This is a genomic window from Mycobacterium sp. NPDC050041 (genome assembly GCF_049541695.1).
Classification (GTDB): Bacteria; Actinomycetota; Actinomycetes; order Mycobacteriales; family Mycobacteriaceae; genus Mycobacterium.
This window is the reverse complement of the sequence record NZ_JBMVDG010000004.1, coordinates 285465-342232: the sequence shown is the minus strand read 5'-3', so window position 1 is coordinate 342232 and position 56768 is coordinate 285465. Positions and strand designations below refer to the sequence as shown.

The 56768-nt window shown below is 70.1% G+C and carries 52 protein-coding genes and 3 pseudogenes (2 of these 55 cut by a window edge); 40 read left to right on the top strand and 15 right to left on the bottom strand.

All coding sequences use genetic code 11. From position 1 onward, the window contains the following. Nucleotides 1–813, bottom strand: partial view of a phytanoyl-CoA dioxygenase family protein gene (locus ACPCHZ_RS15915; protein WP_423485609.1) — the 5' portion only. 351 nt of this gene lie to the left of the window's left edge; only the first 813 of its 1164 coding nucleotides appear in the window; it begins with the start codon at nt 811–813; its stop codon lies off the left edge, out of view. A gap of 153 nt (nt 814–966) precedes the next feature. On the opposite strand from ACPCHZ_RS15915, the gene ACPCHZ_RS15910 reads away from it, so the two are divergent. The 7 genes and pseudogenes from ACPCHZ_RS15910 (at nt 967) to ACPCHZ_RS15880 (ending at nt 8990) form a co-directional block, all read left to right on the top strand. Next, nucleotides 967–1971, top strand: coding sequence for a LacI family DNA-binding transcriptional regulator (locus tag ACPCHZ_RS15910; protein ID WP_423485608.1), 1005 nt, complete (start codon nt 967–969; stop codon nt 1969–1971). A 108-nt stretch (nt 1972–2079) separates the two neighbouring features. After that, nucleotides 2080–2904 carry a PfkB family carbohydrate kinase gene (locus tag ACPCHZ_RS15905; protein ID WP_423485733.1) on the top strand — a complete coding sequence of 275 codons (825 nt, stop codon included), beginning with the start codon at nt 2080–2082 and terminating at the stop codon, nt 2902–2904. 343 nt (nt 2905–3247) lie between these two features. Next, complete coding sequence (locus ACPCHZ_RS15900; protein WP_423485607.1) at nt 3248–5233, top strand: 2-oxoacid:acceptor oxidoreductase subunit alpha; 1986 nt, start codon at nt 3248–3250, stop codon at nt 5231–5233. Next, nucleotides 5230–6306 (top strand): 2-oxoacid:ferredoxin oxidoreductase subunit beta, encoded by a 1077-nt coding sequence (locus ACPCHZ_RS15895; RefSeq protein ID WP_423485606.1) that lies wholly within the window; start codon nt 5230–5232, stop codon nt 6304–6306. Before ACPCHZ_RS15900 ends, ACPCHZ_RS15895 begins: the two co-directional genes overlap by 4 nt. 10 nt (nt 6307–6316) lie before the next feature. Next, on the top strand, nt 6317–6922 hold the full coding sequence (gene mobA / locus ACPCHZ_RS15890; protein ID WP_423485605.1) for a molybdenum cofactor guanylyltransferase: 606 nt from the start codon (nt 6317–6319) through the stop codon (nt 6920–6922). Between the two features lie 1155 nt (nt 6923–8077). Beyond that, nucleotides 8078–8302 (top strand): annotated as a pseudogene (locus tag ACPCHZ_RS15885) (transglycosylase family protein); the annotation flags it as partial. Between the two features lie 169 nt (nt 8303–8471). Continuing rightward, nucleotides 8472–8990, top strand: a complete 519-nt coding sequence (locus tag ACPCHZ_RS15880; RefSeq protein ID WP_423485604.1) for a transglycosylase family protein — start codon at nt 8472–8474, stop codon at nt 8988–8990. Here the strand turns inward: ACPCHZ_RS15880 and ACPCHZ_RS15875 are convergent. Both ACPCHZ_RS15875 and ACPCHZ_RS15870 read right to left on the bottom strand, forming a co-directional pair. Continuing rightward, a complete protein-coding gene (locus ACPCHZ_RS15875) occupies nt 8956–9579 on the bottom strand; it encodes a VOC family protein (protein WP_423485603.1) in 624 nt (207 codons plus the stop codon). The genes ACPCHZ_RS15880 and ACPCHZ_RS15875 overlap by 35 nt on opposite strands. Then, nucleotides 9576–10736: an FAD-dependent oxidoreductase gene (locus ACPCHZ_RS15870; RefSeq protein ID WP_423485602.1), complete on the bottom strand. Its 1161-nt coding sequence runs from the start codon at nt 10734–10736 to the stop codon at nt 9576–9578. Before ACPCHZ_RS15870 ends, ACPCHZ_RS15875 begins: the two co-directional genes overlap by 4 nt. A gap of 32 nt (nt 10737–10768) precedes the next feature. On the opposite strand from ACPCHZ_RS15870, the gene ACPCHZ_RS15865 reads away from it, so the two are divergent. The 13 genes from ACPCHZ_RS15865 (at nt 10769) to proB (ending at nt 27017) form a co-directional block, all read left to right on the top strand. Continuing rightward, complete coding sequence (locus tag ACPCHZ_RS15865; protein WP_423485601.1) at nt 10769–12766, top strand: S9 family peptidase; 1998 nt, start codon at nt 10769–10771, stop codon at nt 12764–12766. A gap of 10 nt (nt 12767–12776) precedes the next feature. Continuing rightward, nucleotides 12777–14033 (top strand): saccharopine dehydrogenase family protein, encoded by a 1257-nt coding sequence (locus ACPCHZ_RS15860; RefSeq protein WP_423485600.1) that lies wholly within the window; start codon nt 12777–12779, stop codon nt 14031–14033. Between the two features lie 84 nt (nt 14034–14117). Continuing rightward, nucleotides 14118–14735 (top strand): DUF937 domain-containing protein, encoded by a 618-nt coding sequence (locus ACPCHZ_RS15855; RefSeq protein WP_423485599.1) that lies wholly within the window; start codon nt 14118–14120, stop codon nt 14733–14735. Between the two features lie 101 nt (nt 14736–14836). Continuing rightward, nucleotides 14837–15397: a hypothetical protein gene (locus ACPCHZ_RS15850; RefSeq protein ID WP_423485598.1), complete on the top strand. Its 561-nt coding sequence runs from the start codon at nt 14837–14839 to the stop codon at nt 15395–15397. A gap of 47 nt (nt 15398–15444) precedes the next feature. Beyond that, nucleotides 15445–18096, top strand: coding sequence for a valine--tRNA ligase (locus tag ACPCHZ_RS15845; protein ID WP_423485597.1), 2652 nt, complete (start codon nt 15445–15447; stop codon nt 18094–18096). Next, a complete protein-coding gene (gene folC / locus ACPCHZ_RS15840; protein WP_423485596.1) occupies nt 18093–19502 on the top strand; it encodes a bifunctional tetrahydrofolate synthase/dihydrofolate synthase in 1410 nt (469 codons plus the stop codon). Before ACPCHZ_RS15845 ends, folC begins: the two co-directional genes overlap by 4 nt. A 53-nt stretch (nt 19503–19555) precedes the next feature. Beyond that, nucleotides 19556–19933, top strand: a complete 378-nt coding sequence (locus ACPCHZ_RS15835; RefSeq protein WP_423485732.1) for a DUF4233 domain-containing protein — start codon at nt 19556–19558, stop codon at nt 19931–19933. An 18-nt stretch (nt 19934–19951) separates the two neighbouring features. Then, nucleotides 19952–20362 carry a nucleoside-diphosphate kinase gene (ndk, locus tag ACPCHZ_RS15830; RefSeq protein WP_364981747.1) on the top strand — a complete coding sequence of 137 codons (411 nt, stop codon included), beginning with the start codon at nt 19952–19954 and terminating at the stop codon, nt 20360–20362. Nucleotides 20363–20672: 310 nt separating this feature from the next. Further along, nucleotides 20673–23591 carry an Rne/Rng family ribonuclease gene (locus tag ACPCHZ_RS15825; RefSeq protein ID WP_423485595.1) on the top strand — a complete coding sequence of 973 codons (2919 nt, stop codon included), beginning with the start codon at nt 20673–20675 and terminating at the stop codon, nt 23589–23591. 188 nt (nt 23592–23779) lie between these two features. Then, a complete protein-coding gene (rplU, locus tag ACPCHZ_RS15820) occupies nt 23780–24091 on the top strand; it encodes a 50S ribosomal protein L21 (RefSeq protein ID WP_364981741.1) in 312 nt (103 codons plus the stop codon). A 14-nt stretch (nt 24092–24105) separates the two neighbouring features. Then, entirely contained in the window at nt 24106–24372 is a 267-nt protein-coding gene (rpmA, locus tag ACPCHZ_RS15815; protein ID WP_423485594.1) for a 50S ribosomal protein L27, read from the top strand. Nucleotides 24373–24447: 75 nt separating this feature from the next. Beyond that, the gene (obgE, locus tag ACPCHZ_RS15810; protein WP_423485593.1) at nt 24448–25893 is read left to right on the top strand and encodes a GTPase ObgE; all 1446 of its coding nucleotides are present in this window, start codon (nt 24448–24450) and stop codon (nt 25891–25893) included. Continuing rightward, entirely contained in the window at nt 25890–27017 is a 1128-nt protein-coding gene (proB, locus tag ACPCHZ_RS15805; protein WP_423485592.1) for a glutamate 5-kinase, read from the top strand. Before obgE ends, proB begins: the two co-directional genes overlap by 4 nt. On the opposite strand, the gene ACPCHZ_RS15800 is transcribed toward proB, so the two are convergent. The 3 genes from ACPCHZ_RS15800 to ACPCHZ_RS15790 all read right to left on the bottom strand — a co-directional run bounded on the left by ACPCHZ_RS15800 (nt 27014) and on the right by ACPCHZ_RS15790 (nt 29080). Beyond that, the gene (locus ACPCHZ_RS15800; protein ID WP_423485591.1) at nt 27014–27628 is read right to left on the bottom strand and encodes a hypothetical protein; all 615 of its coding nucleotides are present in this window, start codon (nt 27626–27628) and stop codon (nt 27014–27016) included. The genes proB and ACPCHZ_RS15800 overlap by 4 nt on opposite strands. A gap of 8 nt (nt 27629–27636) precedes the next feature. After that, nucleotides 27637–28473: an NAD-dependent protein deacetylase gene (locus ACPCHZ_RS15795; RefSeq protein WP_423485590.1), complete on the bottom strand. Its 837-nt coding sequence runs from the start codon at nt 28471–28473 to the stop codon at nt 27637–27639. A gap of 67 nt (nt 28474–28540) precedes the next feature. Beyond that, on the bottom strand, nt 28541–29080 hold the full coding sequence (locus tag ACPCHZ_RS15790) for a cysteine hydrolase family protein (RefSeq protein WP_423485589.1): 540 nt from the start codon (nt 29078–29080) through the stop codon (nt 28541–28543). A 43-nt stretch (nt 29081–29123) separates the two neighbouring features. Between ACPCHZ_RS15790 and ACPCHZ_RS15785 the strand changes: the two genes are divergently transcribed. After that, complete coding sequence (locus ACPCHZ_RS15785) at nt 29124–31166, top strand: NAD(+) synthase (RefSeq protein WP_423485588.1); 2043 nt, start codon at nt 29124–29126, stop codon at nt 31164–31166. 6 nt (nt 31167–31172) lie between these two features. Here ACPCHZ_RS15785 and ACPCHZ_RS15780 read toward each other — a convergent pair whose 3' ends face one another. Both ACPCHZ_RS15780 and ACPCHZ_RS15775 read right to left on the bottom strand, forming a co-directional pair. Further along, nucleotides 31173–32021, bottom strand: a complete 849-nt coding sequence (locus ACPCHZ_RS15780) for an enoyl-CoA hydratase/isomerase family protein (RefSeq protein WP_364981718.1) — start codon at nt 32019–32021, stop codon at nt 31173–31175. Then, on the bottom strand, nt 31957–32850 hold the full coding sequence (locus tag ACPCHZ_RS15775; protein WP_423485587.1) for a ribokinase: 894 nt from the start codon (nt 32848–32850) through the stop codon (nt 31957–31959). The genes ACPCHZ_RS15780 and ACPCHZ_RS15775 overlap by 65 nt, the downstream gene beginning before the upstream one ends. Before the next feature lie 84 nt (nt 32851–32934). Here ACPCHZ_RS15775 and ACPCHZ_RS15770 point away from each other — a divergent pair, with 84 nt between their 5' ends. From ACPCHZ_RS15770 to ACPCHZ_RS15735, 8 genes are read left to right on the top strand one after another with little or no spacing between them, the layout of a single operon-like run. After that, nucleotides 32935–34182, top strand: a complete 1248-nt coding sequence (locus ACPCHZ_RS15770) for a glutamate-5-semialdehyde dehydrogenase (RefSeq protein WP_423485586.1) — start codon at nt 32935–32937, stop codon at nt 34180–34182. Nucleotides 34183–34208: 26 nt separating this feature from the next. Then, a complete protein-coding gene (locus ACPCHZ_RS15765) occupies nt 34209–35096 on the top strand; it encodes an AAA family ATPase (RefSeq protein WP_264015382.1) in 888 nt (295 codons plus the stop codon). Further along, entirely contained in the window at nt 35096–36541 is a 1446-nt protein-coding gene (locus ACPCHZ_RS15760) for a vWA domain-containing protein (protein WP_423485585.1), read from the top strand. The genes ACPCHZ_RS15765 and ACPCHZ_RS15760 overlap by 1 nt, the downstream gene beginning before the upstream one ends. Nucleotides 36542–36589: 48 nt before the next feature. Then, a complete protein-coding gene (gene nadD / locus ACPCHZ_RS15755; RefSeq protein WP_423485584.1) occupies nt 36590–37228 on the top strand; it encodes a nicotinate-nucleotide adenylyltransferase in 639 nt (212 codons plus the stop codon). Beyond that, complete coding sequence (gene rsfS / locus ACPCHZ_RS15750) at nt 37225–37593, top strand: ribosome silencing factor (protein WP_423485583.1); 369 nt, start codon at nt 37225–37227, stop codon at nt 37591–37593. Before nadD ends, rsfS begins: the two co-directional genes overlap by 4 nt. Then, nucleotides 37590–38264 carry a glucosyl-3-phosphoglycerate phosphatase gene (gene gpgP, locus ACPCHZ_RS15745; RefSeq protein ID WP_364981700.1) on the top strand — a complete coding sequence of 225 codons (675 nt, stop codon included), beginning with the start codon at nt 37590–37592 and terminating at the stop codon, nt 38262–38264. Before rsfS ends, gpgP begins: the two co-directional genes overlap by 4 nt. Then, nucleotides 38251–39003, top strand: coding sequence for a diglucosylglycerate octanoyltransferase (octT, locus tag ACPCHZ_RS15740; protein WP_423485582.1), 753 nt, complete (start codon nt 38251–38253; stop codon nt 39001–39003). The genes gpgP and octT overlap by 14 nt, the downstream gene beginning before the upstream one ends. Nucleotides 39004–39005: 2 nt before the next feature. Next, nucleotides 39006–39842, top strand: coding sequence for a DegV family protein (locus tag ACPCHZ_RS15735; protein WP_423485581.1), 837 nt, complete (start codon nt 39006–39008; stop codon nt 39840–39842). A gap of 12 nt (nt 39843–39854) precedes the next feature. On the opposite strand, the gene ACPCHZ_RS15730 is transcribed toward ACPCHZ_RS15735, so the two are convergent. Further along, nucleotides 39855–40913, bottom strand: a complete 1059-nt coding sequence (locus ACPCHZ_RS15730; protein ID WP_423485580.1) for a dihydrodipicolinate reductase — start codon at nt 40911–40913, stop codon at nt 39855–39857. Nucleotides 40914–41070: 157 nt separating this feature from the next. On the opposite strand from ACPCHZ_RS15730, the gene ACPCHZ_RS15725 reads away from it, so the two are divergent. The 3 genes from ACPCHZ_RS15725 to holA are packed head-to-tail and all read left to right on the top strand — an operon-like array spanning nt 41071 to nt 44442. Further along, nucleotides 41071–41922, top strand: coding sequence for a helix-hairpin-helix domain-containing protein (locus tag ACPCHZ_RS15725; RefSeq protein WP_423485579.1), 852 nt, complete (start codon nt 41071–41073; stop codon nt 41920–41922). A 6-nt stretch (nt 41923–41928) separates the two neighbouring features. Further along, the gene (locus ACPCHZ_RS15720; protein WP_423485578.1) at nt 41929–43467 is read left to right on the top strand and encodes a ComEC/Rec2 family competence protein; all 1539 of its coding nucleotides are present in this window, start codon (nt 41929–41931) and stop codon (nt 43465–43467) included. Nucleotides 43468–43479: 12 nt separating this feature from the next. Beyond that, nucleotides 43480–44442, top strand: coding sequence for a DNA polymerase III subunit delta (holA, locus tag ACPCHZ_RS15715; RefSeq protein ID WP_423485577.1), 963 nt, complete (start codon nt 43480–43482; stop codon nt 44440–44442). Between the two features lie 17 nt (nt 44443–44459). Here the strand turns inward: holA and rpsT are convergent, their stop codons facing one another. Further along, entirely contained in the window at nt 44460–44720 is a 261-nt protein-coding gene (gene rpsT / locus ACPCHZ_RS15710; RefSeq protein WP_264015371.1) for a 30S ribosomal protein S20, read from the bottom strand. A gap of 161 nt (nt 44721–44881) precedes the next feature. On the opposite strand from rpsT, the gene ACPCHZ_RS15705 reads away from it, so the two are divergent. From ACPCHZ_RS15705 to ACPCHZ_RS15695, 3 genes are read left to right on the top strand one after another with little or no spacing between them, the layout of a single operon-like run. After that, on the top strand, nt 44882–46534 hold the full coding sequence (locus tag ACPCHZ_RS15705; protein WP_423485576.1) for a circularly permuted type 2 ATP-grasp protein: 1653 nt from the start codon (nt 44882–44884) through the stop codon (nt 46532–46534). A gap of 11 nt (nt 46535–46545) precedes the next feature. After that, nucleotides 46546–47526, top strand: a complete 981-nt coding sequence (locus ACPCHZ_RS15700) for an alpha-E domain-containing protein (protein ID WP_423485575.1) — start codon at nt 46546–46548, stop codon at nt 47524–47526. Continuing rightward, nucleotides 47526–48365 (top strand): transglutaminase family protein, encoded by an 840-nt coding sequence (locus tag ACPCHZ_RS15695; RefSeq protein WP_423485574.1) that lies wholly within the window; start codon nt 47526–47528, stop codon nt 48363–48365. Before ACPCHZ_RS15700 ends, ACPCHZ_RS15695 begins: the two co-directional genes overlap by 1 nt. Here ACPCHZ_RS15695 and ACPCHZ_RS15690 read toward each other — a convergent pair. Further along, nucleotides 48349–49205, bottom strand: a pseudogene (locus ACPCHZ_RS15690) (ribonuclease Z). The gene ACPCHZ_RS15695 and the pseudogene ACPCHZ_RS15690 overlap by 17 nt on opposite strands. Before the next feature lie 76 nt (nt 49206–49281). After that, a complete protein-coding gene (locus ACPCHZ_RS15685; protein WP_423485573.1) occupies nt 49282–50298 on the bottom strand; it encodes an aldo/keto reductase in 1017 nt (338 codons plus the stop codon). Between the two features lie 111 nt (nt 50299–50409). Here ACPCHZ_RS15685 and ACPCHZ_RS15680 point away from each other — a divergent pair, with 111 nt between their 5' ends. Further along, a complete protein-coding gene (locus ACPCHZ_RS15680) occupies nt 50410–50838 on the top strand; it encodes a CBS domain-containing protein (protein ID WP_364981664.1) in 429 nt (142 codons plus the stop codon). Next, complete coding sequence (locus ACPCHZ_RS15675) at nt 50835–51455, top strand: GNAT family N-acetyltransferase (RefSeq protein ID WP_423485572.1); 621 nt, start codon at nt 50835–50837, stop codon at nt 51453–51455. The genes ACPCHZ_RS15680 and ACPCHZ_RS15675 overlap by 4 nt, the downstream gene beginning before the upstream one ends. On the opposite strand, the gene ACPCHZ_RS15670 is transcribed toward ACPCHZ_RS15675, so the two are convergent. Further along, entirely contained in the window at nt 51456–52088 is a 633-nt protein-coding gene (locus ACPCHZ_RS15670; protein ID WP_423485571.1) for a type II toxin-antitoxin system PemK/MazF family toxin, read from the bottom strand. A gap of 36 nt (nt 52089–52124) precedes the next feature. On the opposite strand from ACPCHZ_RS15670, the pseudogene lepA reads away from it, so the two are divergent. The 3 genes and pseudogenes from lepA to ACPCHZ_RS15655 all read left to right on the top strand — a co-directional run bounded on the left by lepA (nt 52125) and on the right by ACPCHZ_RS15655 (nt 55507). Continuing rightward, nucleotides 52125–54043: pseudogene (lepA, locus tag ACPCHZ_RS15665) on the top strand (translation elongation factor 4). 3 nt (nt 54044–54046) lie between these two features. Then, the gene (locus ACPCHZ_RS15660) at nt 54047–54766 is read left to right on the top strand and encodes a sensor domain-containing protein (RefSeq protein WP_423485570.1); all 720 of its coding nucleotides are present in this window, start codon (nt 54047–54049) and stop codon (nt 54764–54766) included. A 48-nt stretch (nt 54767–54814) separates the two neighbouring features. Next, nucleotides 54815–55507: a sensor domain-containing protein gene (locus ACPCHZ_RS15655; protein ID WP_423485569.1), complete on the top strand. Its 693-nt coding sequence runs from the start codon at nt 54815–54817 to the stop codon at nt 55505–55507. A gap of 2 nt (nt 55508–55509) precedes the next feature. Here the strand turns inward: ACPCHZ_RS15655 and ACPCHZ_RS15650 are convergent, their stop codons facing one another. Both ACPCHZ_RS15650 and ACPCHZ_RS15645 read right to left on the bottom strand, forming a co-directional pair. Then, nucleotides 55510–55809, bottom strand: coding sequence for an ANTAR domain-containing protein (locus ACPCHZ_RS15650; protein WP_364981649.1), 300 nt, complete (start codon nt 55807–55809; stop codon nt 55510–55512). 102 nt (nt 55810–55911) lie between these two features. Continuing rightward, nucleotides 55912–56768, bottom strand: the 3' end of a protein-coding gene (locus ACPCHZ_RS15645) for a glycoside hydrolase family 15 protein (RefSeq protein ID WP_364981644.1). It continues 1162 nt past the right edge of the window; only the last 857 of its 2019 coding nucleotides appear in the window; its start codon lies off the right edge, out of view; its stop codon occupies nt 55912–55914.

Here is a 56768-nt window from a genome sequence, read left to right as displayed (position 1 = left end):
GCCGTGGTACAGCGCCGGGTTGAAGAACACCGCGTCGCCCTTGCACAGCGGCACCTGCACGTGGTGCGCCGCGAAGTAGTCGACGAACTCGGGGCGGTGGAACGCGACGTAGCCGCCGGTGAACCGCTGCGAGTGCGGCAGCAGCATGGTCGGCCCGCTCTCCAGCGGCATGTCGCAGTGCGCCACCGCACCCTGCAGCGTCAAGGCCGCCGACAGCCGGTGCAGGTGCGCCGGATAGCTGGTCAATTGGTCGGCGTCGACGAAGCCGAGGTGAAAGTCGCGGTGCGGTACCTGCGCGGCGCCACCGGGATTGACGACATTCACCTGCGAGGTGACCTGGTAGCGCGGGCCGAGCCAGGCCTGGGACACCAGCGCGAGCGCGTCGGTGGCGTAGTAGTCGGCGAACACCTCCGGCGCGAAGAGGGCCAGCTTCTGCGCGGCGTTCCAGATGCGGTCGTTGGCGCCCGCCTCGCCGAAGTGGTCACCCGCCGCGAAGCCCTCGCTGCGCTGCGCGTCGATCAGCGCGGTGAACGCGGCACTCGCGCGGTCGACCACGTCGGCGGCGAACGCGTCGGTGAACACCACCACGCCGGGCCCGTCGGCCAGGGCGCGGACGAGCTCGGTCTGCAGCGCGCGCCGGTCCGCGCGGGCCAGCGCGTCGGCCGAGTACACCGGGACCCCGGACCGCACGTCGCCGGCCAGCGGATAGTCCGCGGGGTCGGTGCCGCGCGACACCTGCGCGTGGAAGTCGTCGAGGCGACAGTCGGCATCCTCGATCCAGGCGCTGTCGGCGGTGGTCACTGGGGCGGTCATGCCGTTAGTCTTGCGGGGACGCACCCCGCAATCAACACCAGAAACCCCTCAAAAAACCCTCACTGATGTGCGAGAGCAGACGCAAAGCGCCGCGCTGAACGGCGTGTCGCGGGCAACATGCGTCTGCTCGCCGGGAGAACGGGACCCAGAGACATGGCGCACCGGTACAAGGTCCGTGAGATCGCCCAGCAGGCCGGGCTGAGCGAGGCGACGGTCGACCGCGTGCTGAACAACCGTCCCGGCGTCAGGGAGAACACCCGCGCCGAGGTCGTGCAGGCGATCGCCGACCTGGACAAGCAACGGGCGCAGCTGCGGCTCAACGGCAGGCGCTACCTGATCGACGTGGTGATGCAGACACCCCGACGGTTCTCCGACGCCTTCCGCACGGCCGTCGAGGCGGAACTGCCTGCCTTCGCGCCCGCGATGGTGCGGGCGCGCTTTCACCTGTGGGAGGCGGGGGAGACCGCCCAGATGGTCGACGCCCTGGCCCGCATCCGCGGCAGCCACGGCGTGGTGCTCAAGGCGCAGGACGATCCTGAGGTCGCCGCGGCCGTCGACCGGCTGGTGGACTCGGGCGTTCCGGTGGTCACCTACGCCACCGATGTGCCCGCCAGCGCACGCTCGGGCTACGTCGGCATCGACAACCACGGTGCGGGGGTGACGGCGGCCTACCTGATGGATCAGTGGCTGGGGCCGTCCCGGTCCGACGTGCTGATCACGCTGAGCCGCACGGTGTTCCGTGGAGAGGGGGAACGTGAGGTGGGTTTCCGCTCGGGTCTGCGCGGCTCCGGCCGCGGCATCGTCGAGGTCAGCGACAGCGACGGCATCGACGCCACGAACGAGCGGTTGGTGCTCGAGGCGCTCGACCGGAACCCCGCGATCGAAGCCGTGTACTCGGTCGGCGGCGGCAACACCGCCACGGTCGCGGCGTTCGAGAAGGTCGGCAGGCCCTGCCGGGTGTTCGTCGCGCACGACCTCGACGCCGACAACCTGCGGCTGCTGCGGGACGGCCGGATCTCGGTGGTGCTGCACAACGACCTGCGCGCCGACGCGCGGCTGGCGATCCGATCGATCCTGGCGCAGCGCGGAGCGCTGCCCGCCGAATCCGTGCGACCGACGCCGATCCAGGTCGTCACCCCCTTCAACCTGCCGGTGTGACGATGGAGTCGTCGTCGGGAGGCAATCCCCGATAACATTTCGCGCCACGGCCCCAGATGGCCACACTGTGAACGGGGAGGGGCAGCGGTGCGACAGCTCGTCGGCGGGGTGACCGTGATGGGAAACCTGGCCGTCGATGTGATCAACGGTGCCCCACCGAGCCCGGGGGGCTGTGCGTCCTTCGCGGGCGTGGCACTCGAGGCGATGGCGGGGCCCGGACGGATCATCGGCATGGCCGCCGAGCGCGACCATGCGCTGTTCGATCCGCTGGTCGACCGGTTCGGGGCCTTCCTCCGCATCCTGCCCGGGCAGCGCACCAGCAGCTTCCGGCTCGACTACGTCGACGTCGACCACCGCACGATGACCGTCGAGGCGATCGGACCAGTGTGGGGCGGGGCGGAAGTGGCCGCCGCCGATCCGGACACCACGTGGATCCACCTCGCGCCGCTGCTGCGGGGTGACTTCCCCGCCGAGACGCTGGCGCTGCTCGCCGATCGCGGACATCGGATCGTCTACGACGGGCAGGGGCTGGTGCGGGCGGACCGGCTGGGGGCGCTGACGCTGGACCGGCACTTCAGCCAGGAGATGCTGCCGCACCTCGCCGTCCTCAAGCTCGCCGAAGACGAGGCGGTGATCGTCGCGGACGGTGAATTCGACGCCTCGACCGCCGAGCGGCTGGGAGTGCCCGAGATCCTGGTGACCTTCGGGTCGGAGGGCTGCGACGTCTACACCGAGGGTTCGGTCGTCAGGGTGCCCGCGGCGTGGCAGGTGAGCGGCGTACAGACCACGGGCGCCGGGGACATGTTCACCGCCTGCTACACCGCGAACCGATCGGCGGGCGCGGAGCCCCGCGAAGCCGTGGCGCTGGCCAGTGAACTGGTGGCGCGCGAACTCGACAAGCGCCGGCAGAAAGAACCCGTCGGACGGCCCTGACGTGCTGCTGAGCGGCTGCTCAGCAGTGCTAGCCAGGTGCTACCGGTCGGTAACTTTCTCTTAGAAATGATGCAGCCGGAAAACGTGACCAACGACACAGATTGACGGGTGTCAACATGTCATTCACCTCACTGAGCAGCGGATACCGCGGAGGTGGTCCGGCGACGCGCGGGCGTGTGTGGTAAAGCCTCGCCTAAGAGAAGTGCAATAATCGGTACTGACAGTGACATCAAACGGCGACGCGCCGCTGCGCGAAGCCGAGACCTCCGTGGGTTCCGCCCGCCGGCGGGTAGTCATTGACCGCGACTCGATCACAGCACCACGACCCGGGAAAGGCAGGGGGATGGGCTCGAACGGCAACGGAGCTGGTCCGGCAGCCAGTCCAGCACAGCCACGGCAGAAGCTGGAGAAAGTCGTCATCCGATTCGCCGGTGACTCCGGCGACGGCATGCAGTTGACCGGTGACCGGTTCACCTCCGAGGCCGCGTTGTTCGGCAACGACCTTGCGACGCAGCCGAATTACCCCGCCGAGATCCGCGCGCCCCAGGGCACGCTTCCCGGCGTCTCGTCGTTCCAGATCCAGATCGCCGACTACGACATCCTCACCGCGGGTGACCGCCCCGACGTCCTGGTCGCGATGAATCCTGCGGCGCTCAAGGCCAACGTGGGCGACCTCCCGCGCGGCGGCCTGGTGATCGCCAACTCCGACGAGTTCACCAAACGCAACCTGGCCAAGGTCGGCTACGAGGCCAACCCGCTGGAGAACGACGAGCTGTCCGACTACGTCGTGCAGGCCGTCCCGATGACCACCCTGACGCTCGGCGCGGTGGAGGCGATCGGCGCGACCAAGAAGGACGGCCAGCGCGCGAAGAACATGTTCGCCCTCGGCCTGCTGTCCTGGATGTACGGCCGCGAACTGCACCAGAGCGAGGCCTTCATCCGGGAGAAGTTCGGCCGCAAGCCCGATGTCGCCGAGGCCAACGTGCTGGCGCTGAAGGCCGGCTGGAACTTCGGTGAGACCACCGAGGCTTTCGCCATCACCTACGAGGTCTCGCCCGCCAAGCTCAAGTCCGGCGACTACCGGCAGATCTCCGGCAACACCGCGCTCGCCTACGGCATCGTCGCGGCCGGGCAGCTGAGCAACCTGCAGGTGGTGCTCGGCACCTATCCGATCACCCCCGCCTCGGACATCCTGCACGAGCTGTCCAAGCACAAGAACTTCAACGTGCTGACGTTCCAGGCCGAGGACGAGATCGCAGGCATCGGCGCGGCCATCGGCGCCTCTTACGGCGGCGCGCTCGGCGTCACCAGCACCTCCGGCCCGGGCATCTCGCTCAAGTCGGAGGCGATGGGTCTGGCCGTGATGACCGAACTGCCGCTGATCGTGATCGACGTGCAGCGCGGCGGTCCGTCGACCGGTCTGCCGACCAAGACCGAACAGGCCGACCTGCTCCAGGTGCTCTACGGCCGCAACGGTGAGTCACCCGTCGCCGTGCTGGCACCACGCTCGCCGTCGGACTGCTTCGACGTCGCCGTCGAGGCCGTTCGCATCGCGATCGGCTACCACACGCCTGTGGTCATCCTGTCCGACGGCGCAATCGCCAACGGGTCGGAGCCGTGGCGGATCCCGGACATCAGCACCTATTCGTCGATCGAGCACACCTTCGCCAAGACCGGTGAGCCGTTCCAGCCGTACGCCCGCGACCCGGAGACCCTGGCCCGCCAGTTCGCGATTCCCGGCACACCCGGTCTGGAGCACCGCATCGGCGGCTTGGAAGCCGCCAACGGTTCGGGCAACATCTCCTACGAACCGAAGAACCACGACCTGATGGTGCGGTTGCGCCAAGCCAAGGTCGACGGCATCGCGGTGCCCGATCTCCAGGTCGACGATCCCAGCGGCGAAGCCGAACTGCTGATGCTCGGATGGGGCAGCTCGTACGGCCCCATCGGTGAGGCGTGCCGGCGGGCGCGCCGCAAGGGCATCAATGTCGCCCAGGCGCACATCCGGCACATGAACCCGTTCCCCCCCAATCTCGGTGACGTGCTGTCTCGCTACCCCAAGGTGGTGCTGCCGGAGATGAACCTGGGCCAGCTAGCGATGCTGCTGCGCGCCAAGTTCCTCATCGACGTGCAGTCGGTGACCAAGGTGGAGGGCATGGCGTTCCTGGCCGACGAGGTCGAGGGCATCATCGACGCCGCCCTGGAGGGCACACTCGCGGAGAAGGAAATCGACAAAGCCAAGTTCGCGCGATTGGCCGCCGCCACCATCGAGGGCCCCGGCCAGGACGACGCGGAAACCGATGTGACCGGTGTGGGAGTGAAAGCATGACCGACCTAGTCGGATCCGACCTGAACCTGACCCCGCTGTCCAAGACGGCTCACGTGCCGACGACGGACCAGCCGCAGAAGGGCAAGGACTTCACCAGCGACCAGGAGGTCCGCTGGTGCCCCGGCTGCGGTGACTACGTCATCCTCAACACCATCCGGAACTTCCTGCCCGAACTCGGACTGCGGCGCGAGAACATCGCCTTCGTCAGCGGCATCGGGTGCTCGAGCCGGTTCCCGTACTACCTGGAGACCTACGGCTTCCACTCCATCCACGGCCGGGCCCCGACCATCGCGACAGGCCTGGCGCTGGCCCGCGAGGACCTGTCGGTGTGGGTGGTGACCGGTGACGGCGATGCGCTGTCGATCGGCGGCAACCACCTGATCCACGCGCTGCGCCGCAACATCAACCTGACGATCCTGCTGTTCAACAACCGGATCTACGGTCTGACCAAGGGCCAGTACTCGCCGACCTCCGAGGTCGGCAAGATCACCAAGTCGACGCCGATGGGCTCGCTGGACTACCCGTTCAATCCGGTGTCGCTGGCACTGGGCGCCGAGGCCACGTTCGTCGGCCGGGCGCTCGACTCCGACCGCAAGGGCCTCTCGGAGGTTCTTCGCGGTGCCGCTGCACACCGGGGCGCCGCACTGGTCGAGATCATGCAGGACTGCCCGATCTTCAACGACGGGTCGTTCGACGCACTGCGCAAGGAGGGCGCCGAGGAGCGCCTGATCAACCTGACCCACGGCGAGCCGATCATCTTCGGCGCCGACGGCGAGTACTGCGTGGTCAAGTCCGGGTACGGCCTGGAGGTCGCCAAGACCGCCGACGTGTCCGCCGACGAGATCGTGGTGCACAACGCCCAGATCGACGATCCGGCGTACGCCTTCGCGCTGTCGCGGTTGAGTGAGCAGAACCTCGAGCACATGGTGATGGGCATCTTCCGCCAGGTCAGCCGGCCCACCTACGACGACGCCGCGCGCGGGCAGGTCCGTGCGGCGCGCGAGGCGCGGCCGCACGACACGGCAGCACTGCAATCGCTGCTTCGCGGCAAGGACACCTGGACCGTCGACTAACGTCGCAGGGGTGACGTCCCCTGTGCCGCTCGCCGCAGTCGTGCTGGCCGGCGGAGCATCCCGACGGATGGGACGTGACAAGGCGACGCTGGTCGTCGACGGTCCTGCCGGTCCCGCCACCCTGGTCGAGACCGTGGTTGCCGCGGTGAGCGGGCGCTGTTCGCCCGTTCTGGTGATGGCGGCCCCCGGCCAGCGGTTGCCTGCCTTCGACACCGCACCCGAGCCGTCGGTGCTGCGCGACGAGGAACGCGGCATCGGACCGCTTCTGGCCACCGGCCGCGGCCTGCGCGCCGCGGCCGAGGCCGGGCTGGAGTGGGCCTTCGTCTGCGCGGTGGACATGCCGTATCTCTCCGTCGATCTCATCGACGCCCTGGTCGGGCCGGCCGCACGGCTGCGCCCTGACGTCGTGCTGCCCTGGGACGGCCGCGACCACTACCTGGCCGGTGTGTACCGCACCGCACTGCACCAGCGCATCTCCACACTCGTGGCGGCCGGGGAACGCAGCATGCGCGCGCTGATGGATGTCGTGGACACCCAGCGCATCGTCATGCCGGAACAGCGGGCGCTGACCAACGTCAACACCTCGTCCGATCTCGGCAGACTCAGCAGCCGGTGAACTCCAGCAAATTGTCGCCGATCGCCTCATTTCGTAATACAAAGTCCGCCATTTCGCAGATTGCGTGAAATGCGCTCAATTGAGCGGCGTTATTCGGTGGCAGCCATTTGATTGGTTCGGCCGTCGAATAACCGGTCCGTGACGGGGCGGCGCGTCTGACGTTGCTGTCCGCCAAGGGTTTTCGTGCGACCGGCGGCTGATGTCGTTGGCGGAAAGCCCTTTCCCGATGCGCCTGAGGCGACGTGTGAAAGCGGCCGATGTCGTGACGAGTCGTCGAACCGGCGCTGATCGCTTACGACGCCGGAGCCGGCGCAGTTGACCGAGTGCGGCGGTCCCGAGTGAATGATTCCGGGCAACGCCGAAAACCGTTGTGTGCCGCGGTTACTCGGTGGGCCGCGGGTGCCGTGGACCACTGACGCCTAACGGAGTGGCGTCCCACTGAAGAGCTGACTGATAGGCTGTTATTACGTTGCACGGCAACAGGAGTCGTGGAGTCGAACACTTCGATACGCGCAGCAGTCCTCAGCGAACCGGTTGCGCACGAATCACGCGGGATCTGCTGCGTAAGGGCGGTTCCGTACCCGTTGATCTCCACGCACAAACCCCAGCGGCCGCCGATTCTGGCGCGATTCGGGTAACCCAGCTCACATTTCGCGCGTGAACTGCCTCACGATCTTTCGCCAGCGTAACGATTTTGCGAGACGCGTCGATACCGCCGCTGACCTGCGCAGAGATGCGGTGGATCGGCGTCGTGATCTGCCCGTGATCAAACCGGGATCGGCGTCGGCTCGATATGACTTCACCCGAATCCGTTTTGTACGGTTCGACCCGGCTTCGGAATTGGAGCAAATAATTTCAAAACCGAGAACCTGCGTGTGAGCGGGTCCGCGTACGGGTTGAGACACCCCGCGGCCGCCGGGATCCACCCGGCGGGGCGAGATCGCCGCCCCTGGCGTGCCTGACCGAGACGGCACGCCCCGGCTTCCCAGCCTCTGCGAGGCGACGCGCCCCTACGGGGCCGTCGCCGGCGCGCGCTTGGCGAAAGGATCGAACTTGAAGAACATCCGCAAGACGTTTGGACTGGCCACCATCGCCGGGGCGCTCGCCGTGGCCCCGATGGCGCTGGCGACCGGTACCGCGAATGCGGACAGCGGCGTCAACTGGGACGCCGTTGCCTCCTGCGAGTCCGGCAACAACTGGTCGACGAACACCGGAAACGGCTACTACGGCGGCCTCCAGTTCACCCTGGGCACCTGGAAGGGCAACGGCGGGGCCGGCATGCCGCACCATGCCTCGCGCGAGGAGCAGATCCGCGTGGCCGAGAACGTGCTCAACAGCCAGGGCATCGGCGCATGGCCGGTGTGCGGCGGGCAGGGCTAGAACTTCGCAGCAGACGGTGGCGGTGTCGGGTGTACCCGGCACCGCCACTTTCTTCTCTCCAGCACCTCTACTGCGTGTCCGCCCCGTAGAGAACTTCGGCCTCTCCTGTAACGCGTGACGCCGGTCACACGAAGGACCGGATAAGTCACGAGGTCGGGGAAGGACCGTTATGACCGTCAACTGCACCAACGGCATCATCGGCACGCTGCGGAAGGCCCTGGTCCGGGCCGGCTGGCTCACCGCGACAGCCGCGGCGATCGCCATGGCGCCCACGCTGCTGTCCCCGGCAACGGCGAACGCCGACTCGCTGAACTGGGACGCGGTCGCCCAGTGCGAGTCGGGGGGCAACTGGTCCACCAACACCGGGAACGGGCACTACGGCGGCCTGCAGTTCAAGCCGTCGACCTGGGCCGCGCACGGCGGCAGGGGCAACCCGGCGACCGCTCCGCGCTCCGAGCAGATCCGGGTGGCCGAGCGGGTGCTGGCCAAACAGGGCATCGGCGCCTGGCCCAAGTGCGGTCCCCGTGGCGGTGCGCCGGCGATCTGGAACGTCGGCGGCCCCGCCCCCACCCCCGCCGCAGGCGGCTGCGACGCCATCCGCACCGGCAGCGTGTTCGGCCTGTTCGACCTGCGCCGGATGTGCTCGTCGGTGCTCAGCCCTCTGACGTCGCTGGGCGTGCCACGCTGACCTCGTTGCCCTGCGGGTCCACCAGCTGGTCCGGGCCGTCCTCGATCGCACCGGCGACGAGCAGGTGGCCGGCCCCGGTGACCGTCGGCCGCCAGCGGTTCGGCACCACCCGCACATCGTCCACCCGGACGAACTTCCAGATCAGACCCTCCCAGCCTGCGCAGCCCCGCAGCCAGCGCGGAGTACCGTCCGGCCCGTCATCGACCCGGGCACCGACCAGCGGTGCCCACCACGCCGCCAGATCCTCGGGCCGGTCGCTGTCGGTGCACACCGCGAACGCCTCCGCGGGCTCGTCGGCGGGCAGCGCCGGGTCGGGGAAGGCGCAGAACTCGTTGCCTTCTACGTCGGCGAGCGTGACCCAGTCGGGCGGATGAGCGGCGAGCAACCGGGCGCCGAGCGCGATCAGGCGGTCGGGATCGCCGACGCGGACATCGAGGTGCACCCGGTTCTTCACCGACTTCGGGCCCTTCTGCGGGCGGACGTCGAGCAACCGCCGCTGTTGGTGGACGCCGAGCACACCGGCCCAGAACGCCCGTAGCGCGACCGGGTCTGCTGCGTCGACCGCGAGCGGGCCGAGGACGACGCTCACCGCGGCGGATCGCCGGGCATCGCGAAGGCTTCGCGGGCCGCCACCGACGCCAGGTGGCGGGCCAGCAGCGCTTCCGGCACCAACACCGAGGCCCGGCTGGCCGCGGCGCTGAGCAGCGCGGGCCGCAGGTTGACCACGCGACCGATCATGGCGGATTCGCGCACCAGCGCCCGAGTCCGTGGCCGCCGGAATCTCGCGAACTCGGCGAACGCCGTCGGCAGGTCCGCACACCGCTGCACCATCGCGGCCAGCACCGCCGCATCCTCGAGCCCCTGGCAGCCGCCCTGGCCCAGGTGTGGCCGCATCGGATGGGCGGCGTCGCCGACCAGCACCACCGGGCCGCGTGACCACTGCCGGGCGAAGTCCCGGTCGTAGAGGTCGTTGCGCAACACGTCACCCTCGGCCGTCGCGGCCAACAACGCGGGAATCGGCTCCGCCCACGAGGCGAACCGTCGCCGCAGGTGCTCGAGTTCGCCGCCCGGCGCCGTGCCGCCCTCGGCCGCCCGCTCGGTGGCGAACCAGTAGGTGTGGTCCGGTCCGAGCGGCACATGGCCGACCTCGCGACCCGCGCCCATCGTCTCGCCCGCGAGATCGGGATCGAGGGTGTGGGCGGCGATGGCCCGCCACGCCGTGTAGCCGGCGTACCGGTGATTCAGCTGCCCGTTCAGGTGGCGCGCCACCATCGATCCGACACCGTCGGCGCCGATCACGGCATCCACCTCGCGCGCCGTCGCATCCGACAGGGTCACCCGAGCGCCTGCGCCGGTGAGGACCAGGTCGTCGGCCGTCACCCCGCTCTCGACAGTGCCCGGGCGCAACACCCCGGCCAGGATCTCGGTGAGCGCGTTGCGCCGGATCACCACGAGGGGCTCGCCCAGCGCCCGCACCATCCGCTCGGCGGTGGGCCGCCGCAGCCAGGACCCGTCCTGCCAGCGCATCGCGCCTGCGGTGACACGCCCGCCCGCATCGCGCACCGCATCGCCGAGGCCGATTTCGTCGAGCGCCGCCAGCGCGTTGGGCCAGATGCTGATGCCGGCGCCGGTGGCGGTGTCGGCCTTCGCCTCGATGATCGCGACGTCGTGTCCGTGCCGCTGCAGGGCCACCGCGGTGGCCAGACCGGCGATGCCGGCACCGACGATCAGTATCCGCTGGGCCATCGGTCGAACGTAGCGTGTGCTACCAACGGGGCATGACTGCCGCTGCCCACCCGACGCCCTTCGCCGACCTCGACGAGTACCTCGCGCTGCCCCGGGTGTCTGGTCTCGCGGTGTCCCCGGACGGGCGCCGGGTGGTCACCACCATCGCCGAACTCGACAAGAGCCGCACTGAGTTCGTCTCTGCCATCTGGGAACTCGATCCGGACGGTGAGCGGCCGGCGAGGCGGCTGACCCGCGGTGCCAAGGGTGAGTCCGCGCCGGCGTTCACCGCCGACGGCGATCTGCTGTTCGTGGCTTCGCGTGCGACTCCCGGCGACGACAGCCCGCCTGCGCGACTGTGGCGGTTGCCTGCGGCAGGCGGGGAGGCGATCGAAGTGCTCGCGCCGGCAGGCGGCGTCGGCGCGGTGCGCAGCGCACGCGCGGCCGACACCACGATCGTCACCGTGCCGCTGCTGGCCGCGGCCGCCGACATCGGCGACGACGCGCGACTGCGGACGCTCCGCAAGGACAACAAGGTGACGGCGGTGCTGCACACCGGCTACCCGGTGCGGCATTGGGATCGCGATCTGGGCCCCGATCACCCGCACCTGCTCGACACCGCCGGGTCCCGCGACCTCACCCCCGAACCCGGTGCGGCGCTGAACGACTCCACGTTCGACGTGAGTGCCGACGGCCGGTTGATCGTGACCACCTGGGACGTGCCGGGGCCCGGCGCAGCGATGCGCCGCACACTGGTGCGCATCGACGTCGCCACGGGGGAGCGCACGCCGCTCGCCGAGGATGCCGGTGCCGACCTGGACCATCCGGTGATCGCACCCGACGGCTCCGCGGTGGCCTTCACTCGGGAGACCTACTCCACGCCGACGCAGGCCCCACGGATCACGCTGTGCCTGTTGCGATTCGGCGACACCCAGTTCGTCGAGCTGACCGCGGACTGGGACCGGTGGCCCGCCTCGGTGGCATGGACCGCGGACTCCGCGGCGCTGATCGTCACCGCCGACGACGCAGGCCGGGGACCGGTGTTCCGCGTCGATCCGGTGACCGGCGCCGTCGACCGGATCACCGGCGACGACCACACCTACACCGACGTACGCACCGCGCCCGGCGGCGTCATCTACGCGCTGCGCAGTTCCTATGCCGCGCCGCCGCATCCGGTGCGCATCTCCGCGGATGGCACGGTCACCGCCCTCGCCGCCGTCGACGCGCCCCCGCTGCCCGGCACGCTGACCGAGGTGACGGCCACCGCCGCCGACGGCGCAACCGTCCGGTCCTGGCTGACTCTTCCGGAGACCGCGACCGACGCGGCACCCGCGCCGCTGGTGCTGTGGGTGCACGGCGGCCCGCTCGGCAGCTGGAACAGCTGGCACTGGCGGTGGAATCCGTGGCTGCTCGCCGCGCAGGGTTACGCGGTGTTGCTGCCGGATCCCGCGCTCTCCACCGGCTACGGCCAGGACTTCGTCCAACGAGGCTGGGGGGCATGGGGATCCGCCCCGTACACCGACCTGATGGCGGCCACCGACGCGGCGTGCGCCCATCCGCGCGTCGACGGCACCAGGACCGCAGCCATGGGCGGATCGTTCGGCGGCTACATGGCGAACTGGATCGCCGGCCACACCGACCGGTTCGCCGCCGTGGTGACGCACGCCAGCCTGTGGGCGCTCGACCAGTTCGGCCCCACCACCGACGGCGCCTACTGGTGGGCGAGGGAGATGACTCCCGAAATGGCCGCCGCCAACTCGCCGCACCACCACGTCGCCGGCATCCGCACGCCGATGCTGGTGATCCACGGCGACAAGGACTACCGCGTGCCGATCGGGGAGGCGTTGCGGCTGTGGTACGAGCTGCTCACCGAGTCGGCACTGCCGGCCGACGAGCATGGTCAGACGCCGCACCGGTTCCTCTACTTTCCCTCGGAGAACCACTGGGTGCTGCACCCCGCGCACGCCAAGCTCTGGTATCAGGTGGTGCTCGGATTCCTGGATCAGCACGTGCTCGGCCGGGACGTCGAGTGGCCGGAACTGCTCGGGTAGCGTCGGGCACATGAGCCAGGAGCAGCGTCAATTCGACATCGTCCTGTACGGGGCCACCGGCTTCGCCGGCCGGCTGACCGCCGAGTACCTGGCCCGGGCAGGCGGGGATGCGCGCATCGCGCTGGCCGGTAGGTCGCAGGACAAACTGCTCGCGGTCCGCGACTCGCTCGGCCCGAATGCCGCGGACTGGCCGCTGATCAGCGCGGACGCTTCGCAGCCGTCGACCCTCGACGCGATGGCCGCGCAGACCCGGGTGGTGATCACCACGGTCGGCCCGTACACCCGCTACGGCCTGCCGTTGGTCGCCGCCTGTGCCGCGGCGGGAACCGACTACGCCGACCTGACCGGCGAGACGATGTTCATCCGCGACAGCATCGACCACTACCACAAGCAGGCCGCCGACACCGGCGCGCGCATCGTGCACTCCTGCGGATTCGACTCCGTGCCGTCAGATCTCACGGTCTATGCGTTGTACCGCAAGGCCGCTGAGGACGGTGCAGGCGATCTCGGCGACACCACCCTGGTGGTCCGCTCGTTCGCCGGCGGAGTCTCCGGTGGGACGCTCGCGTCGATGACCGAGGTGATGCGCACGGCGGCCTCCGATCCCGATGCCCGGCGGCAGATGAACGATCCGTACACCCTGACCCCGGACCGCGCCGCCGAACCGGAACTCGGCGCCCAACCCGACCTGCGGTGGCGGCGCGGCGCCGAGATCGCTCCCGAACTCGCCGGCTACTGGACCACGGCGTTCGTGATGGCGGCGGCCAACACCCGTATCGTGCGGCGCAGCAACGCCTTACTGGAATACCCGTACGGCCGCCGGTTCGAGTACGGCGAGGTGATGAGTGTTGGCCGGTCGGTCGCCGCTCCCGCCGCCGCGGCACTGGGTGCGGGCGTCAACGGCGCGGTCTTCGCCCTCGGCACGCGCTTCTTCGACAAGTTGCCGCGCAAGGCCGTCGAGCGTGTGCTGCCCAAGGCGGGCACCGGGCCGAGCGAGAAAGCCCGTGAACAGGGGCACTACACGGTGGAGACCTACACCACGACCACCAGCGGCGCCCGGTACGTGAGCCGGATGTCCCAGCAGGGCGACCCCGGCTACAAGGCGACGTCCGTGCTGCTCGGCGAGTGCGGGCTGGCGCTGGCCTTCGACCGGGACAAGCTGTCCGACCTGCGGGGTGTGCTCACCCCGGCGGCGGCGATGGGCGACGCGCTGCTGGCCAGGTTCCCGGTGGCCGAGGTGTCACTGGAGACCGCGCGGCTCGGCTGACGCGGTCCGGCCGAACGGCCGTCGGACAAGATCAGGTCAACTAGGGTGACCACCACTGGCGCTTCAGCGACGAAGGTGGAGAACATGGCAGGCCTCGACGAACTCTTCGCACAGATCCCGGTTCAGGACATCGCCAGACAACTGGGTGCCGACCAGGCCGAGGTGGACAACGCCATCCGCACCCTGGTGCCCGCACTCGTCGGCGGTGTCCAGGAGAACGTGCAGGCGGACAGCATCGACTCGAGCGAGCTCGAATCTGCGGTGCACCAGCACGCCGCCAGTGGACTGCTCGACGGCGGCGTCAGCGTCGACCAGGTCGACAAGAAGGACGGCGACAAGATCGTCGCCCACATCTTCGGCGGCAACGACAGCGACGCGGTGGCCTCTGCGCTGGGTGGCAAGGGCGCCGGCGGCAGCGACCTGATCAAGCAACTGCTGCCGATCCTCGCCCCGATCGTGCTCGCCTACATCGGCAAGCAGCTCTCCCAGAAGCAGTCCGCCCCCGCGGAGGCGCCGCAGCAGCAGTCGTCCGGCGGCGGGCTCGGCGACGTGCTGGGCAGCATCCTCGGCGGCTCCGGTGGCGGCGGCAACAACCCGCTGGGCAGCATCCTCGGCAGCGTGCTCGGCGGCAACCAGGGTAGCGGCAACCAGGGCAACGTGATCGGCGAGATCCTCGGCGGCATGCTGGGCGGCAGGAAATAGGCGGGCCACCGCCACCTCCGAACTGGCCTCCGCCGCCTGACCAGTTCGGGCCGAACCCGTACGGCGCGCCACCGTATGCACCGCCGGCCGCGCAGCAGTCGATGGTCAGCCGCTTCCTAAGTCGGCCGCCCGGACCGCTGCTCGCCGCAGGCGCACTGCTGGCCGCAGCCCTGATCTGCTGGTCGAACAGTTCGTTCGGCACCGCGTTCGGCACCGGCCTACTGGGTCTGGCCGTCGGCGCCGTCGTGGTCGCCTGCTGGCTCTTCCGGACCGTCGCCAGTGCGGTCACCGCCAGGCGCTTCTTCGTCCGAACCCTCGTCGTGCCGGTGATCTTCGGCGCCACTGCGGTCCTCATCCAGGTGGACGCGCCCGCGCGGGTGCGCTTCGCCCAGGCGCGACCCGCCTTCGAGCACGCCGTCACCTCGATCGAGGGTGGCGAGGATCCGGCGCGGTTCGTGGGCCGGATCGGGACGTACCGCATCAGTCAGGTCAGCAGCTACGGCCGTGACGTGTACTTCACCATCCCTGGCGGCTTCCTCGGCACCAACGGACTGGCGTATCTGCCCGAGGGGCCGTCCGAGCCCGAGCGCCAGGGTGAGGTGAGCAGCATCGAGACGCAGTTCACAGGCCCGTGGTACAGGTTCAGCCGCACCTGGGACTGACCAGGACCCGCGGGGCCTCCTCGCACGTCGATCCCTAGAATTGTCCGGTGACCGCCACCCCTGACTCCCGAGCCGACGCCCTGCCCAAACAGTGGGACCCGGCTGCGGTGGAGGACGAGCTGTACCGGGGCTGGGTGGAAGCCGGCTACTTCCAGGCCGATCCGTCCAGCGGCAAGCCGCCGTACTCCATCGTGCTTCCTCCGCCGAACGTGACCGGCAGCCTGCACATGGGACACGCGCTGGACCACACGCTGATGGACGCGCTGACCCGGCGCAAGCGCATGCAGGGTCACGAGGTGCTGTGGCTGCCCGGCATGGACCACGCCGGTATCGCCACCCAGAGCGTGGTCGAGAAGCAGCTCGCCGTGGACGGCAAGACCAAAGAGGACTTCGGCCGCGAACTGTTCATCGACAAGGTCTGGGACTGGAAGCGCGAATCGGGCGGCACCATCGGTGGCCAGATGCGCCGCCTCGGTGACGGGGTGGACTGGAGTCGCGACCGCTTCACCATGGACGACGGCCTGTCGCGAGCGGTGCGCACCATCTTCAAGCGGCTCTACGACGCCGGGCTGATCTACCAGGCCGAGCGCCTGGTGAACTGGTCGCCGGTGCTGAAGACCGCCATCAGCGATCTCGAGGTGAAGTACGAGGACGTCGAGGGCGAGCTGGTGTCGTTCCGCTACGGCTCGATGAACGACGACGAACCGCACATCGTGGTGGCCACCACCCGGATGGAGACGATGCTCGGCGACACCGCGATCGCAGTGCACCCCGACGACGACCGGTACCGCGATCTGGTCGGCCAGACACTGCCACACCCGTTCGTCGACCGGGAGCTGATCGTCGTCGCCGACGAGCACGTCGACCCCGAATTCGGCACCGGCGCAGTGAAGATCACCCCCGCGCACGATCCGAACGACTTCGAGATCGGACTGCGCCACCAGCTTCCGATGCCGACGATCATGGACACCGCGGGCCGGATCGCCGACACCGGAACAGAATTCGACGGCATGGATCGCTTCGAGGCGCGGGTGCGGGTGCGCGAGGTGCTCGCCGCGCAGGGCCGCGTCGTCGCCGAGAAGCGGCCGTACCTGCACAGCGTCGGCCACTCCGAGCGCAGCGGCGAACCGATCGAGCCGCGGTTGAGCCTGCAGTGGTGGGTGAAGGTCGAGTCGCTGGCCAAGGCCGCCGGTGACGCGGTGCGCAACGGCGACACCGTGATCCATCCGCCCAGCCTGGAACCGCGGTGGTTCGACTGGGTGGACAACATGCACGACTGGACCATCTCCCGGCAGCTGTGGTGGGGCCACCGGATCCCCATCTGGCACGGCCCCGACGGCCAGACGGTGTGCGTGGGCCCCGACGAGACCCCGCCGGCGGGCTGGGAACAGGACCCCGACGTCCTCGACACCTGGTTCTCCTCGGCGCTATGGCCGTTCTCTACGCTCGGGTGGCCGGAGCGCACCGCCGAACTCGCCACCTTCTATCCGACCACCGTGCTGGTCACCGGTTACGACATCCTGTTCTTCTGGGTGGCCCGGATGATGATGTTCGGCACCTTCGTCGCCGACGATCCGGCGATCACTCTCGACGGGCAGCGACCTGCGCCGGTTCCGTTCCGTAATGTGTTCCTGCACGGCCTGATCCGTGACGAACACGGTCGCAAGATGAGCAAGTCCCGCGGCAACGGCATCGATCCACTGGACTGGGTGGAGACGTTCGGCGCCGACGCGCTGCGGTTCACCCTGGCCCGTGGCGCCAGCCCCGGCGGTGACCTGTCCATCGGTGAGGACCACGCCAGAGCGTCACGCAACTTCGCCACCAAGCTGTTCAACGCGACCCGGTTCGCGCTGATGAACGGGGCCGCCCCGGCCCCGCTGCCCGATACCGCCGCACTGACCGACGCCGACCGCTGGATCCTCGGCCGACTCGAAGAGGTCCGGGCAGAGGTCGATTCCGCACTGGACGGCTACGAGTTCAGCAAGGCGTGTGAGTCGCTGTACCACTTCGCCTGGGACGAGTTCTGTGACTGGTACGTGGAGCTGGCGAAAGTTCAGCTGGGCGAGGGTGCCTCGCACACCACGGCGGTACTCGCAGCGGTGCTCGACACCCTGCTCAAACTGCTGCACCCGGTGATGCCCTTCGTCACCGAGGTGCTGTGGAAGGCGCTCACCGACGGGGAGTCGCTGGTGATCGCGGACTGGCCGCAGCCGTCCGGCTTCGCCGGCGATGCCGTTGCTGCGCAACGCGTCACCGACATGCAGAAGCTCATCACCGAGGTGCGGCGGTTCCGCAGCGACCAGGGCCTCGGCGACCGGCAGCGGGTTCCCGCCAGGCTGTCCGGGGTGGCCGAAGCGGGCCTCGACGCGCAGGTTGCCGCGGTGCGGTCGCTGGCGTGGCTGACCGATGCCGACGCCGGATTCGCCGCCTCGGCCGCCGTCGAGGTGCGGCTGTCCGGCGGCACCGTCGTCGTCGAACTCGACACCTCGGGCACCGTCGACATCGACGCCGAACGCAAACGGCTGCAGAAAGACCTGGCGGCTGCCGAGAAGGAGCTGGCGCAGACCACGGGCAAGCTCGGCAACGACGCCTTCCTGGCCAAGGCGCCCGAAGCGGTGGTCGAGAAGATCCGGTCGCGCCAGCAGCTGGCCCGCGAAGAGGTGGAGCGGATCTCGGGTCGTCTGGCTGCGCTGCGATGACGGTCGAGCCGACCCCCGATGAGATCGCCGCCCTGCTGCAGGTGGAGCACCTGCTCGACCAGCGCTGGCCGGAGACCAAGCTCGAGCCGAGCACGGTGCGGATCAACGCGCTGCTCGAACTGCTCGGCTCGCCGCAGCGTGGCTACCCCTCGATCCACATCGCGGGCACCAACGGCAAGACCTCGGTCGCCCGCATGGTCGACGCCCTGCTCACGGCGCTGCACCGGCGGACCGGACGCACCACCAGCCCGCACCTGCAGTCGGCCGTCGAGCGCATCTCGATCGACGGTGCACCGATCACACCGGCGCAGTACGTCGCGACCTATCGCGAGATCGAACCGTTCGTCGAGCTCGTCGACCAGCAGTCCGAGGCCACCGGTGGCCCGAAGATGAGCAAGTTCGAGGTGCTCACCGCGATGGCGTTCGCGGCGTTCGCCGACGCGCCGATCGAGGTGGCCGTGGTGGAGGTCGGCATGGGCGGTCGCTGGGACGCCACCAACGTCGTCACCGCACCCGTCGCCGTCATCACCCCGATCGGCCTCGACCACGCCGACTACCTCGGCGAGACCATCGCCGAGATCGCCGCCGAGAAGGCCGGCATCATCGTCCGGCAGGAGCAGGACGACCTGGTGCCGACCGACACGGTCGCCGTGATCGCCCGCCAGGCGCCCGAAGCCATGGAGGTGCTGCTGGAGCAGACCGTGCGCGCCGACGCCGCGGTGGCCCGGGAGGACTCCGAGTTCGCGGTGCTCAGCCGCCAGGTGGCCGTCGGCGGGCAGCTGCTGGAACTGCAGGGGCTGGGCGGCCGGTACTCGGACATCTTCCTTCCGCTGCACGGCGAGCACCAGGCACACAACGCGGTACTCGCGCTGGCCGCGGTCGAGGCGTTCTTCGGGGCGGGCGCGTCGCGCCAACTCGACGTCGACGCGGTGCGGGCCGGATTCGCCGCGGTGTCCAGCCCCGGCCGGCTGGAGCGCATGCGCAACGCGCCGACGGTGTTCATCGACGCCGCGCACAACCCGGCCGGTGCGGCGGCGCTGGCATCGGCGCTGCGGGACGAGTTCGACTTCCGGTTCCTGGTCGGCGTGGTATCGGTGATGGCGGACAAGGACGTCGACGGCATCCTCGCGGCACTGGAGCCGGCGTTCGATCAGATCGTGGTGACCCACAACGGTTCTCCGCGCGCCCTCGAGGTCGACGCGCTGGCCCTGCTGGCGCAGGAGCGGTTCGGCCCCGACCGGGTGCTCACCGCCCCAACCCTGCCCGACGCGATCGAGGCGGCCACCGCGCTCGTCGAGGAGGCCGGCCAGGACGCCGAGGGGCTGTCCGGCGCGGGAATGGTGATCACCGGTTCGGTCGTGACCGCAGGCGCGGCCCGCACCCTCTTCGGACGGGACCCGCAGTGAGCGAGCAACCCGTACCGCAGGGGCCCGACCCGTGGCGCAGTTTCCGCGGCGTGATGGCTGGGACCCTGATCCTCGAGGCGATCGTGGTGCTGCTCGCGCTGCCGGTGGTCGCGGTCGGCGAGCCGGGCCTGACGCCGCCGAGCATCGGATACCTCGTCGGCCTTGCGGTGCTGATGGTCCTGCTGGCGGGGCTGCAGGGACGGTCGTGGGCGATCTGGGCGAACCTGGGACTGCAGGTGCCGGTGATCGCCGGGGCGGTGCTGCACGGCGCGATCGGCTTCATCGGGATGCTCTTCGCCGGGGTGTGGCTGCTGATCCTCTATCTGCGGACCGAGGTGAAGCGGCGGCAGGATCACGGCCTGCTGCCGGGCCAGCAGCCGCAGGCCGATGAGCCGCAGGGACGCGACTCGGGGGAGGGCGTTCAGCAGTGACCGGTACGCTCTCATTCCGTGACTGAGCGGACCCTGGTACTCATCAAGCCCGACGGTGTGAAGCGTCGCCTGGTCGGAGAGATCCTGAGCAGGATCGAGCGTAAGGGGCTGACCATCGCGGCCCTCGAGCTGAAGAACGTGAGCGAGGAACTCGCCCGCAAGCACTACGCCGAGCACGAGGGCAAGCCGTTCTTCCCGTCGCTGCTGGAATTCATCACCTCCGGACCGGTGCTGGCCGCCGTCGTCGAAGGACCGCGCGCCGTTGCCGCATTCCGTCAGATCGCCGGCGGAACCGACCCGGTGGAGAAGGCCGTGCCCGGCACGATCCGCGGCGACCTGGCGCTCGTCACCCAGGACAACCTGGTCCACGGCTCGGATTCGCCCGACTCCGCGGTGCGCGAGATCGAGCTCTGGTTCCCGGGCGGCTAGACCGGCCGCAACGCGAGTTTGCGGCGCTTGGTCGGTCGGGCGCCGATGGTGTGGGATACTGGTCTCGGGTGAGCGGCCTTCATCCGAGGCCGGCCTACCCGAATGAAGACTTCGACGAGCGCGACCATCGTCTCGAACGATGTGGCGCAGACCGTCCAGCCGTCATTCAGCCAGGCACCGAGTAGGTCCTGACCTGGGGCCGCCCGGAGCGAGACCACAACAAGTCCGGAGAAGTGACTGCCGGGCACAAGAGCGCAAGCCCTCGCGTGGCCGCGTCGATACGACGCGCCCGGGGGCTCGAGGAGAATACGTGGCCGACAGTGACAACTTTGCAGCCCACAACGAAGAGCTCGCAGCGGCGGAGCCCCCGCCGCCGGCCCAGCCTCAGGACGGCCTTCCCGACCGGTTGAGGGTCCATTCGCTGGCCAGGGTGCTCGGCACCACCAGCAAGCGGGTGCTCGACGCGCTGGCGCAGTTCGACGGACGCACCCGCAGCGCACACTCGACCATCGACAAGAGCGACGCCGAACGGGTACGCGACGCCCTCGCGTCGGCGGAAGCCGACGGCCCCGCAGAAGTGGCCGCGCCCCAGCAGCCGGCGGATCAGCTCGCCGAGGCGGCTGCCGAACCGGTCGCCGAGGAGCGGACCGAACCGGCCGCCGTCGAGGAACCCGAATCCCGGCTGATGCTGGAGACGGCTCCCGCGCCCGCCGCCTACCTACCGCTGTTCGTCGCGCCGCAGCCGGTCACGGCCGAGGCCCCGGACGACGATGACGACGACGACGAGGACGACGAGCCCGAAACGGCGTCGGACTCCGATGACGACTCGGGCGACCGGCCCGCGGCGCGCAGGCGCCGGCGCGGACGCCGTGGCCGTGGCCGCGGCCGGGGCGAGCAGAGCGACGACGCCGGTGACTCCGAGGGCGACGATCAGCCGGACAATCAGGACGAATCGGCCGATCAGGACTCCGGGGACGACTCCGACGACGACAACGGGGACGACGACGGCCAGGACTCCGAAGGCGCCACCCGCCGCCGGCGCAGGCGTCGCCGCCGCAAGTCCGGTTCGGGCGACGACGGTGAGTCGGGCTCGCCGGACGACCCGCCGAACACCGTCGTACACGAACGGCCCCCGCGCGAGAAGTCGTCGAAGAACGCCAAGGACCCCGACGAGATCCAGGGCATCAGTGGGTCGACCCGGCTGGAAGCCAAGCGGCAGCGCCGCCGCGACGGTCGCGACGCGGGCCGTCGCCGGCCGCCGATCCTGTCCGAGGCGGAATTCCTCGCCCGCCGCGAGGCCGTCGAACGCGTGATGGTGGTGCGCGACAGGGTCCGCACCGAACCCCCCCACGAGGGCGCCCGCTACACCCAGATCGCCGTGCTCGAGGACGGGGTCGTCGTCGAGCACTTCGTCACCTCGGCGGCCCAGTCGTCGCTGGTCGGCAACATCTACCTCGGCATCGTGCAGAACGTGCTGCCGTCGATGGAGGCGGCGTTCGTCGACATCGGCCGCGGCCGCAACGGCGTGCTCTACGCCGGTGAGGTGAACTGGGAGGCGGCCGGACTCGGCGGCGCCCAACGCAAGATCGAGCAGGCCCTCAAGCCGGGCGACTACGTCGTGGTCCAGGTCAGCAAGGACCCCGTCGGCCACAAGGGCGCACGGCTGACCACGCAGGTGTCCCTGGCAGGCCGCTACCTGGTGTACGTGCCGGGCGCGTCGTCCACCGGGATCAGCCGCAAGCTGCCCGACACCGAGCGTCAGCGGCTCAAGGAGATCCTGCGCGAGGTGGTGCCGTCGGACGCCGGCGTGATCATCCGCACCGCCTCCGAGGGCGTCAAAGAAGAGGACATCCGCTCCGACGTCAATCGGCTGCAGGAGCGCTGGAATCAGATCGAGGCCAAGTCCACCGAGGTCATCGGCAAGAAGGCCGGCGCCGCGATGGCGCTCTACGAAGAGCCCGACGTGCTGGTCAAGGTCATCCGCGACCTGTTCAACGAGGACTTCTCCAGCCTCATCGTGTCCGGTGACGAGGCCTGGAAGACGATCGACAGCTACGTCAGCGCCGTCGCCCCCGACCTGGTGCCGCGGCTGACCAAGTACGAGCCGGCCGGCTCCGCCGAGGGCGGCACGGCTCCCGACGTGTTCGCCGTGCACCGCATCGACGAACAGCTCGCCAAGGCGATGGACCGCAAGGTGTGGCTGCCCTCGGGCGGCACCCTGGTGATCGACCGCACCGAGGCGATGACCGTCGTCGACGTCAACACCGGCAAGTTCACCGGCTCCGGCGGCAACCTGGAGCAGACGGTCACCCGGAACAACCTGGAGGCCGCCGAGGAGATCGTGCGCCAGCTCCGGCTGCGCGACATCGGCGGCATCATCGTCATCGACTTCATCGACATGGTGCTGGAGAACAACCGCGACCTGGTGCTGCGCCGTCTGACCGAGGCGCTGGCCCGCGACCGCACCCGTCACCAGGTGTCGGAGGTGACCTCGCTCGGGCTGGTGCAGCTGACCCGCAAGAAGTTGGGCACCGGTCTCGTGGAGGCGTTCTCCACTGCGTGCCCGCACTGCGCCGGACGCGGCATCCTGCTGCACGGCGACCCGGTGGACTCCACGTCGTCGGGCGGCGGGCGCAAGTCCGACTCCGGCGGCGGCGGTCAAGCCGGCGGTGGTGGCGGCGGCAGTCGGCGCGGCAAGCGCGGCAAGAAGGCCGCCAAGACCGAGGAGGTCCCGGTCGTCAAGGTGCCGAGCCATCCGGCCGGCGAGCATCCGATGTTCAAGGCGATGGCCGCAGCCAACGGCAAGCCCGAGGACGACGACTCCGACGGCGGCGAGGACGACGAGAACATCGCCGGCGGCGAGCGCGCGGACGACGAGAAGCTGCACGAGGCCGTCGGCGAGGAACTGGCCGACGAGGACTTCGAGGACTCGGATGACGAGGACGACTCGGACGATTCCGACGAGGAGGACTCGGACGAGGACGAGTCCGACGACGAGATGGAACTCGACGACGACGAGGATGAGGACGAGGACGACGACATCGACGTCATCTCCGACGACGACGAGGATTCCGACGACGAGGATTCCGACGACGAGGATTCCGACGACGACTCCGACGACGACGAGGACGACGACGACCTGGTCGAACCCGAGGTGATCGCCGCCCCGAGCCGGCGGCCGCGGCGACGGGCCGCCGCCAGGCCCGCGGGCCCGCCGGCCGCCGACTGAGCGGACGGCTGGCGGTTTGACCCTCTACCCGCTGGTCACGTACCCTTGACCAGTTGTCACCAGGCTGCATGTGATCCGGGCCGGTGGCAGCGGGAACAGGTGGTCAACACACCTGAAGCCCGCACCCCAAGACCCGCGCTCGCGCCCACGGGTAGCGCGCGCCCGCGATACGAAGAGGTAGACCATCGATGGCGAGCTACGCAATCGTCAAGACCGGCGGCAAGCAGTACAAGGTCGCGGTCGGTGACATCGTGAAGGTCGAGAAGCTCGACGCCGACGCGGGTGCTTCGGTCTCGCTGCCCGTCGCGCTGTTCGTGGACGGTGCGAACGTCACCAGCGCCGCCAAGGAGCTGGAGAAGGTCGCCGTCACCGGCGAGGTGCTCGAGCACACCAAGGGTCCCAAGATCCGTATCCACAAGTTCAAGAACAAGACCGGCTACCACAAGCGCCAGGGGCACCGTCAGCAGCTGACCGTGCTCAAGGTCACCGGAATCAAGTAGGGGAGCGAACGGACATGGCACACAAGAAGGGCGCTTCCAGCTCTCGCAACGGTCGCGACTCCAACGCTCAGCGTCTGGGCGTGAAGCGGTTCGGCGGCCAGGTCGTCAAGGCCGGCGAGATCATCGTGCGTCAGCGCGGCACCCACTTCCATCCCGGAGTCAACGTCGGCCGTGGTGGTGACGACACGCTGTTCGCCACCGCTCCCGGCGCCGTCGAGTTCGGCAACAGGCGCGGCCGCAAGCTCGTCAACATCGTCCCGGTCGTCCGCCCGGAGGCTTAAACTTCGCGACGGTGACGCTGCGGTGGACTCGCGAGCGCTTTTCCGCCCCAGCGTTACTTTCGGAGGAGTACTGCAATGCCCCGCTTCGTCGACCGCGTCGTGATTCACGCGACCGCGGGCAACGGCGGTCACGGCTGCGCCTCGGTGCACCGCGAAAAGTTCAAACCCCTCGGCGGTCCCGACGGCGGCAACGGTGGCCGCGGTGGCAGCATCGTGCTGGTCGTCGATCCGCAGGTGCACACGCTGCTGGACTTCCACTTCCATCCGCATGTCGTCGCGCCCTCCGGTAAGCAGGGCGCGGGCAGCAATCGTGACGGCGCTGCGGGCGCGGACCTTGAGGTGCGGGTGCCCGACGGCACCGTCGTGCTGGACGAGCAGGGCCGGGTGCTCGCCGATCTGGTCGGTGCCGGTTCACGATTCGAGGCGGCCGCCGGTGGACGCGGCGGGCTGGGCAACGCGGCGCTCGCATCACGGGCCCGCAAGGCGCCCGGTTTCGCGCTGCTCGGCGAGAAGGGGCAGGTCCGCGACCTCACCCTCGAACTCAAGTCCGTCGCCGACGTCGGCCTGGTCGGCTTTCCCTCGGCCGGCAAATCGTCTCTGGTGTCGGTGATCTCGGCGGCCAAGCCCAAGATCGCCGACTACCCGTTCACCACGCTGGTGCCCAACCTGGGCGTGGTGTCGGCGGGGGACCACACGTTCACGGTGGCCGACGTGCCCGGACTGATCCCCGGCGCGTCCGAGGGCCGTGGCCTCGGCCTGGAATTCCTGCGCCACATCGAGCGGTGCGCCGTGCTCGTGCACGTCGTCGACTGCGCGACGCTGGAACCGGGCCGCGACCCGGTGTCCGACATCGAGGCGCTGGAGGCCGAATTGGCCGCCTACACCCCGACGCTGCAGGGTGACACCGCGCTGGGTGACCTCGCCGAACGGCCACGCGCGGTGGTACTCAACAAGATCGACGTGCCGGACGCGCGCGAGCTCGCCGACTTCGTCCGCGACGAGGTCGCCCGCCGTTTCGGCTGGCCGGTGTTCGAGATCTCCACCGTGAGCCGGGACGGCCTGCGGCCGTTGACGTTCGCGCTGTGGGAACTGGTCAGCTCCTACCGGGCGGCACAGCCTCCGGTGGTGCCGAGGCGCCCCGTCATCCGTCCCGTCCCCGTCAACGACAGCGGCTTCACCGTGGAGTCCGACGGCCGTGGGGGATTCGTGGTGCGCGGCGCGCGGCCCGAACGCTGGATCGGCCAGACCGACTTCGAGAACGCCGAGGCCGTCGGCTATCTCGGCGACCGGCTCAACCGGCTCGGGGTCGAGGACGAACTGATCAAGCTCGGTGCGAAGCCGGGTTGCGCGGTCACGATCGGCGACGTGACCTTCGACTGGGAGCCGCAGACCCCGGCCGGTATCGACATGCCCCTGTCGGGCCGCGGCACCGACATCCGCCTCGAGCAGACCGACCGCGTCCGGGCCGCCGAGCGCAAGGTCGCCAGGCGGGAGCGCCGCCGCTCCGGCGGTGACGAGTGACGTCCGACGGGGCCGGACACGCGGTCTCCGCGCACCGGGAGGCCGTCCGCACCGCCCGCAGCATCGTCGTCAAGATCGGCACCACCGCGCTGACCACTCCGGCCGGGGTGTTCGACGCAGGCCGGCTGGCGACGCTGGTCGAGGCGATCGAGGCCCGGATGAAGGCCGGCTCGGACGTGGTGATCGTCTCCTCGGGCGCGATCGCCGCCGGTATCGAACCGCTGCGGTTGTCCCGGCGGCCGGCCGACCTGGCGACCAAACAGGCCGCCGCCAGCGTCGGACAGGTCGCCCTGATCAACGCCTGGAGCACGGCGTTCGCCCGCTATCAGCGCACCGTCGGACAGGTCCTGCTGACCGCGCATGACATCTCGATGCGGGTCCAGCACACCAACGCCCAGCGCACCCTCGACCGGTTGCGGGCGCTGCACGCGGTGGCGATCGTCAACGAGAACGACACCGTGGCCACCAACGAGATCCGGTTCGGCGACAACGACCGGCTCTCCGCGCTGGTGGCGCACCTGACCGGCGCCGACGCGCTGGTGCTGCTGTCGGACGTCGACGGCCTCTACGATTCCGATCCGCGAAAAGGCAGCGCCCACTTCATCTCCGAGGTGGCGCGTCCCGACGATCTGGACGGCGTGGTCGCCGGCCGTGGCAGCCATCTGGGCACCGGCGGCATGGCGTCGAAGCTGTCGTCGGCGTTGCTCGCCGCCGACGCAGGAGTGCCGGTGCTGCTCGCCGCTGCCGCCGACGCGACCGCCGCGCTGGCCGACGCGTCGGTGGGCACCGTCTTCGCGCCACGCGCCGAACGCATGTCGGCACGGCGGTTCTGGGTCCGGTACGCCGCGGAGGCCGCCGGCGCGCTGACGCTGGACGACGGTGCGGTGCGTGCCGTTGTCGGACAACGACGTTCGCTGCTGTCCGCGGGCATCACCGCGGTGTCCGGCCGGTTCTACGGCGGCGACGTCGTCGAACTGCGGGCACAGGACGCCACCATGGTGGCCCGCGGGGTGGTGGCCTACGACCACTCCGAACTCGCCACGATGCTCGGCCGCTCCACCTCCGACCTGCCCGCCGAGATGCGCAGGCCCGCCGTGCACGCCGACGACCTGGTCGCCGTCTAGCGGTTCGCCAGCCGTCCCACGAACCGCTTGATCCGGGTCGCGCGCAGGGCGGCTTCCTCGAGGGGGTCGTCGTCGGACGGCCGGACCCGGATCCCCTTCGCCTCGGCGGTCGCGGTGAGCGACGACCGCACGGCGCCGTCCGCGAGCAGCAGCGTGGCCAGGATGCCCGGCGACAGGGTGCGACGCCGCACCAGGCCGCGGTAGTTGATCTCGGCGGGGATCTTCACGTCCACCGAGCGCAGCGTGTCACCGGTCGCGGCGACGATCGCCGTCAGCGCGGCGTCCGAGGCGACACCCACCATCAGGCTGCGCCCAGGGAAGCGCGGCAGCGGCAGCTTGTTCAGCTGCTTGTCGAGGGCGCCGGAGAACAGGTAGCCGAACAAGCTGACCGTCTCGATGTCGTCGACGTCGGACCACTCGACGTCGTCCCCGTCGAATTCGACGGCCTCGGCGCTGATGGCGACCCCACCGAAGTAATTGAGCAGGCGCAGCGGCGCGGCGAGCACATCGGGGGGTCGCAGCACGGCGGTCAGTGTCTCGCCGACACCGGCGGCCCATCTGCCGTGGACGGGGCCGGGATCGGGACGCCAGCGGTCCAGCACGGAAGTCACCCGGGCAGTCAAGCGGAGGCAGACAGCGCAGGCAACTCGTCGGCCAGCAGCGCCAGCATCGGTGAGCAGCCGTTGTCGAGCTTCACCGTCGCCAGGTCGTCGCCGCGGGTGGGTCCGCGGTTGAGGATCGCGACCGGCATCCCGCGCGCCGAGGCGTTCCGGACGAACCGGTACCCGGAGAACACGGTCAGCGACGATCCGGCCACCAGCAGCACGTCGGCCGCGTCGACCATCGCGTACGCCCGGTCCACCCGCTCCTTCGGCACGCTCTCGCCGAAGTACACGATGTCGGGCTTGAGCATTCCGCCGCAGCTCGGGCAGTCGACGATGCGGAACGACGACGTGTCACCGACGACGGCATCCGCATCCGGGGCGACGGCGATCCCGCCGACCGCCTCCGCCCGCTCCAGGAAGCCTGGATTGGCCGCCTCCAGCAGATCGCCCAGTGCCGCACGGGAGATGGTGTGCCCGCAGTCCAGGCAGACCACCTGCGCGTACGTGCCGTGCAGATCGATGACGTGCCTGCTGCCCGCCTTGGTGTGCAGCAGGTCGACGTTCTGCGTGATCAGCCCGCTGACCACGCCGGCGCGCTCCAACGCGGCGAGCGCGCGGTGCCCGGCGTTGGGCAGGGTCGCGGCCATGTGCCGCCAGCCCACATGATTGCGCGCCCAGTAGCGCTGCCGGAACACCGGGTCGCCGGTGAACTGGCGAATCGTCATGGGATTGCTCGGCGGCGAGTCCGGGCCGCGGTAGTCCGGGATACCGGAGTCGGTCGACATCCCCGCGCCGGTGAGCACCGCGACTCGCCTGCCCCGCAGCAGGGCGACGAGTTCGGGTGATTCCACGTCCACCAGAATAGGCGGAGGCCAGACAACGGCCCCGTGACCGCAGCTCAGGGGCTGTTTCGACCGGTCACCCCAAGCACTCGGCGGCCGGGATGATCTCGGCGCTCATGTTGTCCTTCATCATCGTCAGCGCCGCGTCGCTGAGTTCGGCGTCGATGTGTGCCACCGCGTCGGGCGGGACGACGACGGGGAAGTGCCTGACATAGGCGTCGAGTGCGGTGTAGAGGATGCACTGCTCGGTGACCTGCCCGGTGAGGATCAGCCGCTCGGGTTCCAGCTGATTCAGCAGGTATGCCAGCGAGGTGGCGTAGAAGGCGCTGTGGCGAACCTTCGTCATCACCCGGCAGCCCTGTTGCGGGACTATCGGCTTGACGAGGTCTGGGCGTTCGCCGTCGAGCGCCGAGCGCACGATGTCACTGAACTCGGCGGTGAAGTCGCCGTAGTTGTCGTTGACGTAGATGAGGTCGACGTCGTCGCGTCGGCGGGCCTCGGTGACGAGTCCGGCCAGTGGATCGACGATCTTCTCGACGTTCGGCGCCAGCTTCTCGGCGTCGGGATGGTCGTAGGTGTTCATCATGTCGATGATCAGCATGGCGGTCTTGCTCATGGTTGCCTGCATACCCCGCCGTCTCAGCGGGCAACATGAGGGCATGGATTTCTTCTCGGCCTACCGGCACGGCTTCGTGCGCGTCGCCGCGTGCACCCACACCACGGCCCTCGCCGACCCTGCGGGCAACGCGGACTCGGTGATCGGGTTGGCGCGCGAGTGTCACGACGAGGGTGTGGGACTGGCGGTGTTCCCCGAGCTCACACTGACGGGTTACTCCATCGAGGACGTCGTCCTGCAGGACGCGCTGCTCGAGGCGGTCGAGGCCGCACTGCTCGACATCGTGGCCAGGTCCGCGGATCTGCTGCCGGTGCTGGTCGTCGGGGCGCCGCTGCGTCACCGCAATCGGGTGTACAACACCGCGGCCGTCATCCACCGCGGACGAATCCTCGGCGTCGTTCCCAAGTCCTACATCCCCAACTACCGCGAGTTCTACGAGAAGCGTCAGCTCGCTCCCGGCGACGACGAGCGGGGGGAGATCCGGGTGGGCGGCGAGGAGGTGCCGTTCGGCACGGACCTGCTCTTCGCCGCGGCCGACGTGCCCGCGTTCGTGTTGCACGTCGAGATCTGTGAGGACATGTGGGTTCCGGTGCCGCCGAGTGCCGAGGCGGCGTTGGCCGGGGCAACGGTGCTGGCGAATCTGTCGGGCAGTCCCATCACGATCGGCCGCGCCGAGGACCGCAACCTGATGGCACGCTCGGCGTCGTCCCGGTGCCTGGCGGCCTACGTCTACGCGGCGGCCGGAGAGGGCGAGTCGACGACCGACCTGTCCTGGGACGGGCAGACGATGATCTGGGAGAACGGCGTCTGTCTCGCGCAGTCCGAACGGTTCCCCAAGGGGGAGCGCCGCTCGGTGGCCGACGTCGACGTCGAACTGCTCCGCAACGAGCGCGTGCGGATGGGCACGTTCGACGACAACCGCCGCCACCACGGCATCGACGAGGACGCGTTCCGGCGCGTCGAGTTCACCCTGGAGCCGCCGGCCGGCGACATCGGTCTGCGCCGCGAGCTCGAGCGGTTCCCGTTCGTGCCGGTCGACCCGGCCCGGTTGGAGCAGGACTGCTACGAGGCCTACAACATTCAGGTGGCCGGGCTCGAGCAGCGACTGCGGGCGCTGGACTTCCCGAAGATCGTCCTCGGGGTGTCCGGTGGTCTGGACTCCACCCACGCTCTCATCGTGGCGGCGAAGGCGATGGACCGGGAGAACCGTCCGCGCAGCGACATCCTGGCGTTCACCCTGCCCGGCTTCGCGACGGGTGAGCGCACCAAGAGCAACGCCACCCGGTTGGCCGAGGCGCTGGGCGTGACGTTCGAGACCATCGACATCACCTCGACCGCAGAGCTGATGCTGAAGAACATGGACCACCCTTTCTCGCGCGGGGAGAAGGTCTACGACGTCACGTTCGAGAACGTGCAGGCCGGCCTGCGCACCGACTATCTCTTCCGGTTGGCGAACCAGCGCCGCGGGATCGTGCTCGGCACCGGTGACCTCTCGGAACTCGCGCTGGGCTGGTCGACCTACGGCGTCGGCGACCAGATGTCGCACTACAACGTCAACGGCGGCGTCCCGAAGACGCTCATCCAGCACCTGATCCGGTGGGTCGCCTCATCGAAGCAGTTCGACGAGGCGGTCAACGAGGTGCTCCTCGATGTGCTGGACACCGAGATCAGCCCGGAACTGGTACCGGCCGGCGAGGACGAGGAGATCCAGAGCAGCGAGGGCAAGGTGGGACCCTATGTGCTGCAGGATTTCTCGCTTTTCCACGTACTGCGCTACGGGTTCCGTCCGTCGAAGGTCGGTTTCCTGGCCTGGCACGCGTGGCACGACGCCGGCTCGGGCGACTGGCCGTCGGGCTATCCCGACGACAAACGGCCGGAGTACTCGCTGAAGGACATCCGGCACTGGCTGCAGGTGTTCGCCCAGCGGTTCTACTCGTTCAGCCAGTTCAAGCGGTCGGCCCTGCCGAACGGGCCGAAGGTGTCGGCGGGCGGATCGTTGTCGCCGCGCGGCGACTGGCGGGCTCCGTCGGACATGTCGGCGCGCATCTGGCTCGACGAGATCGAACGCGAGATCCCGGAGAGCTGACCGGCGTCAGAGGCGCCCGTCGATGCGCAGGTCCGGGTGCACCCACTCGGGGGAACGCCGCTGCTTGAACGCCATGAAGCCCTCGATCGACTCGGGTGCGCCGAGGCTGGCCTGCATCCCGATGCGGTCGTAGAGGCCGACGTAGGCGTCGATGCTCGACTTGATCGCCGAGCGGGCGCCGGGCGCGGTCCGGCAGCACTGGGCGAGCACCTCACGAGCGGCGTCGTGCAGGTCGTCGTGGGCGACCACCCGCGCCACCATGCCCCAGTCCAGCGCCTCGGCGGCGGACAGCGTGCGGCCGGTGAACATCAGGTCGCGGGTGCGGACCGGTCCGATCAGCCGGGCCAGCATGTGGCTGTAGTAGGTGTCGGCGATGCCGCGGTAGAGCTCGGGCACCCGGAACGTCGCCCGCTCGCTCACCACGGCGATGTCCGCACACAGCGCGATCTGCAGCCCGCCGCCCTGACACAACCCGTTGACCGCGGCCACCACCGGCTTGACCGACTGCCGCAGCGTGTCGAACGGCAGTGCGTCCATCCCGAGCGCGGATCCGAACGTCAGCCAGTTGTCCTCGCCGCCACCGCCCATGTCACCGCCGGGGGCGAACACGTCACCGGCGCCGGTGATCAGCAGACCGGCCAGGTCCGGGTCGGCGTCGACGTGCTTGACGGCGTACTTGATGCCGAAGTACATCGCCGGGGTCATCGCGTTGCGCGCCTCGGGACGGTCCAGTGTGCAGACGCCGAACGGACCCTCCCTGTCGAAGCGCAGGAACTTCGTTCCCAGCCAGTCACCGTCGGGTGGTCGCGGAGCGTCGGTCACGCTGTCTCCCTTGCTGTTCGTCGTCGATGGCATCTGAGCACGGCGCGCAGTCACCCGCACCGGGTACCAGGGTGGCCAGCGCGCCTGCCACACACGCGCGGCGCAGCGCCGCTTCGTGACCGCCGAGCCAGTCCGCCGCCAGCACACCGGCGAAGACGTCACCCGCCCCGGTGGTGTCGACCGCCCGGACGGCCGGCGCGGGGACGTCGAAACGCTCCCCGTCGCCCAGGTAGCTCGCGCCGCGTGCGCCCCGGGTGATCACCAGATGCGGCACCGGCCAGTGCCAGTCGGCCGCTTCCGCCTCGTTGACCACCACCACGTCCGCCAGTTCGGACAGGGCGAGCAGCTCGTGGGCCTTCGCGCCGGCGGGCGAGGCGTTGACGACGACGACCGCGCCGGCGTCGCGGCCCAGCCGCGCAGCGTGGACGGCAGTCGGGACGGGGATCTCCAACTGCAGCAACAGCACCTCGCAGGCGGCGATCACGTCGCGCACCGCCGCGGAACCCACGTCGAGCCGGGCATTCGCGCCCGGCGCCACCACGATGCTGTTCTCCGCGGCCGCGTCGACCATGACCACCGCAGAGCCGCTGGGCCCCGGCACGGTGATCACCCCGTCGAGGCCTACTCCGTTGCCGCGCAGATGGCCCCGCAGCGACTGTGCGGCCGCGTCGTCACCGAGTGCGGCGACCAGCGCCACCTCCGCGCCGGCCCGCGCGGCGGCCACCGCCTGGTTGGCGCCCTTGCCGCCCGGCGCGCTCGACGTCGAGGTCGCCAGCACCGTCTGTCCGGGCCGCGGCAACGCGGAGACCCGGTACGTCACGTCGGCATTCACACTGCCGACCACGCAGACCCGCGTCGCCATAGTCTTCCCACGCTAGACCAGCGCCACCACCCGCGGTCCCTGACACGCGTCGAGCGCCGGGCGCAGGTCCGATACGCTGGGCTGATGAGTCTGCAAGCACCGCCGGTTGCCGACTTGCGCCAGCAGGTCCACGATGCCGCCCGACGCGCCAGGGTCGCGGCCCGCGTCCTGGCGACGCTGCCCACGGCGACCAAGGACCGGGCACTGCACGCCGCGGCCGACGCCGTGCTGGCCCGCGTGCACGACATCCTCGCGGCCAACACCGTCGACCTCGACACCGCACGGGCCGCAGGCACCCCGGCCGCAATGCTCGACCGGCTCGCCCTCAACCCCCAGCGGGTGGACGGCATCGCCGCCGGGCTGCGTCAGGTCGCCGGACTGCCGGATCCGGTGGGCGAGGTGCTGCGCGGCCGCACGCTGCCCAACGGCCTGCAGCTGCGTCAGCAGCGGGTGCCGCTGGGTGTCGTCGGCATGGTCTACGAGGGCAGGCCGAACGTCACGGTGGACGCCTTCGGGCTCACGCTGAAATCCGGCAACGCCGTACTGCTGCGCGGCAGTTCGTCGGCGGTGCACTCGAACGAGGCACTGGTGGTCGCGCTGCGCGCCGCCCTGGCCGCCGAGGGGCTCCCCGTCGACGCCGTACAGCTGCTGCCGAGTCACGACCGTGCCAGCGTCACCCATCTCATCCAGGCCCGCGGCCTGGTGGACGTGGTGATCCCGCGCGGGGGAGCCGGCCTGATCGACGCGGTGGTGCGCGACGCCCAGGTGCCCACCATCGAGACCGGTGTCGGCAACTGCCACGTGTACGTCCACGAAGCCGCGGATCTCGACGTCGCCGAACGGATCGTGCTCAACGCCAAGACCCGTCGGCCCAGCGTGTGCAACGCCGCCGAGTCTCTGCTGGTCGACGCGTCGATCGCCGACCGGGCGGTGCCCCGCCTCGTCGGCGCGCTGCAGGCCGCCGGGGTGACCGTGCACGCCGACCCCACCGAGGACGAGCTGCGGGCCGAATTCCTCTCGCTGGACATCGCGCTGTCGGTGGTCGACGGGCTCGACGCCGCCATCGCACACGTCAACGAATACGGCACCGGCCACACCGAGGCCATCGTCACCACGAATCTGGCTGCTGCGCAGCGCTTCACCGAACAGGTCGACGCGGCGGCGGTGATGGTCAACGCATCCACCTCGTTCACCGACGGTGAGCAGTTCGGATTCGGCGCCGAGATCGGCATCTCGACCCAGAAGCTGCACGCCCGCGGGCCGATGGGACTGCCCGAACTGACCTCGACCAAATGGATCGTCTGGGGAGACGGTCAGACCCGCCCCGCCTGACTTCACCGTTCCTAGGAGACTCACCCGTGAGCGTTCCCGCACGCCCCGCGCCGCTGTTCGCCGACATCGACGATGTCGCCGCCAAGCTCGCCGAGACGGGCTACCTGCCCGACACCGCAACGGCCACGGCGGTTTTCCTCGCCGACCGGCTGGGCAAGCCGCTCCTCGTGGAAGGACCCGCCGGCGTCGGCAAGACCGAACTGGCCCGCGCGGTGGCCCAGTGCACCGGCTCGGAGCTGGTGCGGCTGCAGTGCTACGAGGGCGTCGACGAGGCCAGGGCGCTGTACGAGTGGAACCACGCCAAGCAGATCCTGCGCATCCAGGCGGGCAACGCGGCCGATGCCGGCGACTGGGACCAGACCAAGATGGACGTCTTCTCCGAGGAGTTCCTGCTGTCGCGGCCGCTGCTGACGGCGATCCGGCGCACCGACCCGACGGTGCTGCTCATCGACGAGACCGACAAGGCCGACATCGAGATCGAGGGTCTGCTGCTCGAGGTGCTCAGCGACTTCGCCGTCACGGTGCCCGAACTCGGGACCATCAAGGCCGAGCGCGCACCCTTCGTGGTGCTCACCTCCAACGCCACCCGCGAACTGTCCGAAGCGCTCAAGCGCCGCTGCCTGTTCCTGCACATCGACTTCCCGGACCCGGACCTCGAGCGGCGGATCCTGCTCTCACGGGTGCCCGACCTGCCCGAGCACATCGCGTCGGAACTGGTGCGCATCATCGGGGTGCTGCGCGGCATGCAGCTCAAGAAGGTGCCGTCGGTGGCCGAGACCATCGACTGGGGCCGCACGGTGCTGGCGCTGGGCATGGACACCATCGACGACGCGATGATCGCCGCCACCCTGGGTGTGATCCTCAAACACCAGTCCGACCAGCAGCGCGCCGCAGGAGAGCTGAGGCTCAACTGATGCCGCCGCGTCGCGTCCGGCCTCCCCAGCCGCTGGCCCCGCACGGCCTGCCGGGTCACCTGGTCGAGTTCGTCGAAGCGCTTCGCGGACAGGGCATCTCCGTGGGCCCGTCGGAGACCGTGGACGCCGGCCGGGTGATGACGGTGCTCGGGCTCGGTGACCGGGAGGTGCTGCGCGAAGGCATCGCCTGCGCCGTGCTGCGCAGGCCCGATCACCGCGACACCTACGACGCGATGTTCGACCTGTTCTTCCCCGCCGCGCTCGGCGCGAAGACCGTGCTGGAGGACGAGGACGGCGAGAGCGACGACGAGCAGGGGCTGCCGCCCGAGGACATCGAGGCGATGCGCGACGCGCTGGTGAAGATGCTGGCCGACAACCCCGACCTGGCCAACCTCGACGAGCGACTGATCGCGATGATCGCGCAGATCGTCGAGGCCTACGGCCGCTACAACTCCAGCCGCGGACCGTCCTACTCGTCCTACCAGGCGCTCAAGGCGATGAGTCTGGATGACCTGGAGGGCCGGCTGCTCGCCGGACTGCTGGCCCCGTACGGCGACGAGCCGTCACCCACCCAGGAGCAGATCGCCAAGGCGCTTGCCGCGCAGCGGATCTCGCAGTTGCGCAAGATGGTGGAGTCGGAGACCAAGCGCCGCACCGCCGAACAGCTCGGGCGTGAGCACGTGCAGATGTACGGCGTGCCGCAGCTCGCGGAGAACGTCGAATTCCTGCGCGCGTCCGGTGAGCAGCTGCGCCAGATGCGCCGGGTGGTGGCCCCGCTGGCCCGGACCCTCGCGACGCGGCTCGCCGCGCGGCGGCGACGGTCACGCGCGGGCGAGATCGACATGCGCAAGACGCTGCGCAAGTCGATGTCGACCGGCGGGGTGCCGATCGACGTGGTGCTCAAGAAGCCGCACCCGGCCCGACCCGAACTCGTGGTGCTGTGCGACGTGTCGGGCTCGGTGGCCGGGTTCAGCCACTTCACGCTGATGCTGGTGCACGCACTGCGCCAGCAGTTCTCCCGGGTGCGGGTCTTCGCCTTCATCGACACCACCGACGAGGTCACCACGCTGTTCGGGCCGGACGCCGACCTGGCCGTCGCGGTGCAGCGCATCACCCGCGAGGCGGGCGTCTACACCCGTGACGGCCATTCCGACTACGGCAACGCGTTCTCGTCGTTCCTGCACGGCTTCCCGAATGTGCTGAGCCCGCGCAGTTCGCTGCTCGTGCTCGGCGACGCCCGCAACAACTACCGCAATCCCGAGATCGATCTGCTCACCCAGATGGTGACGGCGAGCAGGCACGCGCACTGGCTCAACCCCGAACCGCGGCACCTGTGGGGCAGCGGCGACTCGGCGGTGCCGCGCTACGAAGAGGTCATCACCATGCACGAGTGCCGGTCGGCCAAACAGCTCGCCGGCGTGATCGACGCCCTGCTGCCCATCTGATCCGCTTCGCTCCTGCCCGCCGGTGACGCTCCCGTAAGCTCGCTTTTCGTGGCAACTCGGCGCAGGCTCGGCGTGATGGGCGGGACATTCGATCCCATCCACAACGGCCACCTGATCGCCGGGAGCGAGGTCGCCGACCTGTTCGATCTCGATGAGGTGGTGTTCGTGCCGACCGGCCAGCCCTGGCAGAAGCACGACCGCCAGGTGACAGCCGCCGAGGACCGCTACCTGATGACGGTCATCGCGACCGCCTCGAATCCACGGTTCTCGGTGAGCCGCGTCGACATCGATCGCGGCGGTGCCACCTACACCAAGGACACCCTGCGGGACCTGCGCGCGCAGAACCCCGACGCCGACCTGTACTTCATCACCGGCGCCGACGCGCTGGCCTCCATCCTGTCCTGGCAGAACTGGGAGGAGATGTTCTCGATCGCCCGATTCGTCGGCGTCAGCAGGCCCGGGTACGAGCTGGACGGCAAGCACATCGCCGCGGCGATGCGCGAGCTACCCGCCGACGCGCTGACTCTGGTCGAGGTGCCCGCGCTGGCGATCTCCTCCAGTGACTGCCGGCTGCGGGCGCAGGAGGAACGACCGATCTGGTACCTGGTACCCGACGGTGTGGTGCAGTACGTGGCCAAGCGCGGCCTCTACACCGCGCCGGCCGACACAGAGGGAGACAACCGATGAGCGCAACCGACGAGGCGATCGAGATGGCCACCGTCGCGGCGCGGGCGGCCGCCGACAAACTCGCCGACGACGTGGTGGTCATCGACGTGTCGGGCCAGCTCGTCATCACCGACTGCTTCGTCATCGCGTCGGCGTCCAACGAACGCCAGGTCAACGCGATCGTCGACGAAGTCGAGGAGAAGATGCGGATCGCCGGCCACAAACCGGCCCGGCGGGAAGGCACCCGGGAGGGTCGCTGGACGCTGCTGGACTACGTCGACATCGTCGTGCACATCCAGCACCAGGACGAGCGCAACTTCTACGCGCTCGACCGGCTGTGGCGGGACTGCCCGACGGTGCCGGTCGATCTGGACGGATCGCCGTGACCGTCCGGCGGCTGGTGATGCTGCGGCATGGCCAGACCGAGTACAACGCGGGCAGCCGGATGCAGGGCCAGCTCGACACCGACCTCACCGACCTCGGCCGCGATCAGGCCGTGGCCGCGGCCGAGGTGCTGGCCAAGCGGCAGCCGCTGCTGATCCTGTCCTCGGATCTGCGCCGCGCCCTGGACACCGCGACGGTGCTCGGCGAGCGTTCCGGGGTGCCGGTGGGCATCGATGCGCGGCTGCGCGAGACCCATCTGGGGGACTGGCAGGGCCTGACGCACCTCGACGTGGACGCCGCGGCGCCGGGCGCCCGGCTGGCGTGGCGCGACGACGCGCGGTGGGCGCCGCACGGCGGCGAGAGCCGCGTCGACGTGGCCGCACGCAGCATGCCGCTGGTCGACGAGATCATCGCCACGCAACCGGCCTGGGGTTCCGACCGCGACGGTGCGGACGCCGACCGGCCCGTGGTGCTGGTCGCGCACGGCGGTCTGATCGCCGCGCTCACCGCGGCGCTGCTGGCGCTGCCCGTCGACAACTGGCCGGTGCTCGGCGGCATGGGCAACGCCAGCTGGGTCCAGCTGTCAGGGCATTCCCGGCCCGACGCGGACGCCGTGCGGTGGCGGCTCGACGTGTGGAACGCCTCGGCGCAGGTGGCCAATGACGTCCTCTGAGCGCAGCGGTCCGCCGGACCGGACGCTGCTCGTGTTCGCCGATTCGCTGGCCTACTACGGCCCGACCGGCGGGTTGCCCGCCGACGACCCCAGGATCTGGCCCAATCTGGTGGCGTCGCAGCTGGGCTGGGAGCTCGAGCTGATCGGCCGGATCGGCTGGACGTGTCGCGACGTCTGGTGGGCGGCCACCCAGGACCCGCGGTCGTGGGCGGCGCTGCCACGGGCCGGGGCGGTGATCTTCGCTACCTGCGGCATGGATTCGCTGCCCTCGCCGCTGCCCACGGCGCTGCGCGAGCTGATCCGCTACGTCCGGCCGCCGTGGCTGCGGCGCTGGGTGCGTGACGGATACGGCTGGGTGCAGCCCCGGTTCTCCCCGGTGGCCCGCGCCGCGCTGCCCCCGCATCTGAGCGTCGAGTATCTCGAGATGACCCGCGGCGCCATCGATTTCAACCGTCCCGGCATCCCGGTGGTGGCATCGCTGCCGTCGGTGCACATCGCCGACTCCTACGGCAGGGCGCACCACGGCCGGGCAGGCACGGTGCGGGCACTCACCGAATGGGCGCAGGAGCACGATGTCCCGCTGGTCGACCTGAAGGCGGCGGTCGGCGACGAGGTGATGAGCGGTCGCGGCAACCCCGACGGCATCCACTGGAACTTCGAGGCACATCAGGCGGTCGCCGAGCTGATGCTCAAGGCGCTGGCCGAAGCCGGTGCCGGCGAACCGGATCCGGCGGGCTGACGATGCCGGTCGTCGTGGTCACCGACTCGTCGTCGCGGCTGGCGCCCGACGACCTCAAGCAGCACGACATCCGGCAGGTGCCGCTGCACGTGCTCGTGGACGGCACCGATCTGCGCGACGGGATCGACCCGGTGCCCTACGACATCCACGACCACGCCCACGTGACGACGGCCGGCGCGACACCCGCCGAGCTGGTCGACACCTACCGGCAGGCCCTGCACGACAGCGGCGGCGACGGCGTTGTGGCCGTTCACATCTCGGCGGCACTGTCGAGCACGGTCGGTTCCGCGGTGCAGGCGGCGCGGGAGTTCGGACCCGCGGTCCGGGTGGTGAACTCCCGGTCGGCGGCCATGGGCGTCGGGTTCGTCGCCCTCGCGGCGGCCCGGGCGGCGGCCACCGGTGCCGACCTGGACGCGGTCGAGGCGGCGGCCAGGGCGGCGATGCCGCGGGGACACGCGTTCATCGTCGTGCACCGGCTGGACAACCTGCGGCGCAGCGGCCGGATCGGCACCACCGCGTCGTGGCTGGGCACCGCGCTGGCGCTCAAACCACTGCTGTGCCTGGACGTCGACGGCCGCCTGGTGCTGTCCCAGCGGATCCGCACGGTGTCCAAGGCGCACGCGGCGATGGTCGACCAGATCGCCGAGCTGATCGGTGACCGGCGGGCGGCCGTCACCGTGCACCACGTCGACAACCACGACGCCGCGGACCAGATCGGGGCAGCGCTCACCAGTCGGCTGCCCCAGGTCGAGTCCCTGACGGTGACCGACATGGGCGCGGTGCTGTCGATCCACGTCGGCGGCGGCGCCGTCGGCGTGGTCGTCCAGATCAGCGAGTGACCCCCCGACGAGTCAGAGCTGGGCGCGGCCGGTGACCGGTGGCAGATCCTTGAGGGTCACGATGCCGGGGCGCGCGGCCACCACCGCGGGCACCGCGTTGGTCACCGGCATCGCCGTGTAGATCATCCCGAGCCCCATGAAACCCGCCTCGGTCCAGTCCCGGGGCGGCAGGCAGTGCAGCACGGTGCGCATGTTGGGCAGCCCGAACACCTGGATGACGTGGCCGTGCTCGAGCGGCTTCGGCGGTGTCACATGGGAACCCATGGTCCAGTTGAAGCCGACGCTGACCACGTTGCGGTCGCCCACCCAGCCGCGGTGGTAGCCGTACACCCCGCCGACGGTGCCCGCCGGAATCTGCATGAAGCCCAGATCGCTGTCGCCGGTGGCGGCGGTGAACTCGACGTCGAACGTGATCCGGTCCACGGTCGCGCCGATCGCGTCGGCCATCATCGCCGCCGATTCGGCGAACACCTCGCTCTCGCGGCGCACGCTCTCGGCGAGGCCGGGGGTGTCGGGGTCCTGGCCGAATCCCATCGCGGACTGGGTGCCCGCGGACTCGTAGGTCGAGCAGTCGACGGACTCGGTGATGCGGATCTCGTCGACGCGTTCGCACGACCCGGACAGCACCATGCCGACCATGTTGGTCATGCCGGGGTGTGCGCCGCTGCCGAAGATGGTCGATCCGCCTGTCTCGCAGGCTTTCCGGATGCGGTCGAGGTCTTCGGGTGTCTGCTTTCCGCCGGTGATCCACGCCGCGGTCGAGCAGACGTTCACGCCGGACTCGAGCAGCCGGACCAGTTCGTCGACGCTGGGCCACAGCGGGTTGTAACAACACGCGTCGGGCTTCAGCGCGATCAGCGCGTCGATGTCGTCGGTCGCCGTGACGCCGGTCGGCTCCGGCCACCCGGACAGCTCGGCCGCGTCGACACCGACCTTGTCCGCGCCGTGTGCGTACACCCCGACCAGCTCCATGTCGCTGCGGCCGATGATCGCGTGCAGGGACCGCCGTCCGATGTTGCCCGTCGTCCACTGGATCACGCGCAGTGGCCGGTTCGCCGCCGGTGCGGTCATCTGGTGCCTCCTCGTCGAGTCATGTGTGGGTAGACACTATTCGCCCGGTGTGCACGATCGGCAGGGAGTTGTCCACAGTCGCGCGTTCATCCCCAGCCGCGGCCGGCACGCCGTCGTGGCGGCGGTCGCGGTCGGCTCGCGGACCTACGGTCGGCGCATGCGCACCGAACCGCAGTCCGACAGGTCGGCCCGCCGTCTCGGCGCCGAGGCGGACGACGCCGTCTCCGTCGAGGCCGGCGGCGAGGCCGACCCGGCCACCGCCGACCGGTCCGACACCGCGCTGTCGCGGTGGCTGCCGGATGAGTTGACGGACAACGACTCCCGTGGCGCCTCGGCGCGGGGGTGGCTGACGACGGTGCGCGCCGACCCCGGACGGGCGGGCGTGGCGGCTCTGGCTGTGGTCGGGGTGATCGCGGTGCTGGTGACCGTGTTCACCGTGATCCGCGACGAGCCGCCGCCGGTGGCCGCGGCGAAACTGCCGCCGGTCGCGCCGCTGTCCTCCGCCGGACCGCAGGGACCACCCGGCGGCGACGGGCCGGTGGTGGTCAGCGTCGTCGGCCTCGTGCACAAGCCGGGCCTGGTCACGCTCGCGGCGGGCGCGCGCATCGCCGACGCCCTCGAGGGTGCGGGCGGCGCGCTGGACGGGGCGGACCTCGTCGGGCTGAACCTCGCGCGCCGTGTCACCGACGGCGAGCAGATCATCGTCGGCATCGCGGCGCCGCCGGGCCGGCCGACCACGATGGGCAGTTCGGTGAGCGAGCAGACCGGTGCTGCGCCGCCGCCCGCGCCGCCAGGCGATCCGGGGTCGGCGCCGACGGAGGCGGTGGACCTCAACACCGCGACGGCCGAACAGCTCGACACGCTGCCCGGCGTCGGACCGGTGACGGCGGCGGCGATCATCGCTTGGCGCGACGCCAACGGGAAGTTCACCAGCGTCGACCAGCTCGGCGACGTCGACGGCATCGGTCCGGCCCGGCTGGACAAGCTGCGCGACCTGGTCCGGGTGTGACGGCGGATGGACGGCGACCGCCACCTCGACCTGCGGCTGGTGCCCGCCGCTGCGACCGGCTGGGCGGTGACCGCGGCCACCACGCTGTGGCACGCCGGGGCGGCGGTGCTGGCGACGCTGATCGCGATCGCCGTCACCGCCGCCGCGGGCTGGTGGGCCGGCGGTCGCGGCGACGTCGGCAGCGCACTGCGGGCGGCGGGCGCCGGCCTGGCGGCGGTGGCCGCGGTCGGGGCCGCGTTCACCGTCGCCGCGGCGGTGCGGACGCACCAGGTCGACAACCACCCCGTCGGTGTGCTGCACGGCCGCTCGGCCACCGTCACGGTCACCCCGGCAGAGAGCCCGCGCTCGCTGGGCGGCGGCCGGCTGATGTTCCGCGGGACGCTGCAGGCGGTCGACGGCCTGCCGTCGTCCGGCCGGGTCGTCGCGTTCGCCTCGGTGTCCGGTTTCGCCGAGCTGACCGCGGGCCGGCCGGCGACGTTCCGTGCGCGCGTCGGTGCACCCGGCCGCCGGGACCTCACGGTGGCGGTGCTCTCGGCGACCGGGGAGCCGACGCTCGGCGAGGCCTCGGCCGTGCAGCGGGCCGCGCACGGTGTCCGGACCGGGTTCGCCGACCAGTCGCGAGCGGTGCTGCCGCCTGAGGAGGCGGCGATGCTGCCCGCGCTGGTGCTCGGCGACACGTCGGCGGTGACGGCGTCGACGACCGCGGACTTCCGGGCCGCCGGCCTGACCCATCTGACCGCTGTCTCCGGCGCGAACGTGACGATCGTCTGCGGGGCGGTGCTGTTCAGCGCGGGGGTCCTGGGCCCGCGGACGGCGGTGCTGCTCGCGGCGCTCGTGCTGCTGGCGTTCGTGGTGGTCGTGCAGCCGTCGGCCAGCGTGCTCCGTGCGGCGGTGATGGGGGCGATCACGCTGCTGGCGGTGGTGTCGCACCGGCGACGGCATGCCGTGCCCGCGTTGGCGGGCAGCGTCATCGCGCTGCTCATCGGCGCCCCCGAGCTGGCCGTCGACGTCGGCTTCGCGCTGTCGGTGTCGGCGACCGCCGCGCTGATCGTGCTGGCACCGGTGTGGTCACGCCAGCTGGTCGCGCGCGGCTGGCCGAAACCGCTGGCCGACGCGACCAGCGTCGCGGTCGCCGCACAGCTGGTGACCGCGCCACTGGTGGCGGGCATCTCGGGAACGTTGAGTGTGGTCTCGGTCGCGGCGAATCTCGCTGTCGCCGCGGTGATCCCGCCGATCACGGTGCTCGGCACCGCCGCGGCGGCACTGTGTCCGCTGTGGCCGGCGGGCGGGCAGCTGCTGATCCGCTTCACCGGCCCGGAACTGTGGTGGCTGCTGAACGTGGCGCGATGCGCCGCGGGCGTCCCGGGCGCCGCCGTCACGGTGCCGTCGGGGCTGCCCGGTGTGGTCGCGGTGGCCCTGGGTGCTCTGGCGCTGGTGGTGTGCTGGCGCCTGCGGTGGGTGCGCGTCGCCTGCGCCGGGGCCGCCGTGTGCCTGCTCGCGTGGACGCTGGCGGGCCACGCCGCGGGCGATGTCCGGACGGCGTGAAACGATCGGGAGGTGAGGCAAGAAGTCGGTGGACTGCACCTGGTGCTCGGTGACGAGGAGCTGCTGGTCGAACGCGCGGTCGCGGGTGTGCTGCGGGTTGCCCGCAAGCACGCGGGCACCGACGACGTCCCGGTCGACCGGCTGCGGGCGGGCGAGGTCAGCACCAGCGAACTGGCTGAACTGCTCAGCCCGTCGCTGTTCGCCGACACGCGGGTGGTGGTGCTCGAGGCCGCCGCGGAGGCCGGCAAGGAGGCGGTCGCGCTGATCGGCTCCGTGGCCGAGGATCTGCCGCCCGGCACCGTGCTGGTGGTGGTGCACTCAGGTGGCGGACGGGCCAAGGCGCTGGCCGATCAGCTCAAGAAGCTCGGCGCCGAGGTGTATCCGTGCGCCCGCATCACCAAGGCCGCCGAGCGCGCCGACTTCGTCCGCCACGAGTTCCGCTCGCTGAAGATCAAGGTGGGCGACGACACGGTCACGGCGATGCTCGACGCGGTCGGCTCCGACATCCGTGAGCTGGCGGCGGCGTGTTCGCAGCTGGTGGCCGACACCGCTGGTGAGGTGGACGCCGTCGCGGTGCGCCGGTACCACTCGGGCAAGGCCGAGGTGAAGGGCTTCGACATCGCCGACAAGGCGGTCACCGGCGACGTCGCCGGGGCGGCCGAAGCGCTGCGGTGGGCGATGCTGCGCGGGGAGCCACAGGTGGTGCTCGCCGACGCGCTGGCCGAAGCGGTGCATGCGATCGCCAGGGTGGGTCCGCTGACGGGAGATCCCTACCGGTTGGCCGGCGAGCTCGGCATGCCGCCGTGGCGGGTGCAGAAGGCGCAGAAACAGGCCCGGCGATGGTCGCGGGCGTCAGTGGCCGAGGCGATGCGCCTGGTGGCGACGCTCAACGCGGATGTGAAGGGTGCAGCCGCGGATCCCGAGTACGCGCTCGAATCGGCGGTGCGCCGGGTGGCCGAACTGGTGGCCGACTGACCGGAGGCCGGTCGGGCTCAGAGCTTGTTGAGCGCCAGGGCCAGCGCAGACTTCTTGTTGGCGGCCTGGTTCTTGTGGATGACGCCCTTGCTGGCGGCCTGGTCGAGCTTGCGGCTGGTGGTCTGCAGCAACTCGGCGGCCTTGTCCTTCTCGCCGGCGTCGACGGCCTCGCGGAAGCCGCGGACAGACGTGCGCAGCGCGGACTTCACCGACTGGTTGCGCAGACGGCGGCGCTCGTTGGTGAGGATGCGCTTTTGCTGCGACTTGATGTTGGCCACGCGGTGATTCCTTCGTAAGTCTCGGGTGATTCAGAACAGTTCGACAGAAGTCTCGGCGCCGGCCCGCGTCGGCAGGCAGCGACTGCTCAGGGTACCAGCGGGCGGGTCGATCGACCAAAGTGAGCCGCACTGGCCTGCCGAAACGGTCCGCATCATGCAACATGGCGGGGGTGAGCCTCCGCACCCTGCCGACCGAGTCCGCCCGTTCGTCTCGCAGCACCACGCGGGCGGCCAGACGGCACGAGGGAGTCTTCGAGGGTTACAACAAGCTGGGCGGCTATGACCGCGCCTTCGACGAGATGTTCGACAGCCAGGGCAACGTCCGCGGCCCCTACAAGGGCATCTTCGCCGAGTTGGCCCCGGCGGACGCCTCGGAACTCGAGGCCAGGGCCGAGGCCCTCGGGCGCGCGTTCATCGACCAGGGCGTCACCTTCTCGCTGTCGGGGCAGGAGCGGCCGTTCCCGCTCGACCCGGTGCCCCGGGTGATCTCCGCCGCCGAGTGGACGCGGCTCGAGCGCGGCATCACCCAGCGGGTGCGGGCGCTGGAGATGTACCTCGACGACATCTACGGCGAGCAGGAGATCCTGCGCGACGGCGTCATCCCGCGGCGGCTCGTGACGTCGTGCGAGCACTTTCACCGCGAGGCCGTCGGCATCCATCCGCCCAACGGGGTGCGCATCCACGTCGCAGGCATCGACCTGATCCGCGACGCCCAGGGCAGTTTCCGCGTGCTCGAGGACAACCTGCGATCCCCGTCCGGGGTGTCCTATGTGATGGAGAACCGCCGGACGATGGCACGGGTGTTCCCGAACCTGTTCGCCACCAACAGGGTTCGCGCCGTAGGCGATTATTCCGCGCATCTGCTGCGGGCCCTGCGCAACGCCGCGGCCAACAACGTCGCCGATCCGACGGTCGTGGTGCTGACCCCGGGTGTCTACAACTCCGCATACTTCGAACACTCGCTGCTGGCACGGCAGATGGGCGTCGAACTCGTCGAGGGCCGCGACCTGTTCTGCCGCGACAACACCGTCTACATGCGCACCACCGAGGGGGAGCGGCAGGTCGACGTGATCTACCGGCGCATCGACGACGCCTACCTGGACCCGATGCAGTTCCGGCCCGATTCGGTGCTCGGCGTCGCGGGGGTGCTCAACGCCGCGCGGGCGGGCAACGTGGTGATTTCCAGCGCCGTCGGTAACGGGGTGGGCGACGACAAGCTGGTCTACACCTATGTGCCGACGATCATCGAGTACTACCTCGGAGAGAAGCCGCTGCTGGCCAACGTCGACACGTTCCGCTGCTGGCTCGAGGAGGAGCGCGAGGAGGTCCTCGACCGGGTCGACGAACTGGTGATCAAGCCGGTGGAGGGTTCGGGCGGCTACGGCATCGTCTTCGGCCCCGACGCCTCGGAGAAGGAACGGGCCACGATCTGCAAGAAGATCCGCAGCGACCCGCGCGGGTGGATCGCCCAGCCGGTGATGCAGCTGTCGACGGTGCCGACGCAGATCGACAGCAAGCTCGCGCCGCGGCACGTGGACCTGCGGCCGTTCGCGGTCAACGACGGCGACGACGTGTGGGTGCTGCCCGGCGGGCTGACGCGGGTGGCGCTGCCGGAGGGGTCGCTGGTGGTGAACTCCAGCCAGGGCGGCGGCTCGAAGGACACCTGGGTGCTCGCGTCGCGCACGTCGGCTGCCGAGCGCGAACTCGCGGCGGCCGAGGTGGTGCGCTCGCTGCCGAAGGCGGCCAAGGGGCCGAAGACCGAACGCAACGGGGACAGTCAGACACTCGACCAGCAGCAGCAACAGCAACAATAGGGGGAGGGCGGATGCTCGCGCGAAATGCGGAGTCGCTGTACTGGATCGGACGTTACGTCGAGAGGGCCGACGACACCGCCCGCATCCTCGACGTGACCGTGCACCAGTTGCTGGAGGACTCGAGCGTCGACCCGGACCGGGCTTCGCGGACGCTGCTCCGGGTGCTCGGCATAGACGCCCCGAGCACCGCGCTCGACGTCTGGTCGCTCACCGATCTGGTGGCGTTCACCCGCGATACCCGTGGTGAGGGCACCTCCATCGTGGACTCGATCTCGGCGGCGCGGGAGAACGCGCGCGGCGCCCGGGAGGTGACGTCGAGCGAGATCTGGGAATGCCTGAACACCACCTACAACGCACTGCCTGAGCGGGAACGGGCCGCCAAACGCCTTGGCCCCCATGAGTTCCTCTCGTACGTCGAGGGTCGCGCGGCGATGTTCGCCGGCCTGGCGGACTCGACCCTGTCCCGTGACGACGGGTACCGGTTCATGCTGATGGGCCGCGCGATCGAACGGGTGGACATGACCGTCCGGTTGCTGCTGTCACGGGTCGGCGACAGTGCGTCGTCGCCGGCCTGGGTGACCCTGCTGCGGTCGGCGGGCGCGCACGACACCTACCTGCGCACCTATCGCGGCGCACTCGACGCGGGCCGTGTCGTCGAGTTCATGCTGCTCGACCGGCTGTTCCCGCGGTCGATCTACTACTCGCTGCGGCTGGCCGAGCACAGCCTCGACGAACTGCTGCAGCGGCCGCAGAACCGCGTCGGAGCGACCGCCGAGGCGCAGCGCCTGCTGGGTCGTGCGCGCAGTGAACTGGAGTTCCTGGAACCGGGCGTGCTGCTGGAGTCGCTCGAGACCCGGTTGGCCGACCTGCAGCAGACCTGCTTCGACGTCGGAGAGGCGTTGGCGCTGCAGTACTTCCATGCGGCACCGTGGGTGGCCTGGACCGACGCCGGCCGCAGCGGCGGCCTGGTGATCGAGGAAGGGGAGATCTGATGTGGCGCATGCGGGTGGTGCACTCGACCGGGTACGCCTACAAGTCGCCGGTGACGGCGTCGTTCAACGAGGCGCGCCTCACGCCGCGGTCGGACTCGCGGCAGAACGTCATCCTCAACCGGGTCGAGACCGTGCCCGCCACCCGCCAGTACCGCTACGTCGACTACTGGGGCACCGCGGTGACGTCGTTCGATCTGCACGCCCCGCACACCGAACTGGAGGTCACCGCGTCGTCTGTGGTCGAGACCGACACCGGCGACCAACCCGCCGAGGAGGTGAGCTGGGAGGACCTCAAGACGATCGCGGTGATCGACCGGTTCGACGAGGTGCTCGGGCCCACCGACTACACGCCGCACAGCAGGCGCCTGGCGCGGGTGGGCCAGCGCATCGCGAAGTACCACGACCCGCACGACGCGGTGATCGCCGCGGCGAACTGGGTGCACAGCGAACTCGAGTACGTGCCGGGGACCACCGGGGTGCACTCGTCCGGCCTGGACGCACACCGCGAAGGCAAGGGCGTCTGCCAGGATTTCGCGCATCTGTCGCTGATCCTGTTGCGCAGCATCGGCATTCCCGCCCGGTACGTGTCGGGCTATCTGCATCCGAAACGCGAGGCCGCGGTCGGCGACACCATCGAAGGGCAGAGCCACGCCTGGATCCAGGCGTGGACCGGCGGCTGGTGGCACTACGACCCGACCAACGACAAAGAGATCAACGAGCAGTACGTCAGCGTGGGCGTCGGCCGCGACTACGCCGACGTCACCCCGCTGAAGGGCATCTATTCCGGTGAGGGCTCCACCGACCTCGACGTCGTCGTGGAGATCACCCGGCTGGCCTGACGCACACGCCGGGATGCACCTCGACGCGGTGCAGGTCGTCCCCGAGCTCGATCTGCCGGGGGAACACCGACGCAGCCAGCGCCCGCCACTCGTCCTCGGCGCCGGGCGCGATCGCCGGGACGTAGTGGGTGAGCACCAGGATGCCGACACCGGCCCTGGCGGCGGTGGCAGCGCCTGCTCGACCGATGAGTGGTAGTCGCAGATGTCGCGGAATCGTTGCTGTGGAAGCGATTCGATCAGGTCCCGGCGAATGGCGGTGTGCACCAGCGCGCCTGCGCCTACGGCCAGGGCGTCGAGGCTGTCGCACGGCACGGTGTCCCCGGCGAGGACCGCCGACGCACCGTGGTGCTCCACGCGGAACGCGATCGTCGGCGTCACCGGGCGGTGATCGGTGGGCGCGACCACGACGCGCACGCCGTCGCGGTCCCAGACGACGCCGTCGGTGTGCTCGTGCACCTCGACGGCGGGAGGTGCGGTGAGATCCGCGTGGTGGGCGATCCGGTAGCCGATGTCGCGACCGAATGCCTTCAGCGTCAGGTCCACCACCTCGGCCGTCCCGGGCGGCCCGATGATCGTCAGAGGCACCTGTTCGGTGAACGTGGTGACCCAGCGGGTGATCAGCAGGTCACCCAGGTCGGCGATGTGGTCGCTGTGCAGGTGGGTGAGCAGCAGGGCCGTCAGACCGGCGGCGCCGACCCCGGCCGCCGCCATCCGCTGCTGCACACCGCGTCCGCAGTCGACGAGCAGTGTCTGGCCGCCGGCCCGCACCAGCGTCGACGGCCCGGCCCGGCGCGGGTCCGGTATCGGGCTGCCGGTTCCCAGCAGGGTGAGCTCGATCATGGCTCATCCCTACCGCGTCGGCGGTGCGCCGGTGTGCGGTCTGACGGGATTCCCACGGCCCCGCTCGGGGAGGGCGCTACTCGCGGCCCGCGGACACCCAGTTCGGATCGCCGGACCGCTGTCCCACCACCGCCGCTGCTGCGGCGTCGAGCGCCGCGAGCTGATCTGCGGTCAGCGTGACGCCGAGCGAGCCGAGGTTCTCGGCGACCCGGGTGGCGCGCCGGGTGCCCGGGATCGGCACCGATGACACGCCGAGGGCCTCGGCGCGGTGGCGCAGCCACGCGAGGGCGACCTGTGCCGGGGTGGCACCGACCTCGTCGGCCACGGTGGCGACGGCGTCCACCACGGCGAGGTTGGCCTCGAACGCGTCGGCGGCGAATCTCGGCAGACTGCGCCGGAACTCACCGGCGGCCTCGAGGTCGGCGCCCGACCGCACCGAGCCGGCCAGGAAGCCCCGGCCCAGCGGCGAGTACGGCACGAATCCCACGCCGAGTTCCACGGCGGCCGGGACGACGTTGCGCTCGACGTCGCGGCTCCAGATCGACCATTCGCTCTGCACCGCCGCGATCGGATGCACGGCGACCGCGGCGCGCAGCTCGTCGGCGGTCACCTCGGACAGGCCGAGGTGGCGCACCTTGCCTGCGGCGACCAGTTCCGCCATCGCCCCGACGGTGTCCTCGATGGGGACCGAGACGTCGCGGCGATGCAGGTAGTACAGGTCGATGACGTCGGTCTGCAGCCGCCGCAGGCTGTCGTCGGCGCTCTGGCGCACGTAGGCGGCGTCGTTGCGGACACCGGGCCGTCCCGCCGACGGCTTCCCCGGCGTGCCGGTGATGCCGAACTTGGTGGCCAGCGTGACCTCGTCGCGGCGGTCGGCGAGAAGGCGCGCGATCAGGCGTTCGTTGTCCCCGCCGCCGTAGACGTCGGCGGTGTCGATGAACGTCACGCCGAGATCGAGGCAGCGGTGCAGGGTGTCCAGCGATTCGGCGTCGTTGACGGCGCCATAGACCGGCGTCAGGGCCATCGCCCCGAAGCCCATCGCGCTGACGGTGAGCTGATCGCCCAGGTCGAGTGTCGGTACCGGTGAGGTCATGAAGGGGTCAAGGTGCGGCGCCCGCCGATTCATTCCCGGCCGCCGAAACCCTCCGCAGCGTGCGCCGCCCGCCTAGCCTGATATGACGTAGCTCACAATCGGAGGCTCGCCATGCGGATCGCGGACGTGTTGCGGACGAAAGGGGCGGCGGTCGCCACCATCACGCCGGAGACCTCGGTCAGCGGGCTGCTCACCGAACTGTCGATGCACAACATCGGTGCGATGGTGGTGGTCTCACCCGACGGGCTGGCCGGCATCGTGTCCGAGCGCGACGTCGTGCGCAAGCTGCACGAGATGGGCGCGGACCTGCTGTCGCGGCCGGTGTCGGAGATCATGACGACCGTGGTGGCGACCTGCGACCCCGAGGACACCCTGGACAGCCTCACCGTGCTGATGACCCGAAACCGGGTGCGGCACGTGCCGGTGGTGGTGGACGGACGGCTCGCCGGCATCGTCAGCATCGGTGACGTGGTCAAGACGCGGATGGAAGAATTGGAAGCCGAGCACGAGCAGTTGCAGGCCTACATCACCCAGGGATGACCACAGTGCCGACCGACATCGAGGTGCGGCCGCCGGTGCGCGCCGACATCCGTGCGCTGGCGCGCACGCTGGGCCGGGCGTTCTTCGACGACCCGGTGATGGCGTGGATGGTGCCCGACCCGGCGCGCCGCGCGAAGGGGCTGCCGACGATGTTCGCGGCCATGACCCGTCACCACTTCATGGCCGGTGGCGGCGTCGAGGTCGCCCGGCGTGGCGGGGACATCGGGGCCGCCGCGCTGTGGGATCCACCAGGACGCTGGCAGCACTCGCGAAGCGAGGAGTTCCGGATGATGCCCTGGTTCCTCTGGGCGGCACGCGGCCGCGTCGCCCGCGGGCAGCAGCTGACCGATCTGATGAAGGAGCGCCATCCCGAGGAGCCGCACTGGTACCTCGGTGTCATCGGCAGCGACCCGACGGTGCGCGGCGGCGGTTTCGGTCAGGCCCTGATGCGGTCCCGGCTGGACCGGGTGGACGCCGAACACGCGCCGGCCTACCTGGAGTCGAGCAACCCGGACAACGTGCCGTACTACCAGCGGTTCGGGTTCGACGTCACCGGCGAGATCATCCTCCCGGACGACGGCCCCAGCATGATCCCGATGTGGCGGTCGCCGCGGTAGTCAGCTCCAGGAGTACTCGGCGCGCAACCGCATGGCGATGATGTCGAACCGGTCCCGGTCCAGCACCGCGCCTTCGCGCCGGATGCCCTCCTCGGGCACGTCGAGCACGCGGTCGAGCCGCACCCAGCTGGGCCGGCCGTCGTCGTCCCAGCCGCCGCTGCCGATGCCGACCCAGTCCGGGTCGTCTCGGTGGTGGTCCTGGCTGCTCAGCATGAGGCCGAGAAGCGTGCGCCGGTCGCGGCCCACCACCAGCACCGGCCGGTCCTTGCCCCGCGTCGGATCGTCCTCGTAGACCACCCAGGTCCAGACGATCTCGCCCGGGTCGGCGCGGCCGTCCAGATCGGGGGCGTAGATCAGCTTGCGGGCCCGGTGCGCCGTCGGGACGCTGTTGTCGGTGACGGGCCTGCCGCTGGTGATCGCCGCGGTCGGCTGACCCGCGGCGGCCGCACCGGCCAGCGCGGACAGGCCGGCCTCCAGGCCGACCTTGAGGCCCTGCTGGAGGCCCTGCTGCACCGTGCGCGGCTTGTTCTCGGACTGCTGGAGCTGGCGGATGAACTTCGGCGCCTCGTTGAACACGAAGTTCTTTGCGGCGGTCCCCGCGAACCGCTGGAACGACTTCCACTGCGGAGGCATGGAATCGAGCATAAGTGACCGCCGGGAGCTGCGATTGTGTCGCGGCCGCCCGTGGTCGATACCCTTGATGGGCGCACCACGCGTGTCCCACCCAGCCCCACCAGGAGATTCCCATCAGCAGCTTCGCCGACAAGACGTTCACTGCGCCGGCGCAGATTCGGAACTTCTGCATCATCGCCCACATCGACCACGGCAAGTCGACGCTGGCCGACCGGATGCTGGGCATCACCGGTGTGGTCGCCGACCGCGACATGCGCGCGCAGTACCTGGACCGGATGGACATCGAGCGCGAGCGCGGCATCACCATCAAGGCGCAGAACGTGCGGCTGCCGTGGACGGTCGGGGATGAACAGTTCGTATTGCACCTGATCGACACCCCTGGCCACGTCGACTTCACCTACGAGGTGTCCCGGGCGCTGGAGGCCTGCGAGGGCGCTGTGCTGCTGGTGGACGCCGCCCAGGGCATCGAGGCGCAGACGCTGGCGAACCTGTACCTGGCGCTCGACCGCGACCTCACGATCATCCCGGTGCTGAACAAGATCGACCTTCCCGCCGCGGACCCGGACCGCTACGCCGGGGAGATCGCCCACATCATCGGCTGCGAACCCGAGGACGTGCTGCGGGTGTCGGGCAAGACCGGCGTCGGGGTCCGCGAACTGCTCGACGCGGTGGTCCGCCTCATCCCGCCGCCGGTCGGCGACGCCGAGGCGCCCGCCAGGGCGATGATCTTCGACTCGGTATACGACATCTACCGCGGCGTCGTCACCTACGTGCGTGTGGTGGACGGCAAGCTCAGCCCCCGCGAGAAGATCAAGATGATGTCCACCGGCACCATGCACGAACTTCTCGAGGTCGGCATCGTCTCGCCGGAGCCGAAGGCCACCGAGGGCCTCGGAGTGGGCGAGGTCGGCTACCTGATCACCGGTGTGAAGGACGTCCGCCAGTCGAAGGTCGGCGACACGGTGACCACCGCGCGCAACGGCGCCACCGAGGCGCTCACCGGCTACCGCGAGCCCCGACCGATGGTGTACTCGGGTCTCTACCCGGTCGACGGCTCGGACTATCCCAACCTGCGCGACGCGCTGGAACGGCTGCAGCTCAACGACGCTGCCCTGGTGTGGGAGCCGGAGACGTCGGTGGCGCTGGGCTTCGGCTTCCGGTGCGGCTTCCTGGGACTGCTGCACATGGAGATCACCCGGGAGCGGCTGGAACGCGAATTCGACCTGGACCTGATCTCCACCTCGCCGAACGTGGTGTACCGCGTCGTCAAGGACGACGGCTCCGAACTCGTGGTGACGAACCCCTCGGACTGGCCGGACGGCAAGGTCGGCGCCGTCTTCGAACCCGTCGTGAAAACGACGATCATCGCCCCCAGCGAGTTCATCGGGACCATCATGGAGCTGTGCCAGTCGCGGCGCGGCGAGCTCGGCGGAATGGATTACCTGTCACCCGAGCGTGTCGAGCTGCGTTACACCATGCCGCTGGGAGAGATCATCTTCGACTTCTTCGACTCCCTGAAGTCGCGAACCCGTGGCTACGCGAGCCTGGACTACGAGGAGGCAGGCGAGCAGGAATCCGACCTGGTGAAGGTCGACATCCTGCTGCAGGGCGAGGCGGTCGACGCGTTCAGCGCCATCGTGCACAAGGACTCGGCGCCGGCATACGGCAACAAGATGACCACCAAGCTCAAGGAACTGATACCCCGTCAGCAGTTCGAGGTGCCGATCCAGGCGGCGATCGGCTCGAGGATCATCGCCCGCGAGAACATCCGGGCGATCCGCAAGGACGTGCTGAGCAAGTGCTACGGCGGCGACATCACCCGCAAGCGCAAGCTGCTGGAGAAGCAGAAGGAGGGCAAGAAGCGGATGAAGACGATCGGGCGGGTCGACGTCCCGCAGGAGGCCTTCGTGGCCGCGCTGTCCGCCGACGCCGCCAGCGACAAGCCGAAGAAGTAGCCGATGCGGGCGGCGGCGGTGCTGACGGCGGTGACGCTGCTCGCCGGCTGCGCGTCGCCCACGCGGCCGCCGGTGCCCACATCCGCGCCGCCGGCACCACCCACCGCCGCGCGCCCGCTCGGCGCCATGCTGCCCACGCAGGAGGAACTCGCTGGGGCGCTTGGCATTCCGCCGGCGGGCTTCATGGGTCAGCTGGTCGAGGGCGGCGCCGACATGCTGTTGCGCGGCGTCGACCGGACCGAGGCGACACCGGTCGACTGTGTCAGCCCGACGTACCGTCTGCAGCAGATGGTCTACGCCGAGAGCCCGGTTCGGTCGGTGGCCACCAGGTCATGGGCCGGCGGAAGCGTCGCCGGGCCGTCGATGTCGGCGTATCTCGGTGTGGTGCAGTTCGACACGGCCGACGAGGCGCAGCGGTTCTTCGCCGCCTCGGCGCAGAAGTGGCGGCACTGCGACGGCCAGACGCTGCTGTTGCAGCAGCCCGACCGGGGCGCCCGCGAGCAGAGCATGATCACCGACGTGGCGGTCGGGGACCGGGTGGTGTCGGCGGTGGTGCTGCACGACGCCGGCGACTCGGACTCGCTCACCCTGCAGCGCGCACTCGGCGTCGCGGGGGACTGTGTCGTCGACGTGGAGATCACCGACCTCGAGGACGCCAAAGCGGCAGGCGCCGACGGGGCGGTGCACGTCGCGGACCTGATGTTGGACAAGATCGCGCGCTGATCGGTCCGTCAGCCGCCGCGCGGGCGCCTTGTCGGTGACAATGTGTCGGTGACGAACGCCGGTGCGCTGCGAATCTGTCTTGTGGTCGCCGGGTTGGGCGTGGCGGCCCTCCTCACCGCGTGTCAGGCCACCGTCGCCGGCACGGCGGTGCGGCCCGCGGGCGCCGCCGAACTGCAGGAGGCCGACCTCGACGCCGTGCTGCTGCCGATCGCCGAGCTCAACTCGACGGTCGGCGCCACGGACATGGAGGTCACCAGCGACTCCGAGGAGATGGGTGACCATGTCGACGACGTGTCCGACCCGGACTGCGTCGGGGCCATCTTCTCCGCCGAAGAATCCGTCTACGCCGGTTCCGAGTGGACCGCGATGCGCGACCAGGTGGCCGCAGAACCCGGTGACGACAACGAACACTGGGTGCAGCAGACCGCGGTGCTGTTTCCCAGCGACATGCAGGCACAGGACTTCATCGACGAGTCGCGGTCGCTGTGGGACACCTGCGCCGGTGACGCGATCGCCATCGGTGCCGGCGCCACCACCTACCTGTGGGAGCTACAGGACGTCCGCGATGCGCAGGGCGTCCTCGCGCAGACCTCAAGTCAGGAGGACTCCGGCGGCTGGTCGTGTCAGCACGCGATCTCGGCGGTGAGCAACGTCGTCGTCGAGACGTGGGCGTGCGGGTACACGATCTCCGACCAGGCCGTCGACGTGGCCACCGCGCTGATGGCCAACGTCGGGGGCTGACCTCAGGCCGTCGACAGCGGCGTCAGCCGCGCGTTGGAGACGAGTTGGCCCCAGGCGTTGAACGCCTCGAGATGCGCTGAGGACTGGCCGGATTCGCCCGCGGACAGGTCGACCAGCGCGCCAGCTATGCTGCCGATACCGATCCCGGTGCGGTTCACCACACTCACCAGTTCGTCGAACGCCGTGCGATGCGAGCAGCCCCGCAACCCCACCAGGACGCCGACTGCGACGTCGATGACCCGCCGCGACGAATCGGTGTGGATGTCATATCCCATGTGCGCCTCCTGGTGTGTGAGCACCATGCTGTCCTGCGGTTGCGGTGCCGACAACCAATGGATACACCGTGATCCTGAACATCAGGTGTCCGTTGCACCCGCTCACGCTGCGCGTGTCGCGCTCGCCGGCTACATCGGGGCGTTGGCCGGGACGAACACCCCGGAGCTGTCCGCCTCCTCCTCGGCGCGGATGACGTGCACCACCGCGTTGATCAGCGCCAGGTGGGTGAACGCCTGCGGGAAGTTACCCAGGTGGCGGCCGGTCCGCGGCTCGATCTCCTCGGCGTACAGATGCAGCGGACTGGCGAAGGACAGCAGCCGCTCGCACAGGTGCTTGGCCCGGCTCACCTCGCCGATCTCGACCAGCGCCGACACCAGCCAGAACGAGCAGATGGTGAAGGTGCCCTCCTCGCCGGTGAGGCCGTCGTCGGTCTCCTCGACCCGGTACCGCAGCACCAGGCCCTCCTCGGTCAGCTCGTCGGCGATGGCGAGCACCGTCGCGCGCACCCGCGGATCGTCGGGCGGCAGGAACCGCACCAGCGGCGCGAGCAGCAGCGACGCGTCCAGCGCGACGTCGCCGTAGCGCTGGGTGAGCACACCGCGGTCGTCGACGCCGTGTTTGAGGATGTCGGCCTTGATCTCCTCGGCGATCGTCCGCCACTGCTGGGCGTAGCTCTTCTCGCCCTGCAGTTCGGCCAGTTTCGACCCGCGGTCGAGCGCCACCCAGCACATGATCTTGCTGGAGGTGAAGTGCTGCGGCTCGCCGCGCACCTCCCAGATGCCGCGGTCGGGCTCGCGCCAGTGCTTGATGGCCTCCTCGACCTGATTCTTCAGCACCGGCCACAACGTCGGCGGGATCTGCTCGCGCGACTTGGCGTGCAGGTACACCGAATCGAGCATCGTGCCCCAGATGTCGTGCTGCATCTGGTTGTACGCGCCGTTGCCGATGCGCACCGGCCGCGCGTTGTCATAGCCCGAGAGGTGGT

Excerpts from the sequence above, each read along its gene's own strand:
- ACPCHZ_RS15910 (WP_423485608.1), top strand. The coding sequence starts at position 967 with ATGGCGCACCGGTACAAGGTCCGTGAGATCGCCCAGCAGGCCGGGCTG.
- ACPCHZ_RS15900 (WP_423485607.1), top strand. The coding sequence starts at position 3,248 with ATGGGCTCGAACGGCAACGGAGCTGGTCCGGCAGCCAGTCCAGCACAG.
- ACPCHZ_RS15895 (WP_423485606.1), top strand. The coding sequence starts at position 5,230 with ATGACCGACCTAGTCGGATCCGACCTGAACCTGACCCCGCTGTCCAAG.
- ACPCHZ_RS15880 (WP_423485604.1), top strand. The coding sequence starts at position 8,472 with ATGACCGTCAACTGCACCAACGGCATCATCGGCACGCTGCGGAAGGCC.
- ACPCHZ_RS15870 (WP_423485602.1), bottom strand. The coding sequence starts at position 10,736 with ATGGCCCAGCGGATACTGATCGTCGGTGCCGGCATCGCCGGTCTGGCC.
- ACPCHZ_RS15865 (WP_423485601.1), top strand. The coding sequence starts at position 10,769 with ATGACTGCCGCTGCCCACCCGACGCCCTTCGCCGACCTCGACGAGTAC.
- ACPCHZ_RS15860 (WP_423485600.1), top strand. The coding sequence starts at position 12,777 with ATGAGCCAGGAGCAGCGTCAATTCGACATCGTCCTGTACGGGGCCACC.
- ACPCHZ_RS15855 (WP_423485599.1), top strand. The coding sequence starts at position 14,118 with ATGGCAGGCCTCGACGAACTCTTCGCACAGATCCCGGTTCAGGACATC.
- ACPCHZ_RS15850 (WP_423485598.1), top strand. The coding sequence starts at position 14,837 with ATGGTCAGCCGCTTCCTAAGTCGGCCGCCCGGACCGCTGCTCGCCGCA.
- folC (WP_423485596.1), top strand. The coding sequence starts at position 18,093 with ATGACGGTCGAGCCGACCCCCGATGAGATCGCCGCCCTGCTGCAGGTG.
- ACPCHZ_RS15835 (WP_423485732.1), top strand. The coding sequence starts at position 19,556 with ATGGCTGGGACCCTGATCCTCGAGGCGATCGTGGTGCTGCTCGCGCTG.
- rplU (WP_364981741.1), top strand. The coding sequence starts at position 23,780 with ATGGCGAGCTACGCAATCGTCAAGACCGGCGGCAAGCAGTACAAGGTC.
- rpmA (WP_423485594.1), top strand. The coding sequence starts at position 24,106 with ATGGCACACAAGAAGGGCGCTTCCAGCTCTCGCAACGGTCGCGACTCC.
- obgE (WP_423485593.1), top strand. The coding sequence starts at position 24,448 with ATGCCCCGCTTCGTCGACCGCGTCGTGATTCACGCGACCGCGGGCAAC.
- ACPCHZ_RS15790 (WP_423485589.1), bottom strand. The coding sequence starts at position 29,080 with ATGAGCAAGACCGCCATGCTGATCATCGACATGATGAACACCTACGAC.
- ACPCHZ_RS15785 (WP_423485588.1), top strand. The coding sequence starts at position 29,124 with ATGGATTTCTTCTCGGCCTACCGGCACGGCTTCGTGCGCGTCGCCGCG.
- ACPCHZ_RS15780 (WP_364981718.1), bottom strand. The coding sequence starts at position 32,021 with ATGCCATCGACGACGAACAGCAAGGGAGACAGCGTGACCGACGCTCCG.
- ACPCHZ_RS15775 (WP_423485587.1), bottom strand. The coding sequence starts at position 32,850 with ATGGCGACGCGGGTCTGCGTGGTCGGCAGTGTGAATGCCGACGTGACG.
- ACPCHZ_RS15770 (WP_423485586.1), top strand. The coding sequence starts at position 32,935 with ATGAGTCTGCAAGCACCGCCGGTTGCCGACTTGCGCCAGCAGGTCCAC.
- ACPCHZ_RS15760 (WP_423485585.1), top strand. The coding sequence starts at position 35,096 with ATGCCGCCGCGTCGCGTCCGGCCTCCCCAGCCGCTGGCCCCGCACGGC.
- rsfS (WP_423485583.1), top strand. The coding sequence starts at position 37,225 with ATGAGCGCAACCGACGAGGCGATCGAGATGGCCACCGTCGCGGCGCGG.
- octT (WP_423485582.1), top strand. The coding sequence starts at position 38,251 with ATGACGTCCTCTGAGCGCAGCGGTCCGCCGGACCGGACGCTGCTCGTG.
- ACPCHZ_RS15735 (WP_423485581.1), top strand. The coding sequence starts at position 39,006 with ATGCCGGTCGTCGTGGTCACCGACTCGTCGTCGCGGCTGGCGCCCGAC.
- ACPCHZ_RS15730 (WP_423485580.1), bottom strand. The coding sequence starts at position 40,913 with ATGACCGCACCGGCGGCGAACCGGCCACTGCGCGTGATCCAGTGGACG.
- ACPCHZ_RS15725 (WP_423485579.1), top strand. The coding sequence starts at position 41,071 with ATGCGCACCGAACCGCAGTCCGACAGGTCGGCCCGCCGTCTCGGCGCC.
- ACPCHZ_RS15720 (WP_423485578.1), top strand. The coding sequence starts at position 41,929 with ATGGACGGCGACCGCCACCTCGACCTGCGGCTGGTGCCCGCCGCTGCG.
- ACPCHZ_RS15705 (WP_423485576.1), top strand. The coding sequence starts at position 44,882 with ATGGCGGGGGTGAGCCTCCGCACCCTGCCGACCGAGTCCGCCCGTTCG.
- ACPCHZ_RS15700 (WP_423485575.1), top strand. The coding sequence starts at position 46,546 with ATGCTCGCGCGAAATGCGGAGTCGCTGTACTGGATCGGACGTTACGTC.
- ACPCHZ_RS15695 (WP_423485574.1), top strand. The coding sequence starts at position 47,526 with ATGTGGCGCATGCGGGTGGTGCACTCGACCGGGTACGCCTACAAGTCG.
- ACPCHZ_RS15685 (WP_423485573.1), bottom strand. The coding sequence starts at position 50,298 with ATGACCTCACCGGTACCGACACTCGACCTGGGCGATCAGCTCACCGTC.
- ACPCHZ_RS15680 (WP_364981664.1), top strand. The coding sequence starts at position 50,410 with ATGCGGATCGCGGACGTGTTGCGGACGAAAGGGGCGGCGGTCGCCACC.
- ACPCHZ_RS15675 (WP_423485572.1), top strand. The coding sequence starts at position 50,835 with ATGACCACAGTGCCGACCGACATCGAGGTGCGGCCGCCGGTGCGCGCC.
- ACPCHZ_RS15670 (WP_423485571.1), bottom strand. The coding sequence starts at position 52,088 with ATGCCTCCGCAGTGGAAGTCGTTCCAGCGGTTCGCGGGGACCGCCGCA.
- ACPCHZ_RS15660 (WP_423485570.1), top strand. The coding sequence starts at position 54,047 with ATGCGGGCGGCGGCGGTGCTGACGGCGGTGACGCTGCTCGCCGGCTGC.
- ACPCHZ_RS15650 (WP_364981649.1), bottom strand. The coding sequence starts at position 55,809 with ATGGTGCTCACACACCAGGAGGCGCACATGGGATATGACATCCACACC.